The organism is Bradyrhizobium sp. CCBAU 25360 (assembly GCF_028128695.1).
GTDB classification, from domain to species: Bacteria; Pseudomonadota; Alphaproteobacteria; order Rhizobiales; family Xanthobacteraceae; genus Bradyrhizobium; species Bradyrhizobium ottawaense.
In genome coordinates this window covers 115344-173014 of record NZ_LBJA01000044.1, presented here as the reverse complement: position 1 = coordinate 173014, position 57671 = coordinate 115344, and the positions used below count along the sequence as shown (strand labels likewise).

The window sequence follows — 57671 nt, the reverse complement described above, 5'->3', positions numbered from 1 at the left end:
CCCTTGCTTGCCCCGCTGGAAAGATTGATGCAGCGCAATCTGCAGCTTGTTCGCACCGAGGAGGCGCCGAATATTAGGCCTTATCTTGAATTTGACGTCGCCTATGGTGAGCTCGCCAGCAAGGCGCGGCTGCTTCTATTCTCGCCACTTGACGGTCCCGTTCCGCCGGCTTTCACCGCGCTCGGCGAGCTGCTCGGCCGATTGCCGCGACAAACGGCCAGGCTGTCCTCCGAACTCCCGGTCATCGTTGCAGGCCAAGTCGGTTCGCTTCGCGTCGCGATCGGCGTTCTTCGCCGAGCAGAGCAAGGCGACGCGCTGCTCCCGGACTTAATTCCACTCGCGCGAGGCCAGATCATTCTCGCAGCAGACCGATTGTGGGCCCCTGCAGAGATCGGCGGCGACAGGCTGGTGCTGCGAGGACCATTCCGCTCGCGATCCCACCCCCTAACAAGTGAAGACATGATGCCCCAAAGCCAGGTGCAACAGCAGCCTCCGTCAGAGGCGGATATCGACAGCATCGAGATTACACTCATATTCGAATGTGGCCGCTGGCCGATGCCCTTGGGAACCTTGCGTACCCTCAACGAAGGCCACGTGTTCGAACTTGGCCGGCCTCCGGATGGGCCGGTGGATATCCTTGCCAACGGCCAACGTATCGGCCGGGGCGACATCGTGCGGATTGGGGACGAGCTGGCCGTCAGGCTGCGCGGCAGGTTGACGCTTAATGACTGAGGTTCAACCCAGCATCCTTGCGCTTCTTGCGATCACCGTCGGCCTTGGCCTGCTGGCCTTTGCAGTCGTGACAACGACCGCCTTTATCAAGGTCTCGGTTGTTCTCTTCCTCGTGCGCAATGCGCTGGGGACTCAATCGATCCCGCCGAACATCGTGCTTTACGGAGCGGCACTGATCCTGACCGTGTTCATCAGCGCTCCGGTGTTCGAGCAGACCTATAACCGGCTTACCGATCCGCAACTTCGCTACCAAAGTTTCGATGACTGGGTGACGGCCGCCAAGGAGGGACAGGAGCCGCTCCGAGCTCATCTGAAGAAATTCACTAATGAAGAGCAGCGCCGCTTCTTCTTGTCCTCAACGGAACACGTCTGGTCGGAGGACATGCGCGGCAGCGCCACGGCAGATGATTTTGCGATTCTCGTGCCGTCGTTTTTGATCTCCGAACTCAAGCGTGGATTCGAAATCGGCTTTCTTCTCTATCTTCCCTTCATCACGATCGATCTCATTGTAACGACGATTTTGATGGCAATGGGTATGTCGATGGTATCCCCCACGGTGATATCTGTCCCCTTCAAGCTCTTTTTGTTCGTCACGATCGACGGCTGGTCACGTCTCATGCACGGGCTGGTATTAAGCTACACGACGCCAGGAGGTTGACCATGAACGAAGCCAGCATCCTTACACACCTGAGTCAATCTCTCGTGCTCTTCATGATCTGGGTTCTGCCGCCGCTGCTCGCAGCTCTCATCTCTGGGCTGATCATTGGCCTCATCCAGGCGGCAACTCAGCTCCAGGATCAAACCCTGCCACTGACGGTCAAGCTTCTGGTTGTCGTCGCCGTGCTCGCCGGGTTTTCTCCCGTGCTCAGCGCTCCACTGATCGACCAGGCCGAGCACATCTTCAGTGAGTTTCCAGCACTTACCGCAAGATACTAGCAGAGGTCGGATGGCTGGCCTGTCACCCGCAGAGGCGCAAGCTCTCGTTCAGGGCACGATCGAGCTCGTGGCCGCAGCCGGCCTGAGTGCGGCCCGCGCCCTCGGCATCATGCTGGTGCTTCCCGTCTTCACCCGGCCGCGCATCAGCGGTTTGGTTCGGGGAAGCCTGACGATTGCGATCGGCCTGCCGTGCCTCCCTCACATCAAGCTAGGTCTGCAGGCCCTGGACCCGAACACGCGCCTAGTCAGCGTTACCCTGCTTGGCCTGAAGGAGGTGTTCGTCGGTCTTATGCTCGGCATCCTGCTCAGTATTCCACTATGGAGCATACAGGCAGTCGGCGACATCATCGATACACAACGAGGAATTTCAAGCCAAGTTGCGGGGGAGGATCCCGCGACGCATAGCCAAGCGTCCGGAACCGGGCTTTTTCTCGGTGTTACCGCAGTTACGATCTTCGTTCTGGTCGGCGGGCTGCAGACCATGGTGAGCGGCCTTTATGGCAGCTACCTAGCGTGGCCTGTCTATCAGTTTCTGCCTGCCGTCACAGCGCAAGGGGCAATGGAATGTCTGGCCCTTCTCGACCGTATCATGATGACGACCTTGTTAGTCGCCGGGCCGGTGCTGGCCCTGCTGCTGCTGGTCGATGTCTCGGTCATGCTGCTGGGCCGTTTTGCATCTCAGCTCAAGATGAACGATCTCTCCCCAATGATCAAGAATGTTGCATTCGGGGTCATCATGGTCAGCTACGCCATTTATCTGCTTGAATACGCCGGAGCTGAAATCCTGACCTCGAACAACATGCTCGAGGATCTGCAGAAGCTCTTGAAATGAGCTCTACGAGTGAGGAGAAAAAGCTTCCTCCGACGCCCAAGAAGCTGCGCGATGCCCGCAAGAAGGGGCAGAGCGCGCGCAGCTCGGATCTGGTGAGCGGCGTCAGCGCCTGTGCCGGTTTCGCCTGCCTGTGGTGGCGAGCGGGTGCGATCGAGGACAAGTGGCAGGAGACGGTCCGTCTAGTCGATAAACTGCAGGACCAGCCGTTCACAAGCGCGGTGCCACAAGCGCTCAGTGGCTTGCTAGAACTTTCGATTGCCACGGTCGCTCCGTTGCTCGCCGCTGCTGTGACAGCAGCTCTTCTGGCCAATGTCCTGGCCAATGGCGGCTTTATGTTCGCTTCGGAGCCGCTCAAGCCGAAGCTCGAGAAACTGGATCCCATCAAAGGCTTGAAACGCATCGCCTCGAAACGTTCGGCCATCGAGCTGGGCAAGACCCTGGCTAAGGTGGTGTTGCTTGGTGCGACCTTCTTTCTCACCGTGATCGCGAGCTGGAAAGCGCTGGTGTACCTGCCAGTCTGCGGCATGGGCTGTTTTGGCTTCGTCTTCACCGAGGTTAAGCTGCTGATTGCGATTGCCGCTGGAGCTTTTCTGGTCGGCGGATTGGCTGACCTCCTAATCCAGCGCTGGCTGTTTATGCAGGACATGCGCATGACGGAAACGGAGGCCAAGCGGGAGAACAAGGAGCAGCAAGGCAATCCGCAGGTGAAGCGTGAGCACCGACGTCTGCGGCAAGAGTCGGCCAATGAGGCCCCGCTCGGAATCAGTCGGGCCACGTTGATATTGCGGGGGTCGACAACGTTGATTGGGCTGCGCTATGTGCGCGGCGAGACCGGCGTGCCGGTCTTGGTTTGCCGTGGCGAAGGCGAAGCTGCTTCACAACTACTTGGTGAGGCGCGCGCGCTGCGCCTCACCATTGTGGATGACGATGTCCTGGCGCGTCAGCTGCTCGGCAAAGCAAAGCTCGGCAACCCTGTTCCCTCGCAATATTTCGAATCGGTCGCAAAAGCGCTCTATGCGGCGGGGCTAGTGTAGATCATTCTGTCCTGACGCTGCGATCTGCGGCGAGGCGCTCGATGGACGCTCGGATGTTCCGCAAGGCGACGATGCGCTAGCCCGAAAGCCTCTGGGCCGCGGCCTCGCCGACCGGATCACCGCGTCAGCTGCGGCGCCAAGCGGCGCCACAACCTGTTCGCCCATTTCGAGAGCTTCAGCGCCTACAACTCAGCCGGCCTGTACCGCCGTGGGTAGAGGAGTCCTGCCATTCGGTTGACAAGCCGGTAGTGCTGATCGTCAACTAAGACGGCTGCCATCTGGAGCATGCTCTCTGTCGCCTATCTCGAGCCGCGCTGCTACAGGTTCATACGATCACAGCGTTTATATCGTCTCAAGATCAGCCCGAGTGCCACATTGCGCCGCACACGTTCGAGAGCCGCAGGACATAATCCTGCGTGCGGGGAGAAAAGTAAGCCTCCAGCTAAACTCGGGGCTAAGGGTATTGCAGCCATTGTCCATCGACGCCGTCTTCCCGCGCAGGGTGCTTACAACGTCGATTGCTTCACCTAACCGAACTCGCTAGCTGACACCGGACAAGCTTCGGCGAACATCGCAGGTTCGCCCCGGCAGTTAGCTCTTCCTATCGAAGCATGGATTTCGCATTCGGTCGGCAAGAACCTCTGGATGATCCCGTATAGATCGCGTTCACTCCCTCCTTTGCTGGCACGTTACCTAATGACGTAGGTATCGCGTGTTGGCAATTGTGGTACCTTGTAGGGGATGATCGAAATGAGCCTAGGTGTGGAGCGCTGCAGTGGCTTCAGCTGACCCGCCAAGAGTCCTACGATTGCACTGAACTCAAGATGCCGCGAGTTATCTAGCTCGCATTGCCGTAGATACCTCTGTTTGTCGAATAGATCTCTTGTTGGGCGGAGGGAGGCAGAGGCTGCGCGCTCAAGGGGGCACAGATCCGGTTGGGCGGCCGATGCCGGGATGAGTGATGACGTGATCGCCACAAGTCGGGGCGTCGGCCACTTGGTGGTCTGCCACCCTTCGACGTTTTTGTCGAAGGCAACCTGGCGGAGAACCAAAGCGAAGAGCCGCCTACCGCGCAGAGTGCGAGCTCAACGACAAGGAAGAGGCCCTTCTGGTGGCCGCCTGCAGTCCTCCGACAGGCCGGGTGCTGGACACCGGAGCTGCTGGCTGGCGCGATCCTCAGGCTGACGTGGTACCAGAGCCTGTCGCCGGAACGTCGTTCTCACTCTCGACCGCGACTGGCCCACACGGGCCGCTTTCGTTTTGGGAATTTTCGGGTCTCGTCAGCTTTCAGTAATCCAGCCCGGATACAGAGCCGTTGTGGTTAACGGGACGTGGCAGGGACAGCGCTATCTATCCAGAACGGTCAGCGCCGAGTCACGCTTTCCGCTAAACTCAACGGCAGCGCGGGGCGGCAGGGATAGTGCCTTTAGCCACCCCCCCAAGTCGGTAGGCGCCAGGCCGCACCCGCGCTGATTCCTGTCGCTGACCTTCTGCAGTCAGCTTTAGTGGTTTTAAGCGTTCGGAGGGGGGACATGACCGCTTCAACTCAACATCTTCGACTTATGCGCCCAAGTGCGGCGCAACCAGCCGTTGCCAAGTTTGTCTCTTTATGTGCCCCCGAGCTTTCAGCACGGAGATCAGTGGGCGCCGGGAGAACTCAAGTTGCGAATGGGTTTGCACAAGCTTCTGCCATCCGTGTCTGAGCCAAAGAAAAGTCTCGCTCTCGGGGACGTGAACTACACAGCCAGTATCGGGCCGCCGGACTCGGAACACGAGATTTTTCTCCGCAGAAACTGAACTGGCTTCCGATTGAAGTCAGCCAAGACGGCGAGTCGTGCCCGCGCTGCCTGCGATCCGAAGCTGATGCCCGAGCCACGTGAAGCGACTACCAGTCTTGGGGCTATAGCTTCGTCGCCTTGGCCGAGGGTCTGCAGAACGCGCTGTGGTGGCTCGGCGGGCCAGCGCGTGAGCATCGCACCGGGCCGAGGCTGCTCAGTGACAATGGTTCGAATTGCGTGGCGGACGATCTGGCCGAGTGGCTCGACCCGAGGGCATGCAGCAGGTGCGCGGCGCTCCGTACGTCATCAAGACAAGGAAGAAGATTCGCCGTTCTCTGACTGGCCTCACTTTTGCTTGCTGCTCGTTCGCTGGAGGGCAGATCTGAGGTGGAGATTAGAATGTCTGCATTGTCGACGCTTAACGTACTTGCGCTTCCTTTGGCGACAATGATTGCGCTATTCCCAGCATCCGCAAAAGCGCCGATCTGGAGTTCGAGCGATCAGTATGGTACTTTTTCCCTTGATGGTTATTCCTGGAACAACGACGTATATGGTCAAGGTGTTGGGCCTCAGACGATCTCAGTGTATTCAATCAATCAATGGAGCGTGCGGTCGAATCAACCTGACACTGATGGCATTAAGAGCTATCCCCACGGAGCTTTCAATGTCGGGAAACCGCTGAGCGCGATCAACGACCTCAGGTCAAGCTTTAACCAGAGCGTCCCGACTGGCGGCCGTTGGAACTTCGCCTACGATATCTGGGATAGCTCAAATGCCTACGAGATAATGCTGTGGACCAACTACACCGGAAATCCCGACGGAAGCGGTGATGTTAAGCCCATTTCTTACAAGTATAACTCTTCAGGGACCGCCGCGATTCCAGTCTACACAGGCGTGAATGTGGGGGGAGCCACTTGGAACGTGTTTGAAGGCTGGAACAAACACAAGGTTATTTCGCTTCTGCGCAGCTCCAAAACCAACAGCGAAACTGTGGATATCAAGAGTATCCTGCAATGGATAAAGTCGAAAGGATACTTCGGCGACATAATCGTCGGCAGCGTCCAATACGGCGTTGAGATAACCTCGTCCCCAGGCGGGCAAAACTTCGACGTCAATCATTGGGCTGTAATCTCGAAGTGACTACCTTGGGATCTACGAGCGGGGACAGCGGCAAAGGCAGTGCCAGAGCCGTTGTTCGAGCTGAGGTTGGGAGTCGGACTGGTCCATACTACCTGTGAAGTCGTCGAAGGTAAGGGATGCATGAAGGGAAGGGACCAGCCCGAGGGGAGCCTGCTTCCGGCAGGGGCTGAATCCTCACATGGCGCTTGATGCTGTGCATACGGTGATCACGAACCAGCACGTGAACTGGGTGCTCGATGCCGACATACCCAGCTTCTTCGACTCGGTCGACCACGAGTGGCTGTTGCGGATGGGGGCGCACAGGATCGCCGATCCTCGCATCTTGCAGCTCATCGGGCTGTGGCTGCGAGCCGGCGTTCTTTAGAGCGGCGAGAAGCACGAGACGGACAGGGGAACGCCGCAAGCGGCGGGCATCAGCCCGCTCCTTGCCAACATCTTCCTGCACTAAATCCCCGATCTCTGGACCCAGAAATGGCGTCATCGCCACGCACGCGGTCTTATCGTGATCGTGCGTTACGCGCACGACTTCGTCATGGGCTTCGAGAACAAGGCAGATGCGCGGGAAATGCTCTCTTTGCCCTCAAGGCGGGCTGGCCGGCTTCGGCCTGATGCTTCATGAGGTCAAGACGCGGCTGATCGAGTTTGGCCGGTTCGCGGCCCTCTCGCGTCAGCGGCGGCGAGCGGCGGCCAGAGACCTTCGCCTTCCTCGGCTTTACCCATTACTGTGGGCGGAACCGAGATGGCCGGTTCATCGTGAAGCACAAGACGGAAGGGAAACGCCTGACGCGCAAGCTAACGGCGTTGCGCCAGGAGGCCTAGCGCTCACTGGCAACGCAGCACGAGTGGCTCGCCGCCGTTCTGCGCGCACACTATGGCTATTATGGCAGGCCGCACAATTGTCCAGCGCTCGACGGCTTCCACCGCGAAGTGCGTCCGACCTGGATGTTGTCTGAGACCGCGTAGCCAGAAAAGTCGGCGCATGGGCCGGCCGGAGTTCGAGACCCTGACGGCACGCTTCCGCCTGCCAACTCCACGCATCACTCGCACATGGGCGCAGGCGCGGATATGACGCGGGTTACCCTCGGCAAGAGCCGGGTGCGGGAAAGCCGCCTGACCGGATCTGTGAGGGCAAAGCCAAATGGCCGAGCTCCTCGACCACTTGCTCTGCAGAGCGCCGTGCTGCCGAATGCTTACTTAATTGATAGCTGCTTGAGATCATGGTGGCACTGGAAAGGTCGGATTTGCTCATCGCCCGGCATCGTTGAAGCGTCCATCTAAGATCTCAGGAAGGAGGAGCTGTCCGAGGTGCTGAGGAGCCCCTCATTCAGCCAAATTGTGGCTGATGGAAGAGAAGAACGCGGCCTCCCGGCAGGCTTTCTGCCGTGTAGAGCTGACCGTGGATAAAAAAAGCGGTCATTGGGACGTCCCGGCTCGGCAGAAGGCGTAGACTCTGCAGTGTGTCGATCACGGCAGGCGAAGCCTCTTGGGAGGCGTGCGTCCATCCGTCGCCCAAGAACTCTCCCAGTTCAGGCGCTTGCGGGACTGGCTGATGGCCTGATGCAGGTGCGGCAGACGACAGAGGAAGGTTCGGCGCCAGCACCGAGGGAGCGTCCCCGCTCCATTCGAAGGGAGCCGCCGAATCAAGGCCTGGCGCCAGACCGCCGTAGATATCTGAGCGAGTCCTCGGTGCCGCAGGCGTAGCTTCGCCCGGCAAAGCGGGCCGAGGGTGATGAATGAGCTGAACGTCCTTGGGCCCTGCCGGTCCCAATATGGCCGTGTAGCGTTCGCCGCCGATCTCAAAGTTCATGATTGGATGTTCCGCAACAGGCAAGAAGTCCCACTGGCCCAAGGTGGTCAGCATCATGTCGGGGGCCAGCTGGGTGCGATGGGAAAAATTCTTGGGAACGGCGAACGAAACATCGAACGTATCACCGACAGCGGGCGACCGCAGATGGACGAGCTGAACATCATCAAGTCCTCCCGGTCCCAAGACGGCCATATAGCGTTCACCTCGAATATCGTAGGCCTTTACCCGCTGTGCTGCATCCGGCAAGAGGCCCCAGCGGCGAAGCCTGTGCATCATATTCGGCGCGGCCTGAGTCCCATGGGAGAAATCTTCGGGGACGCTCAAAGACGCATCAAAGGGCTCGCCAGCTGCCACGAACGTCTGCTCAAGCGTGGTCTGAGCCCCAGCGCCTTCGTTCATCATCTGCCGAAAGTGGTCTTCAGAGGCGGAATTCGGCTCCCTCGAGCTCGCCTGCCAAGTGGCGGCATCGAAAAGCTCTTCCTGAGCAACACTTTGCACCGGCGAGGGGACGGTTGAACTCATCGTTGGCCAAGGCAGCAGTGCATCGAAGGTTGGCGCCGGCATGAGGTTCTCGCGATCCGCGGCATCGAAAAGCGCGTCCTGAGGGACACTTTGCACCGGCGAGTGGATGGTTGAACTCATTGTTGGCCAAGGCACCAGTGCATCGAAGGTCGGCGCCGGCATGAGGTTCTCGCGATCCGCGGCATCGAAAAGCGCCTCCTGAGGGACACTTTGCACCGCCGAGTGGATGTTTGAACTCATTGTTGGCCAAGGCAGCAGTGCATCGAAGGTTGGCGCCGGCATGAGGTTCTCGCGGACCGCGGCATCGAAAAGCGCGTCCTGAGGGACACTTTGCACCGGCGAGTGGATAGTGGAACTCATCCTTGGCCAAGACACCGGTGCATCGGAGGTCGCCCCCGACAAGAGCTTCTCGCGGTCCGCGGCATCGAAAAGGGCTTCCTGAGCGACACTTTGCACCGGCGATTGGGGCATTGAACTGACCGTTGGCCCAAGCATTGTCGCGGGCAAGAGGTGCTCGCCATCCGCGGCATCGAAAAGCACATCCTGGACGACACTTTGTACAGGAGAATGGGCTAACCCCACTCCATGCCAGACCTGCGGAGCATTGAACCCGGGCGGCAATGAGCCGCGCCCCTCCGCAACGTTTCCTGTCGGCTGCTCATCGGCCGGCCGCATGGGCGAGGAAGCGGACGGCTGAGTGACCTTGCGCGAACTGCCTCCTTCCCCGCCCAAATTGTTCTGCCTGATCGCGCGATAGTCGCGAAAGGCGTTCAAGGCGGCGATGAGGGCCCTGTCATTCGGAAACAATTTGTGCGCGTGGCCAAGCAGTTTATCATCATTGAGCTCGGCAATGGACAGGGGGCGGAGCGCTGCCGCCAACTTCCGCAGAGCGCTCGCATAGCACTCGGCCCTACTCTTGCCGATCCGTCGACCAAAGCGTGCCTCGGCGGCGTCCCTGATGAGATTCTCATCTTTCCTGGAAGGACGATAATGTGTTGAGAGGGGGCCAGGGTTGGCGTCGGGCTCGCGATACCGACTGACCATTGACAATGCTGGGGCGATGATCTTATCGCCTGGCAGCAGCTTCTCAGCGTAGCGGCTCAACGTATCGTCATCCAGCCCAGAAATTGATTTGCCAGACTTCTTCAGTGCGTCCGCCAAGTTGCGAAGCCGACGATCATACATTTCGACGGTGGTTTTACTCGGCGGCTGCCCTCGATCGAGAGCCGCGGCCGACGCCGCTTGGATGAGGCGATCGTCTTCCTCAGTGACATCATATAGCGCCGCGTGAGGATATACGGGGCCCGCTTCTCGCACGCCTGCCAGGTGCTGCTCAAACGCCGCATTCGGCTGCTCCGGCTGTTCCACGGTCGCGTCTGACGCAGTGAACTCTTTATCGGCTGGGTTGATCGTGTTGAATCGGTCCATGGTCAGTCCGCTGGCATCGTTCTCTCGTTACTCCGCTACTCACGTTAGCTTTCCAAAATCTGACGTGGCCAGGCGGAAAGGTAGAATGAAAGGGGAATACGGCGGGCGTGCGCTGTAGCATCGCTCGAGCGGGCAAAAGAAAGCGCCGGATGAAAAACAGCGTCTTCAACTGAGGTGTTGAGCTGCAATGGTGGTGTGCGCCACAGACGTTCGCTACCGTCTTGATCTTCAGATCTCGGTCCCTTTACAGCGCGATGATCGTGAGGACCGGGCCCCCCGGGGGCTTTCTATTAGTCGGAGGTCAGGCGCGAGGCGGCGACGGCTCGCTCGCTCCTTGAACCAACGAGATATCGGTATGGGCGGCACCAGAATTGAGCGCACTCTTGCGCGTTCCTGACAAGCATTCCCAGAAACGCGCGCTTTCAATAAAGCTCGCCATCTCTGGTTGGTGGTCGCCTGCTGCGAGAATAGAAGCGAAACGAAGTCATTCGTATACCACCTCGGTCCATGTTCGGTTTCAATACCCGCTCCGATATGCTGGGCGGCAGATTAGCTCAGGGATTGCCGACGGCTATTGATCCATGAAGCCAGAGCCCGAGCGCGTTTTGACTGCTGATGGACGGGTCGTTCTATTGAGAGGCAACGCTAGCGCGTTCAAGGGGGCGGCAACTGTGATACTCGCGTAACGCGATCGGATGGGACGACGATGATGCAAACCAGCTGCCGAGCGCGTTACTGAAATGGAGCCAGAAATGGGCGCTCCCTAGCCATAACGCCGCGCGGTCAAACGACCGGTGGTCGCCACGCCTAAGTCACCCTCTTGGACACGCCGCATAGATCCCAAACTCTCTCTTCCGGCGTCGATCTCGCATAAGCAGGTCCGGTCACGCTTTCACTGTCGAAGCGCTCAGGGTGGTGATGGCGACCTTCTTGAGCACGCGCACGCGACGTGGAATTTCCGGACGAGATCCATTGGTGCGGGTGAACATCCACCATCCGTTCTCGATCTGAGCCGTGCGGCACGTTGCGCTTGATCGTCACCACTCCCAAACCATAGCGCGGCTTTGCGCGTTACGATCGACTCGTCGCTCCTTGCTGGCCACATGGAGGGCAGCGGTGTTGATTTCCAGACATTCGCCAAAAACTGCTATCGGAGCGGCTGTACATTCGGTGCTGTCGTTCCCGCCGCGTTCGGGGCTGCCGTACCTGGTCCCTCTTCTCCGTTGCTCTTGTTACGCGGGGGGAAGGTACCGTAGTTGGCCAGAGGAATGGCGGCGCGATCGCCATTACTTGTGATGACAGACCGATTGTCCAGCAGGTCGAGCGGATCGTTTACCATAACTGCCAGATTGTTCTTGGTCGAGCAACCAAGCGTGGGTTCGAACGAATTGTCGTTCACGGCTGGTCCGACGATCAAAAGCGACGGACAGATCGGAGGATGGGCATCAAAGGTGATCGCCTCGATCCTCACGCCGGAACGGAGCGGCAAATCGACGGGGGAAGCGAACAGGCGGATGTTATAAGGAGCAACGCCCATGGCGCGGGCCTCGTGCGCCACTTGGGCAACGAGCCTGGGTGAGCCGGTGACATCCACATGGAGTGCATCCCGCCGGCCGCCGCTGACGTTCGCGATAAAGCTCCGCAGCTGATGCTTTTCGGAGCCACGTAGGCTCTGCAGGAACAAGATACGTTTCTTCTGCTCGACTTGTATTGCTTGTTCAGCCGGCCCGAGATGGATCGAGGCACTGTTTGCGCAGCCGCCCAATGTTGTCCCAATAACGATCAAGTGACACAAATGTCGTAAGGTCATTGACGATCCTCATTCGATGATAAAGCCGGCGCTCCCGGTCAATCCTGGTGCGCTGGTGCGAGGCGCATCGCGGTCCCGCGGCGGCCGGGCCACCGTGTTCGTCAAAATGCGCCCCGCGTCTGACGGAGGTGAGATGCGGTCCGTCGGCGCACTCATCTTGTTTGGGTTCGATGCCGGCCGCACGATGTAGGGCGTGACAATAATCACCAGCTCGGTTTCACGTTTTTGAAAATCTGAGGAGCGAAACAGCGCACCTAGGATCGGCACATCGCCGAGCCAGGGAAACTCGCGTATGTCAGTGTTGAAGTTGCGCCTGATGAGGCCGCCGATTGCAAAGCTCTGACCGCTGGCGAGCTCGACAACGGTGCTCGCGCGTCGCGTCGAGAGTGCAGGGACCGCCATGCCATTGATTCTGACTTCGCCTTCGCTCGACAATTCGCTGACTTCGGGTTTCACACGTATATTGATCTGATTGTTGTTAAGCACAGTCGGGACGAATTCCAGGCTCACGCCGAACTGCCGGAATTGGACGGAAACCTGTCGATTGTCCTGCATGACTGGAATCGGGAATTCTCCGCCGGCGAGAAAGCTTGCGGCTTCGCCGGACATTGCCGTCAGATTCGGCTCAGCCAGGATTGAGGCGAGGTGCTCGCTCGCGAGGGCGTCGAGAACAGCGCTCAGGTTGGTATTGCCGGCGCTAACCCCGATCCCGATCGTGCCGCCGCCGCCGGCCGCGCCGGACCCCCCCTCTTTGCCGCTAATGAGGAAAGCGCCGCTTGGGCCGGAGGCAGTGAAGTGGATATTGAGATCCTTGACCGCGCTGCGGGAGACTTCTGCCACCCGGACGCTGAGATTCACCTGCAACGAGCCAGCGACCTGTATCTTGTTGGCAACCAGCGCGCCCGCCCCAAGAAACTGCTCAGTGACCTTCCTGGCGTTCTCGACAACATCGGCGTTGGGCGCGGTCCCGCTAAGAATCGCGCCGCGGGGGGTATAGCTGACTTGTATCGGATAGTCGCCGACCTCGGCCTTCAGCGCGGCCCGCAGATCCTCGATCGGTTGAGTAACGACAATACGCAGCTCAGCCAGAGCCTCTCCCTTGTCGTTCAGGGCGAACAGGCTCGTCCGTCCCGACTTTTTGCCAAAGACGAAGATCGTGGTGTTCGACGGCGCCTGATAGTCCGCAATCGCCGGGTCCGCGACAAAAATGCTCGCAGCCGGTCCGGTCAGATGAACTGTCTTGCCCTGCGAGGATGTAAGGCTAAGCGTGCCAGTGGTGCTGCCAGATCCCGCGCGTGGCTGTTCTGCTTTGCCATCTCGCTTTGTCTGAGCTGTGGCAGCAAACGGAAATAACAGAGCGACTGCGCACAGGGCGTAGCAGAGACGATGAAAAGTGGCATGGTGCGAGCGGCCTGCCACCATGGACGGCTCATCAGCGCAGGCGGCATTGTCAACGATGTTCAAGGGAGTATCGCTTTCAGGTTCGATTGGCTAGGCAGCCGAGGCTGCGCCAATGAGTTCAAGGGTGTAACCGACACCGCGCGCGGTCTTGATCCTGAGCGTTGCACCCGCCTGGCTCAAATGCGTGCGCAAGCGATAGATCCCGACTTCCAGCGCATTGGTCGAGACTTCGTCGTCAAATGCATACAAGCTATCTTCAAGCGATGCGCGCGGTACGGTACGGCCCGCTCGGTTGAGCAGATGTTCAAGAATGCACACTTCCCGGCGCGCAATTCTGAGGATACGACCACCGACCGATACCTGTCGCGCGATCGGATCGAAATGCAGATTCCCGAATGTCACCACCGGCGCCGTCATTTGCGTTGACCGTCGTAAAATCGCTCGCATACGAGCAATGAGTTCGTCGGTAGACACGGGCTTAGGCAGAAAATCATCCGCGCCCGCATTGAAAATCGCAATCCGCCGGCCGAGATCATTGAGACTGCTCATCATCATGGTGGGCATTGACCGTCCCTCGCGCCGCAACTGCTTCAGCCAGTCCAATCCGTCGCCATCGGGCAAAGCCGATTCGAGCAGGACCATGTGGTAGTTCGCGCAATCGAGCGCGGCCGCCGCCTCATCCAGCGTGCGTGTTACGTCGACGGCGAAGCCGCAACTTAGCAGCACTTCCTTCACGTGGCGGGCAAAGTCCGCATGATGATCAACCAGAAGAATTCGCATTTCATTGCCTCTCGTCCATCCACGAAGACCTGAGCGCGTCACGGTTGAGCGTGGGGCTCGATGGGACTGAGAGGAGGCTGGACTGGTGTGAGTTTGAACAGCCGAAACGAGAGGGTGGAGCGGACCGCTGTGGCCTGCTTACGGCGTCGGCGCCGCTCAAGATGCCCCTCATGCCAGATCTGATTTTGTTTAAGAGACTGGCAACCGCGGCAGCCCGCTGAAGCGTCCGTGGGCCGATCGCGGCCGTTCTTGCACGCACTGACCCGGCCCCCGCAGTACGAATAGCGCCGAGCCGCGTAAGCGAAACCAAAGCGCGGGAGACGATCGGATTTGTGGCTGAACAGATGAGCGAAACCGACATGGAAACTCCCCAATTCGTCTTGGTCTGCGGCCAGTCTTGCTGGGCTGTCGAGCCTGTCGTGTCGTGAAGTCACGACAGTGCAAGTCTTTCCGGTATTCATGGACACCTCACGCGAGGCAGCTGGCCACTGGCTTCACAGGCCGAGATGCACGCCGAAACGATCAATGCCCCTCGCGGTCGGAAGAGCACCCTCTCGCTCGGAATTGTTCGGACGCAAGGTGTCAACCGTGCTTAAGTTCTGACGCGCCCGAGGTCCCCGCATACGTCGCAGCCCGGCGAAAGCTGCGAGCCATTGCAGAAACGAGCTCCACAGTTTTGCCATCGCGCATAGATCCCGGTGCCTACACCAGAACCATTTCGCCTCACGGAGTGCACGGCGCCAGAACGATCGGATCTCGACTTCGGAGTTGGAGTGTGCCCCGCAAGGCCGAGATAGCCGCTGCCAGCGTTCTTCTCGCACGGCGCATCTTGATTCGCTTGGGATAGCATCGGCGCTGCATCCTTTGATCTTCACATGGGCGATGTGGGACGCTGGTCCTGGAGAGGAGCTATCCAGCAGCATGATTTGGCCGCGCAGCGGAGCATTGTTCTTTTGAGACGTTCGCAATTCTTGCTACCTGTCAGGAAGAGTTCACGCGAGCGGGGTCGGTGTCGCGGTTGTCAGAAATCCTACAATCTGACGCTAGGTGAGGTTCAAGTGCTTTTGACCGCTGGTCCGTGGCAGTGCTCTTGAACTCGCAAGGACTCTTTGGCCATGACGACACGTCCTAACCAAACTATCGAGTTGCGCGTCGCGCGCGTCCATCTCCTCAATGTCATGAGCATATCGTCGGTCCAAATCAAAGCTTAGCTTGAGTCAAAGGCGATGACAGTGTGTGAAGGCGGTGGTCTTTGCTGGCCCTTTAGGTGTGACGTCGCGGTCGTGCGGTCGACTTCGTGCGTGCGATTTCAGCAGGGGGACAGTGGCGCCCCGTAATGCGATCTGAGGCGCAGGAGCTAACCTCTGCGATGCAGCCGCCGGAGCTCGCGAGCTGTTTTAACAGGCAAGGGACTGGAAGGGTTGCGAAACGACATTCTTGAATGCTGCCTCCATGCATCACGAGCGACTATGGAGCTTTTAGGCAAGATCGGCAAAATCGATTGTTTTGATGGAACGCATCCAGGTGGCGAATAGACCATTGTGCTGCGGCACGGCTTGCCGCGTGAGTGAGACTTTATTGACTTGATCTTTGATACGATCCTGTTCGATCTCTTGGGATCGATCGCACCATCAATGGCAGGTCGAGGTGCGGAAACGATCGATGCGCGGCCTTAGCGGCTCGCGTCGTCTGAACGTTCTTCCGAATGGTGTCGGCGGCGGCTGGATCGATGCGAGGAGGCCGCAGCACTCGAATGAGGCCGGGGAAGAACAAACAATGGCACGTGTGTGTCCTCCGCCACAATGTCGGGTACCTCTTGCGATGTGGGCGCCCCTTCTTCCCTCGCACGGGTCAAGGGATAGGTATCAGAGCCTGTGGCCAAGCCATTATCGTTGTTCGTGAAGCGGGCTCGCGGGGATGACCCTTCCTTCGGGTGGTCATCTAGTCAGCATTAAGGGACCTACGAGCATGGCGCAGTCGCCAGTTGGACTAATCGTTACTCTCCAGTCTTCCGCTTGAAGGGATTGTCTTCGCTGGCGACACGATAGGTTTCCAAATTGCCGCCCAGGAACAAGCGCTCTGTCTCACTAGTTGGCGTTCTGCCAAGCGAGCACATCAAATCCACATCCCCATCGATGTTGTCGCTATCCTCCACATTCATTGCAAGGCCAATACTGCTCAGTACGTCGTCGGGCGTCCACACCGCAGACTTCGGCACGACGTAGGTATGCAGCGTGTTGGCATTGTTTGCGATCGCTCTCGACCAGTGGTCGCGGGAAACGCTGAGTTTCGAAGGGTCTTCGACCAACGACACGAATGGAGAAGCGATCTGACCGCGCATATGCCATCCAGCCTGGCGTGCCAGGTCCAGGGGATATCGCTCCAGAGGGTCCCCAATGGACGAATGATCTCGCGCCGTGTTACGAACGTGTGATATTGCAGATGTCGTGGCTTCCGTGCGCGGTTTGCAATCGCTGTCCTGGTTCTGGAAACGATGCAGCTTGAGATATGTCGATGCCGCTATGTTGTCGTAAATGCGATCCCGGTCGACACTGTTGTCCGCCGCTGGCGTCCATCGCGCTGATTGCTTTTCGGCGAGGGCGATCTCGTTCTTGAGCTCTTGGAGCGTGGCGCCCATTAGCGTTGCCGCAAGCTGGGCGCGCGCGCCGACAAATGATGGGGCTGGATAGCGACTGGTTTCCGAGGCCGCCGCGCCTGGCCCAGACGAGGAGCTGGCGGCGGCGAAAGGTGCCGCTAAGGGGAGTGAAGCCGAGGTTGGGTAGACCGAATCTACATCGTCTAGAGTCAAGTCATGCAGCTGCTGCTCGAAGCTTGCTGGGTCGTTTGAACTGTGCGCCGGCGCGCTGATCTGGGCGTTAAGCTCATCCTGGGGCACGTGGACCCGGCGCGGCTGCTGTGGCGGGTTGTGAACCTCAAAGGGAGTGTCTGCGGCATTTCCTGGATCAACATTCATCTCCGTCTCCCTTCGAAGTGCAGGCGGTCGGCGTCGATCGTTGCAGGTGCAGCTTTCGAGAAGCTGACGGACCAGGAAGGAGGTCATTTAGCTCTGGAAGGAATCGAATAGATTCAGGCAACGTGGCGAACGCACAGCTGGACGGAAGCCGCCCGAAGCGACGGATCATAATACGGTGCTGCCTTGTGCCTTCCGGCATTGGTGTTCGATCAGGTCGAGATCGGGTCCGCTGGGTGAGCTTTTTCGGACCGCCGCGTCGGGTTCGCTCCACCACCTCATTGCGGACGCTTCATCTAGGGAGACGGCCCTTGCACAGCAAGACGGGCGAACTGGCGCTTGCCGGTGGTCGAGTGTCTTTCGTAGATCGTCTCTTTATGCAGATGTGAGAACTGCATTCTCTCGCCCGTTAGGACTGCGACGGACAAGCGCAACGGGCTTCCGTTTTGTTGTTTCCAAGCGGAGGACGAGGCTGGATCAAATCGTTGTAGTCGACGTGCGCGAAGCTAAGCCACCTCGGCAAACCTGACCTACGAGGTTGTGATGTCGGAATAGCTATCACAGCGACTTGCGCCTCATTGCGACAGGCTGCTTTTGTATAGGCGCGAGCGCGCGTTTGTCTGGAATCAGACAAGTGGCTTGCGAGCACGACGTCGTTAAAAGCGCAATCTGCGGTACTTATCGAGGGAGAAGAGCATATGAAGTTTACTGGCCGAGCACTAACGATCCTGTTGTCCTTGCTTTCGGCCGCGACCGCGAGCGCGCCGGCGAGAGCCGACGAGCCCTCGCCGAAATACACCGAGGTGCTTAGTGCCCTCCAGGCGGGTAAGAATGTAAAGCTCATACTAGACATGAGCCGCTGTACCACAGCGGAGGGTGGCAAGCCTGCGTCGGCGACGCAAGCCGGTCTGGTCATCAATGCCTTCAGGGTGACCGTCCAGAACGGCATCAGCTTCGCCAATGCTCATCAAACGGTCGACAGCTCCGGACATGCCGTGACCGAGTACATCCGCCATAGCCTTAGCCGCGAAGGCAAGCTGACGGTGCGAGCCTCGAAACTTGTCGTCGGGACCACCGAACTCGTGAACCAGGGCGAATTCATCTGCGAACTGCCGGATGGCGCAAAGTTCATCTGGTAACGAAGAGCATAGAGCAGGGGGCGCTTCAAGGACTTAATCCTTTAATCGCGCGGACACCTTCGCACGGATACGGATCCTTTCGATCGTCAGGAACGATCAGAGTGTTTCTGACGGTCGTTTCGTCGGGCGAGGATCAAGTTGCACGAACGTGCTGCTCAGGTAACTCATGAGGGCCGCCGATCTAGATTCGATATCAGGGATTGGAAGATCGGCGGTTCAGGCAGTCGTCGGATGGGGGGAGCAAGGCTCTCACTTGAACGCTTCAGATGAACTCGCCAAGGACGCCCTCACGCAGTCTGCGGTCATCGTAAGAACATTCCAAGTCGATCCAGCCGCGGGCTCGCGTTGATGACACTCGACCTAGGCCGCCCAGGATGCGCTCGTATCCTTCATCCGCCTCTTTGGGGGTCCTTTCACCTTGAAATCTCAGTGCTGCCGAATGCAGCCACAAGGTGATTGAACCATCCCGCTTAAGATCATTTGAGCTGGCCGCTATGGGTTTGCTCATTCGTAAACTGCGTTCGCGCGCAGATCGAAGCTCTCTGAGCAAACGATCCGTGGTTTCGGCAGCTTGGGCAACTGCTCGAGGTGCCGACGAGCACCTCGTTCAGGCAAATTGCGCGCCAACGGAAGAGCTGAGCGCGGCCATCGGTTGGGCTGATCGCGTTGTATCGATCCATGCTGCGGTCGGCGGGCATGGTTACCTCGTTCTGTCGCGACTCAGTTAGCTTCGCAAAACCTCACCTGGCCAGGCGGAAAGTAGATTGAACAATGATCGGCAAGGGCGGTCCAACCCGCGGATAAGTGCGGCGAACTTTAGAGACGATACAGGTTCGGGCTGAAACTCTCATGTTTCCAAGCGCGGTACTCGGCCAGTCCCCCGCGCTGGCCAGTTGGGCCGGAGTATTATTGGTAGCGTGAAACGCTACTGTTTGATTCTTCCGAGCGTCGGAAAAGGCAAGTCACCCTTTCCGAGGCCTGTACCACTCAGTCGTTTGTTCCTGACGTTTTGTATGGATTAGATGCGCTAGCGGTCCGATAGTCATCCAGGTTCCCGCCCAGAAATAGTACCTCACGCTCCTCGGTTGGGGTATCGCTCACCCAAGCCAGAGCGGGTTCGTCATTCTCAGTCCCGTCCTCGAGAATACTGACGATGTCTTCCGCCGTCCATGTTGTGACTCTCGGGACCGTGTAGGTGTGCAACTCATTCGCGTTTTCGGCGATTGCTTTGGCGCCATACTCGTTGTCATCGTCCGGCGAAAGGAGCAGTTGTGAGGCCTCCTCGGACAGTGACACAAAAGGCGAAGAACTGGTACCTCCCCTCATGTGCTCTGCCGCTGTGCGACCCAGATCAAGTCGTTGGCCTCCCCAGATATTCCAGGGGGCGGCTTCGTAACGCAAAGCCGCCATGGAACGCAAATGGGCCATCGCGCTTTGACGGTCCAACGCATGTGGCTTGCAATGGCTGGCGTGGTTTTGAAAGCGCTCCAGCTCCACGTATGACGATCCCACCACGTCGTCGTAAACGCGGCCACTATCGACGCGGTCGACCAACGATCCACTCGCTCGTGACCATTTTGCTGATCTTTGCGCAGCGATTTCGATTTCTCTTCTGAGTTCCGCAATGTTAGCGCACGTCAGCGTTGCGGCAAGTTGAGCGCGCGTTCCGACAAAGGATGCAGCCGTGCACCGTTCATTCTCCAGGATAGCTTGCGCTCTCTTGTTACCGTCTGTTACCGTCCGGCTCGATCCAGCCCCGGGTGAAGCCAATGCTGCGAGGATTGGCTGAGACTCTCTAAGCCGCTGCTCAAAGTCTGCTTGCGCTGTCTCTTCCTGTTGCGGCTCGAGGTGATCCATCCGAGCCTCGGATCGGTTGACGTCCTCAAATGGGTCCATGTCGGTCTCCCTTTGCTAGCCTTGTCAATACATTCGTACGAAGTTGATCCGATAAGGATCAGAAACCGAGATGCCGGCAATGTCGATAAGACGCACCGGCTCCGGTTCTCGAACCGATCGGTGTGTTGAGGGCGTATGGGTCGGAGTGACCGCCGATCCTAGTCATTCTTCTGTTCCAGAGTGTGGGCCATCAAGTCGGCCTGCTGTCCGGATAAAGATGCTGCCATGCTAGAAGGCTTAGCTGTCGAACAGCTGACCAGACTCATTGCTTGAAGAAAACGCGGTCTCCTTTCCGGCTACCCCCGCGAGCCTGTTGTTCATTGCAGAGCAGAGTTTGGGAGATAGGGCCATCGTCGCTATCCGCCACGCCAGCGCCGTGTGAAGGTCCGGGGAAAAGCAGCGCGGCCGAAGCGCCGCTATCGGTGAGCTTGAGCGGCGTGGAGAAGTATGCCTGGGCCAGCTTGCATCGGCTCCGAGTGGATCTTCTTTAAGTGCTCGTCAAGATGCTAGCTGTGATCCGAACAGCTGAGCCTGGCTGCAGACGTCGGGCTCGTGTCCGGGCCGGGGTGGCGTGAAGCTCATTCCTCTGTCGGGACTGCTGAAACGAGACCTCGCGTGGGTGCGCCGGCCGCTGGCCGTAAACAAGAGCCGGGCGTGCGATTGCGATTCACGCATCCGCAACACATGGGGAATGGCTTAACTGACAACATTAAAACGCTGTGCGGGCGCGAAACGTTGAACTGCCAACCAGAGCTTGGCCGGGCCACAAACGATTCGGGTGCATAGAATCCGCGGCGGCAAGAACTGGCACACGGGTGCCTCGGTTCGGAAAAGGAAAAACGGGGCGTTGACGCTTGCAGCCGATGCGCCACACAATGCACCACAACGTCGGTCGCGCCTTACAAGCATATCGCCCGCGCAAGCCTTTGGTGTGGCCGGCAGGCGCAGCTGAACAAAAAGTCCTAGGGCAATCATAAGTCTTCCTGGGTCGATCCAAAGCGACCAGCCCGGATAGCCGAAGGAAGCGGCTCTTGGCGCTCGCGGGGTTTCATTTCTGTTGCTAATGGCGGGACGGCGATGACTTAGGTCAGAACGCCGGGCCTGCGTTCGTCCACCATGCTCGCGCGCAGCGTGTCGTCCGTGATCTTTCTCGCTGGAGGTGGCCGCGGACCTCGAGGCGAGCCAGACGGTTCGAAATGGCATTGATGAAGCTGATAGCCTGCGATTCATCACGAAGGCGCGCCCGACCCCATCTGCCGGTAAGTGACGCATTCGATACCCAACTGAGTGATTTCGTGAACGGTGATGCTCCCGATGTTTTACGCTCCAAGGCGTTTGTCTTCAAAAGTAACTGAGTCCCGTGCACATACTCGCGGCGCTCTCATGAGGGAGGCCTCGAGGACGGGCATTCCTGCAAAGTCGCGTCGCGGTCGGTCATCATGCCGATAGAAAAAGCGAGAACATGCAGCGCCTGCAGGACAATCAAGCGAAGATCCGGAGGCTCTTCGAATGCAGCAGGCGCCACGGTGGTGCAGAACAAAGCTCAGCGCCCAAGCATTGCCTTAACGAGGCATCTATAATCTAGAATGTTTCATCGCATTATTGGATGGTTGGCTTGGCGCGGCCTTATTGATCGGATGTCGCTTTGCAACGGGGCGGTATGCGGTTGATCAACGATGTCTCACGAAATCTGTGGTGTGTTCTCGAGCGCATCAATTCATGTCCCTCGCTTTGAGCCGGCGCTGCCAATTAAAGTCGCTGCAATCACGCAGCGCATGTTCGAGGAGCCTGATCCGAGACCATTTGGGCTAAGCGATGAACAGATAGACGTCGCAATAGAAGGGGATGCCAACAGACGATAGTAGATTGAAATACTCAACTATTGCGTTTGTATGGTCTCGACCTCTAAAGATCCTCTGGTCGATCCTTGCTCGCCCGATCGCGAGTCCAAACGTTCCGATCGCGAATGGGCATCAGAACACCTTGCTGAGAAGGAGCTGGCTCGTTGATGAATTCTGGAGCGCCGATGTGAGTGTACTCGTGTGGGATCAACTAGCCGCTGGAACTGGCTGTCACGACGGCGTCAATCGGCAACCGCCGTGGTCGAAGCTCTTGCGGGCTGCGCCCGCGCGCAGAACATCACAGCACGCAGCCGAATTCCTCTTCGGTGATAGTTCTCTAACATCAGCCGACGGTTTGTTATCCCTGCCTCTAATCGGCTGCCCGGCGCACATTCAGCGTGAGCTTGCGCGAAAGGGCAGGGTGGTCGCTGACATTGACTTGTCCTCAAGGCCCACCAAGTGGCTCAGAGGCCGCCGCATTAGGGGTTGTGATGTCTTCGGTTAACTCCATGCTTCATCTCGGCCTAAATCTTCATGGCGCTGGTGGCCATTCCGCCGCGTGGCGCTGGCCAGGTACAAATCCGAGCGCCTTTTTCGATATCGAGCACTACGTCCGGGCTGCGAAGGTTGCGGAGCGTGGTCTGCTGGATGCTGTATTCCTCGCCGATACTCCCGCGATAAGTTTCGACATTACGCACCAGCCACCGCTGAATGGGCTCGAACCTACCCTCGTTCTTGCGGTGATTGCACGCGAAACGCAGCGGATTGGCCTGATCGCGACAGCGTCGACGACCTACAATGAGCCATACAATCTCGCTCGGCGTTTCCAGTCGCTCGATGTCATCAGCCGTGGCCGCGTTGCCTGGAACGCAGTCACGACGTCGAGCCCGGCGACGGTAGCAAACTTTGGCGGTCGAGAAGTCGGGCGAGCGGATCGCTACAGACGGGCCGAGGACTTCGTTGAAACGGTCCGTGCTCTCTGGCTGAGCTGGAGCGGCGAGGTGGTCATCGCCGATCAGGCTGCGGGAGTTTACGCAGATCAGAGTCAATTCCGCCTGCTCGATCCCGATACCAATAGTTTCGGCATCCGAGGCCCACTGACGCATCCCGCTTCGCCCCAAGGTCACCCAGTCATCGTTCAGGCGGGCGGTTCGGATCCCGGACTACGGCTTGGTGCCCGCAGTGCAGATGTCGTGTTTGCGGCCGCCGGGGACTTGACGACGGCTCTGCGGGAGGCAGAGCGCCTGCGTGCGCTCTCTCGGCAATTCGGCCGCCCTGCGGGTCCGCTCATCCTGCCGGGCCTTGTCACCTGTATCGGGAGCACCGAGAAAGAAGCGGCTCGTCGCAAAGAAAAGCTTGATGGGCTGCTCGATCTGGAGCGCGCCACTGGCGCCCTTGCAAGAAGCATGGGTGTGGCGGTCGAGAAGCTCAGCCTCGAAAGGCCAATCCCGGAGGAGGTTCTGCCTGATGCAGATCATGTTCCGTTTTCTGTCGGTCACCATCGCACGATTGAAGCTCTGGCGCGTCAAGGTCGGACGGTTCGCGAGATCATCAGCAGCGTTCAAGCTTTTGGCCACCGCTTGCTTGTGGGTACACCCGAGCAGATCGCGGAGTCGATTGAGGCATGGTTCCGCGCCGGCGCGGTCGATGGTTTCAACATCATTCCGGATGTTCTCACCGATGGCACTTCAGCGTTTGTCGACAATGTGGTCCCCATCCTGCAGAAGCGCGGGCTGTTTCGCAAAGAATATCTGGGACAGACACTGCGAGAGCATTTCGGCATCTCTACTCCGTTCGAGCCGGCACGAGCCGCAGCGAGCTCACCGCTCTGACGCTTCCTCAACACCAAATCTCTGGAGCCTGGATATGCATTTAGCCAATGCGCGGTCAGCGAGGCGCTTCACTGGCAAGTCCAACCGTCAAGCAAGAATAGTAGCGGCTACCCTTGTCATGCTCTTGGGCCTGTCCCAATTGGCACCCAGCGTTCATGCGCAGGAAGGCTTAGCCGGCAGCGTCAAGCGAGGAGGCGTTATTCGTTACGGGCATTTTCAAGAGCCTGCCTGCTTGTTCGGAGGATGGGTGCAGCAATGGTATCTGCAACGCCAGTACAGCGATAATCTGGTTGCGCGCAACGAGGACGGCAAGATCTTGCCATGGCTGGCCGAGTCTTGGACCATCTCCGACGATAAAAAGGTGTACACATTCGAGATAAAGCCGAATGTAAAGTTCACTGACGGGACCGCCCTCGATGCGCACGCCATCGCTGACAATATCAACGGATGGCTCAGCAATAACCCCGATCTTCGCAATCCGACTGCTGCTCCTTATCTCGGCGAGAGCTTCGAATCGGCAAGGGCGATTGCTCCTCTGAGATTGGAAGTAAAATTGAAGGTGCCGTTCCAGCCCTTGCTGAACGTCTTCGCCCAATCCTCACAAGGCATTCTCTCGCCATCGGCACTCAAACGTGGACTTGCGGTCAATTGCGAGAACCCCGTCGGTTCAGGTCCATTCATTGTCGACAAGTGGCACCATGGGCGAGAAGTCACCTTCCGCCGCAATCCCGACTACAATTCGGCGCCGGCCACCGCAAAACATCAAGGGCCGGCTTACGTTGACGGGATTAGTTGGAAGTTTCTGCCAGATCAGACTGTCCGATACGGTTCGCTGATCGCGGGCGAGACCGATGCCATATACGACATTCCGGCTGTCGCATGGAAGGACGCCAACTCCCGCTTTCCAGTATTGCGGCACCTGACCGGGGGCACCCCTCTGCGCCTCGCTTTGTATACGGCCCGGCCCCCATTTGACGACGTGCTCGTCCGCAAGGCCTTTGCCTATTCTACTGACCGAAAGGCCGCGGTCGGCACATCCTTCCTCGGCTCTTTACCGTTCGAAGGCAACGGTGCGCTAAGTCAGAGCTCGCCGGAATACCTGCCTGAACTCGGGCAGTCCTATGGGTACGATATTCGCAAAGCCAATCAACTGCTTGATCAGGCTGGTTGGACTGAGAGAAATCCTAACGGCATTCGCGTCAAGAACGGTCGTCCGCTGATCGTGCGCATTTCCTATTCGTACGCCTTTCTGAAGCCGGATGGCGAGCAAGCCTTGCAAGTTGTCCAGCAGCAGGCGAAGGCGGCCGGTTTTGACGTACGTCTTCAACCCACCAATCCGGCTGACTTCTTCGCCGGGAAAAACCTCGGACCCGATGATTATGAGGTCGTTCTCCTCTATTGGGTTGCCCCCGGCGCTGAGATATTCCGGATCTCGTGGAAGCCCGATCAGAATGGCGAGCCCAATCGCTTCAATCCCTCACGCTACCAGGATTTGATGCTTTGGGACATCATTCAAAGGGCGGAACAGAATTTCAATGGAGCTGAACGTACCGCCCTTTATCAGCAGGCGGAACGGAAGATCGTGGATGAGGCACCCGTTATTGGCCTTACTGTGCTGGACGTAACTTTGGCGACCAAGCCGACCCTGAAAGACGTTTGGCTGGACCGTGGGTCAGTTGGCGAACCTGTCTTCTATGATGCGCATTTTGACGACAAGAAATGATGCCATGAAGATAGCAACCCATCATCCCATTGTTTGGTTCACGCGCCGGATATTGTCCAGCGTGGTGGTGGTGTGGGCTGCCGCAACGTTTGCGTTCTTAATTCAGTGTGTGCTGCCTGGCGATCGCGCCCAGATCATCATTAATGTGACAAGTGGCAACGTCGGACCGGCATCCTCGGCAGAACTCGCGGCGATCAATGCGAAATACGGCTTTGATCAACCGCTCGTGGTTCAATACGGAAAATACATACTGGGAATCCTACATGGAGATCTTGGTGAATCCTACCAGCAGCATCGGCCTGTCGCAGGGATCATCACGGAGCAGATTGGGCCTACGATTATTCTGGCGGTCGCCGCGCTGCTGATCGCATGGATTGTCGCCATCCTGACAACCTTGTTCATCGCCGGCAGAGACAACATATGGTCGAAGCTGCTCAATGACACGCAAGTCTTTTTGGCAACAGTGCCGCCTTACTGGCTGGCCACAATTTTGCTGGTGGTTTTTGCGGTAAAGCTGCGCATTCTTCCGGTCATCGGTGGAAATTCTCCGGTCGGGCTCATTCTGCCGACACTTGCGTTGGCTCTTGAACTCTCGGGCTTTTTCGGACAAGTCGTTCAGAACGAGTTCACGCGCGTGCTCGAGCAGCCATTCGTCACGTCCGCGCGGGCCAGAGGTATGAGTGATTTTGGCGTCAGGCTTCGCCATGTCCTCCGCCACGCCGCATTGCCCGGGATTACTTTGTCAGGCTGGGCGCTCGGCAAACTCCTTTCGGGCGCGATTTTGATCGAGGTGGTTTTCGCCCGTCAAGGCCTAGGTGGAGTCCTCGTCGCTGCAACGTCCTCGAGAGACGTTCCGATTGTCTCGGGAGCTGTTTTGATCTCTGCGGGCGTATTCGTTATTGCCAATTTGATCGTCGATCTGACTTACCGGCTGGTCGATCCGAGGATCAAGCTGACATGAGCATGTTCGCCGAAGTCACCATATCTCGTTCGCTCAAAGAAGTCCTGGCAATCACGCGCCATGTTCCCTTCCGGGTTACCGTCTCTCTTATCATAATTGGCCTCTTTGCCTTCGCGGCTATGGCCCCAAAGGTACTGCAGACGCACGATCCGCTCGCTATTGATTTGAGATCGTCATTGCAGTCTCCGTCGATCATTCATTGGTTGGGAACTGATCAATTGGGGCGAGATCTTTACTCTCGAATAGTCGAGGGAGCGGGCCAATCCCTCGCCATCGGACTTGGCGCAACGGCGCTGAGCATGTCCATTGCCATCGTTTTCGGCGTCGCCGCAGCGCTTTCTGGTGGCGTAGTCGACAGCATTCTTAGCCGGATTGTCGACGTGCTCTTCGCGATTCCCACGCTCTTGCTCGCCCTTGTGTTTGTGACCGTTTTTGGCCCGTCGGTAGTGACTGAGGTCATAGCTGTCGGAATCGGCACAGCGCCAGGCTATGCGCGCATGATCAGGGGCCAGATGCTTGCCATCAAAGGGACAGGGTATGTGGAGGCCGCCAAGGTGCTGGATCATCCATTTCCCCGTATTGTCTGGAGGCATATTCTTCCGAACGCCATGAGCCCGCTGACGGCAATGATGACGATCGGCGTAGGCCAGGCGATTATATGGGCCTCGGGTCTTGCTTTTCTAGGCCTGGGCGTCGCTCCCCCGGCCCCTGAATGGGGCGCGCTGCTCAATGCCGGGCGCAACTATGTGATCTACGCCTGGTGGCTGGAGATCATACCCGGTTTGGCGGTGACGGCGTTTGCTCTCAGCGTCACCATTGTCGGGCGCCATCTACAGGACCGTCTGGAAGGAAAAACGTGAATGTCCCAGGGCGGCCCCCAGCCTCTCTTGCAGCAGGCAGACCTCCTCACAGCCGATTCGCTGCGTGTTTCTTTCGGGCGCGGCATCGCCCAGAAAGCGGCTGTGCGCAGCATATCCTTCTCCCTGCGGCCGGGACAATGTCTTGCGATTGTCGGTGAATCCGGCTCGGGCAAGAGCGTAAGTGCGCGGGCTCTCATAGGCCTTGCCGGTCGCCACGCCAATGTTCATGCACGCCAGCTGAGCTTCGAGGGGACGGACCTGATCGGCCTTAACGATCGTGCCTGGCGGCGCATCCGCGGCAACAAGATTGGCTTCGTATTACAGGATGCACTCGTCTCGCTTGATCCACTTCGGCCGATCGGCAAAGAGGTTGGTGAAGGCTTACTCCTCCACAATGCGGTATCATCCCGCGACGAGCTCGCGCAGCGGGTCATTGCTCTCCTTAAGCTCGTCGGTGTCCCTGAGCCGGAGACGAAGGCCGAGCAGCTGCCGCATCAATTATCCGGTGGTCAGCGTCAGCGAGCTCTCATCGCGGCGGCTCTTGCACTCGATCCACGCGTCCTCATCGCCGACGAGCCGACTACCGCGCTCGACGTGATGGCGCAGGCTCATGTGCTGGCACTCCTCCAGGAAACCAAAGCCAGGGGCAAGGCGCTTATCCTGATCAGTCACGATCTGGCAGTGGTCTCCCGCGTGGCGGATGAGATCCTCGTCATGCGAGGAGGCGAGGTCGTCGAACGTGGCCCCGCCGTCCAGATATTCAAAGATCCGCGACACCCCTATACTCGTCAGCTGCTGGACGCTGTGCCATCAGGCCGGCCGCGCCGCTCACGTCTCTCACCATCGACTATTCTGCGCTTGCCTGGCCGGCAAACACAGCCGCCCGTGCAATCGTTGCCGCCAGCTCGTTCCATCCTGCTCGAAGCGACAGGTCTGGTTAAGCGCTTTGAGGGCCCGGATGGCACTTCACGGGCGGCTGTGGACGGCGTCTCCTTCGAACTGCGATTCGGAGAGACTTTGGGCATCGTCGGTGAGTCCGGATCAGGAAAATCGACGATGGCGCGCATGGTCATGGCACTGGATAACCCTGACGATGGAGTCGTTCAGTTTGCAGGCCGGCCTTGGAGCACGCTCGCGGAACGCGAACGGCGGGCTCGGCGGCGGGCAATATCGATCATCTACCAAGATCCTCTTGGCTCGTTTGATCCACGATGGACGGCCGGACGCATCATATCCGATAGTCTTTCGGGCGACGTCGAGAAACGGCGGCGGCAGGAGCGCGTTATTGAGCTGCTCGATATGGTCGGACTATCCGAGGCCTTGCTGGACCGACGGCCGCTCGATCTCTCGGGCGGCCAGCGCCAGCGCGTTGCGATAGCCCGCGCGATTGCACCAAATCCTGCCGTTATCGTCTGCGATGAACCCGTTTCGGCACTCGATGTCTCAATCCAGGCGCAGGTCTTGGACCTGCTCGGCGATCTGAAGGACCGCCTCGGCGTAAGTTATCTCTTCATCTCGCATGATCTCAGTGTTGTTCGTCATATCAGCGACCGCGTCATAGTTATGCGCCGGGGGAGAATCGTCGATAGTGGCACCACTGAAGAGATTTTTCGTAATCCACAGTCTGATTATACCAAGAGCCTTATCGCGGCTATGCCGCGCCTTGTGCGTGTTGAACGGAGTGGTCATTCAGCTACGATCCTCGAAGAAGGCATCGCGTGAATGCCTTCGAATTCGACTTCCTTTTTCCAAAATTGTCTGTCGCCGATCGCGGGGGCAGCCGCGTTTGCCCGCGACTTGGTCGCGATTGCGCCCTCGCTCATCGCTCGGAAAGGACAATCTGTGGATCACGGGTTAAAACAGGGGACCGGCCGGCGCGCGAAGCAGGCCCGGCCGAGTTCGAATATAGGCTAAGCAAGAGGCCGACGATCCGCACCTGTGGAGTTGCAAGCCATCAATTGCCTGCCCGCAAGGAGTGCGGCTCTTGCTCTCCTGCAAACGAGCTCGGAATCTTCGCTTTCACGATAGCCTAGCCACGGTGCGGTTCCCGACAAAGACCGTGTTTGTCAGATTCGAAACATTCGGCGTCAATTTGAATTCATGACGCCCTATTCAGTTCGCTAATTTCGACTGACGAGGCTGGCACGGTCGTTGCTACCGATAAGGTGATGGCGGGCTGAGTGCAGCCGTTGATGAAGGATCACTTTCCGCCCGCAAGCCGCGGGTCCATTCTGAAAAAGAAGACCTAGAATTTTGCGCATTCGGTTTGATGGAGAGTGATGTGGAGTTTCCCAGAGCTGACGAAATAATCCGCACTGTCAGATATATCGGCAATGTCAACGGACAGATCGTTGTCGAGGTAGGCGGGCTTGGTGAACAATCGCGCCGAGTAGCGGTGGGGACGCATGACTAGGATGCGGCTGACGTGTTCAAGCGTCGGCTGCGAAGAACAGGCAACAGGAGCCTCATCGGCGCATCGTGTCGCCAATTCGCAGACGAGTTCACCACAAAGCGCATAACGTGGGTGCACGCCCAGCACAAAGAGGTCAATAAAAGGACCTCCAAAATCCGGCAATACGGAACCCTCGGCATGTCGCATAGGATCGGCGCTGATAGCGAGTGCACCGTGAATGAAGGGGCGGAGCATTGCTCAGATCCGAAGAACGAGCTTTCATCAGATGGCGAGTTCGTTCGGTACTGGAGCCGAGCTGCTGATAGGCTGCGCGCAGTGGCTGCTGTCGGCAGGCGAACCGAGGAGGCGATCAAAAGGACCGGGATTGGTTTGCAGCTATCCTCCGAGAACTTTAGCGGTCACGACCTCTCAGATTTCCCGATGCGGCGCTGCACCCTCAATCGCGCGCAGCTGTACGGAGCAAAGTTGGATCGTGCAGACCTTTCTGAGGCGAACCTTATCTGTCCGGGGCTAGAGCGGGCAAGTTTCCTTGGCGCCAAGCTTGATTTTGCCTATATGCACGCCATGGCAGCGCAGGTCTGCAACTTCGATGACGCCAGTCTGCGCAATGTAATTGATGCAACCGGCAGCCTGTTTCATGGTTGCAGTATGAAAAGAACACGCTTTGACAACGCGATGCTCAGCGGGCTCCTCCTTTATCAGTGCGACGCGAGTGATGCTGTATTCGATGGCGCGGAATTGCAGGGGGCAACTATCAATGAATGCTTCCTTCCTTCCGCTTCCTTTCGCTTTGCTAAGCTGAGCCAAGTCACGATCACGAAGACGCATCTGGCGGATTGCTCGTTCTTCCAGTCAAAGGGAGACTGTTTATCGATCGTGCGTCCCACCTCCATCGATGGTCTTGTCTTGCAAGGTGCTCATCTTCCGTATCTGAGACTCTCAAAGGTGAGCGGGCGGATTCGGGCGAGAGCCCTGAGCGCCCCATTCGCTGATCTTCACCTGTCAAATCTCGCGAGCGCTGAGCTTGAACAGGCAGACCTCACCGAGGCGCGGCTTCTGTCCGTAGGCCTGTCCGACGCGAACCTCGCCGGTGCTGTGCTCAACAGTGCATCTATTCATTCCTGTCAGCTGGACGGAGCGGACCTATCTCAGGCATCAGGTGAGAGCATTTCGATAACAGGGAGCACAATGCGAGCCGCCAAACTCACCGGTTTTCGCGGCCGCTGCGCCTTTGTGCGCGACTGCGATCTCGAACATGCGGACCTATCACAGGCTTACCTCTACAGGTCGATGATCACCGGTGATCCGCCGCAATCAATGGCATTGGGTCACGCAAATCTCGAAGGCTCCAATCTCGTTCAGGCATATCTCGCCGCGGGTATGACCGATAGCAACCTGGAGGCAACACGGGCCGCATACGTTCGCATGAACCAATCGTCCCTGCGCGATGCGAATCTGAGTGGGATATCGCCATTCCAGGCCAGCTTCGTGAAAGTCGACTTTTCAGGCGCTAAGATAACCACTTTCGAGCCGCCGTTTTTTGCTGACCGTTGTCGGGGACTGCAGGTCGCTCTGGAGGGGGATCAGCTGAGCGAGCCATCGAACTATCTGGCTGAACTCTCAAAGTTGATGCGACGTGGTCGAGAAGGGTCAACCTGACTCCTTTGAAAACCGCAAGAACAGCGGGAGCTACAGTGCCCATGAGCTTAGATCAGCTTGATGCGGTGGTTCGAGCTGTAGCCGGGCGTTGAAGCTCTTTGGAGCTCGTCTGCGTGCGCGGCCCACATGGGATGCCAAGGCCGCGCATCTTCCGAGATCCAAGCGCTCCACTCTTTTGGCGTTCAAGAAAACTGGAGTAAGAACATGCATCTGGCAGGTCTTTCCGCAGGCAAGGCGTTCATCCGAGAGGTCGCAAGAACAGGTCAGACCATTGGCACGGTACACACTCTGGGCGCTCTGCATCTTGGGCATGCAGAACTGATCAGAAGAGCGGCCTTGGAGAATGACGTCGCGATTGTCACAGTGTACCCGAACAAAATCCAGCTTAGACCAGGTGGGAGCTACGATTTCAATTTGGACGATGATATTGGACTTGCCCTACGTTCGGGAGCGACTGCCGTGATTTCCTCGAGCGACACCGAAATGTTTCCGCCTGGCTATCGAACGTTCGTATCGCAAGGTGACTATCATTTGCGTTTAGATGGGCCTGAGGCGTGCTTGAAGGAAGCCGTAACCGGTGCGGTCCGTTGGATCTGCTATGCGCGGCCAACTCGCAGCTACTTCGGCCTGAAAGATATCGGTCAGGCGATCCTGGTGAAGCGCGCCGTTGCGGACTTCCTTCTCGATTGCGAGATAAGGTTTGTGCCGACCGTGAGATACAAGAATGGAGTGCCGATTTCGTCGCGCTTGAGGCGATTTAGCCGGTCTGAGCTTGATGAGCTGTCGTGCCTCTTCACGGCACTCAACCATTTAAGGGAAGAGATCGTCCGAGGAGCGTCGAGCGTCAAGGACCTTGTAGCGTCGGCTGCATCTCACATAAAGTTCCGACGGTTTAAATTCGATTTTCTTCGGATTGTCGGCGCTGACAGCTTCGAAGATCTAGAGCAGGTCAAGCTCCCTTTCATCATCATTGGGGCGGCAACGGCTCATGGTCTGAGGGTTTTCGATAGTATCTATGTTCCAGATCAGGATACCCTCCTAAATGGTGCTCCGGATCTCTGGATCGACCTGCCTAAGCACTCGTAGCTAGACCATTTTTCACCGCATGGCCTTCACGGAACTGGTACACTGGCGTGGCATGTAAACAGCATGCAAAAAGAAATCTGAGCTGATCGGTTGGCGCGCTAACATTTCCCCGACATTCACTGGCCGCGAAGTCTAACCAGCATGCATCCCAGACTACTACCCGCTCGGGCGCCCAGGGCACTAAGCTGGCGCGGTCGCTACCAAAAATATTTGCTCTATTCGACATTTCCGCGAGGGTGACATGTTTGATGTCTATCGCAATAACAGGCGGGACTTCCTTGTCATAAGCAACGGGTCTGCGATACCCGCACTTTACTCATCAAATAAATGGCGCAAGAGCAGAATTAGAGTTCTCAAAGTCAGCGACGAGATAAAGTCGGCCGTTCAGCGACATGGGTACTACGTTCGTAGCTTTCGAGTTGGTAAAAGGGGAATGAGCTAGGGCTTGAACCAATAACGCCATGTCGGCTGACGAGGGCCAAGCGGAAAACATCTGCTCGGGATGAGTTTACCGGTTTCAACCCAAAGCGGAGACGTCGGAAGCAAGGCGCATCTTCGGCAACGCCAAAGCATAAACTCGGCTCCGAAGCGGCGCTGACCGGATAGTCGATAGTTGCGCTAAAGACGAATTTTTACAGGAGGTTGGCACTCCCGTGACTGCTATTTCCTGGAGGTACAGCCTACAAACATCATCGCGTTCCGCGGCCTATTCAGCGGCTGAGAGACTCTTTGTGCTTCCGCCAGATCAAGCACGGGAGCGCAGCTATGCCGATCTCGCGCCTGATTTCCAACATCAATTTCACCTGCGACCAACAACACCTTGTCGAGACTGGCTTCAACTGCGCGCTTAGGAAGCTTGGCTTGATCGAGTCGATCATGGCGATCTAAACTGCGACTAATCGCAAAAGAGTGATTGAGGTTCATAGTCCTGGGTGACTGACAGCTGTTGCTGTGGGCGAGATGACGATTCGCGAGATCAGTCTGTCCAAAGAACGAAGCAAGCTAGGCGGGCGCCGTCGGTATTATCTTTTCGGCATTGATCGGCAAGATGAAGAGGATGTCCACTCATCCGTCTCGCTGTCGAGGGCTCTGACCGGGCTTACGCTAGTCCCGCTCGTGCTCGTCCCTCAATCTCCGCTCGAGGCGATCGGCTTGCTCTTTGGTCAAATCGACCGCCCCCCAACTAATCCCAACCAGAGCCGGCCCCTTCCGTTGCCGAACGTAAACCATCCAGCCCCTTAGCCCCCTGACGAACCAAAAATCGGTGCGGTGAGGGCGTCTTGTCGCGCACCGCCATGTCAGATCCGCGCTTTGATCATCTGATCATCACCTGATGGTTACCCGAATTCGCTCAAGACAACGCGCCTCCGGAACTCGTGCGCGGCAGCTTTCAAATCGCAGACTCCGATCAGACCGAGTTGCCTCAAGCTTAGGAGAGCAAGCGATCACACAGCTCGACACAAAGCCCAGATCCCAATATCGCTATGGCGCGTTGCTCCTCCGAATCGAGATCAGCCCATGATATGCTTTCATCACGCGCTCCGGTTTCTCAAAAGCCAAACGCATGCCTGATGTGCCGGAGCATAGCGATCGCCGCGTCGGTGTACCGACCGTGCGTGAGGAATTGATCCAGTTGCGTTGTGAAAACCAGCGCCGCAACTGCCACCGTGAAGCCCTTGAACATTGGGCCTCTCCTGAAAGAGACCGCCAACCGGGCGTGTCGAAAAATTAGATGTTCTCAGATTGGCTGCCGCCAATGGCGAACGAATATGGAAATGATGACAGTGAGTGGTAACTACTCTCTTAAGGGGTGCGGTGGACAGGTACCCCGAAGCCGCTAGACCCGGTAGCGGATGACCCACTCACGATTTCGAACCGGCGGACTGAAAAGAAGATAGGGCTGCATGATGCTTGAGGCCACGGAGCGGACCAAACGGAGACCGCGTTCCGTATACGCGATCGGGCCATACGCTGTGTGAATGATAGAAGACGCCAATTGAGATGGCTTCTTGTCGCATGAGAAAATTGCGCTGCTCAGAACGACAAGAGCGCTATCGCTGCGAGCACCGTGTTGAGGGCGCCAATGGCGATGATGGCCGCCGTAACGATCCGGTCATGGCTCATCACTTCCTCCACTATTAAAGAGAGGATAACCTAACACATCTATCTAGGCGGGAAAAGGTCTCGACTTGACCATGGGGCGGGAGATCTCAGCGTATCGGCGCATTTTAGCGCCGATCTCACACTGACGTGCTGTTCGCACATTTGCCTCGGGCGGGCTGCCCCAGGTTTTGCTGCTCGACCTTGTCGCGAAGGCGTTTGGCTTCGGCGACTAGTCGGGACGGCGCTCCGTCCTGCGCGGTTGCTCCGATTTGCCCCGCCTCCCGCGTTCCCAGGCCGAAACGGCTTCTGCAGCGTTTCGGTGCAAGGCTTCAGCCTCCATTTTACAGTGTCCGAGCCTTCCACAGGCGGACACCGCATCAGGTTTGAAGCCTCACCGGCGCTCAACTTGCAGAGCTGCGGACCTTACCTGCACCTGCTCGCGTCCGCATTTCAGAGCCTCCTCGCACCCCCCTCTTTCTCAGGTTACCCCACAGGACACCCCAATTCGGGAACTACTATCCAAGCGACGGAAAGATTGCCGCCTCCAGCTTCGCCGCCTTGGGTTGCCTCGGCCAAGATCACCAGATGGGCGGCAGACTGCCGAGCCGCCTCAATCGGTCTCCCTGGGCTCGAAACGGCAGTGAGAGGTCGCAAAAAGGCTGGCTAGCTTGGGAGTGTGTATTCGATTGGATGTTGGCTTTCGCGCAGCCCTCGTCCAACTCGTGGTGACAGCTCTCACTGATTGAGTAGATCGGGTCGGAAAGTCAATGCGATCCTTACTGCCCGACATGGTAGGGCGAGGCCAGCCGCGCTTTGAGATAGTCTGGTTGGGCGGCCCGTCGCAGCCAAACGCTCACGGCAGCGCGAAACGGTGAATCGTGACCCTAGATCTATAACCTCTCGGGAGCAAAATCTGCGGAGATGATCATGAGCAGGCGATCAGAAGATCATGAAGCAGATGACATTATCCCGCTGAGCGAGTTGGATGTAAGCGAAGGCAGGCGCTTTCAAGACGACAGCATATGGGGTTTCTTTGACCGGCTGCGAAGAGAAGATCCCGTTCACTACTGCAAAGACAGCCCTCATGGTCCATATTGGTCCGTGACGAAGTATCGGGACATCGTAGCGGTAGACACAAACCACAAAGCGTTCTCATCGGAGCAAGGTGTCACTATTGTCGACGTGCCTGATAAGCACTGGACCCAGAGTTTCATCAAGATGGGGCCTCCCAAGCACACCGAGCAGCGCAATACCGTGAGCCCGATCGTCGGACCGGAAAGCCTGACGAAGCTCGAAACCTTGATACGCTCTCGGGTCAGGGCGATTCTCGATGGCTTGCCGCGCAATGAAGCCTTCAATTGGGTAGACATGGTCTCGATAGAGTTGACGACGCAAATGCTCGCTACGCTCTTCGACTTTCCATTTGAGGACCGGCGACTACTGACCTATTGGTCAGACGTAGCTGTTACGACTCCAAAAGCAGGCCATGCGATCGACAGCTGGGACCAGCGAAGCACAATCTTATCAGAATGTCTGGACTATTTCACAGGGCTTTGGAACGAGCGCATTAATGCCGAGCCGCGCCTCGACCTGATTTCCTTGATGGCGCATTCGCCCGCCACACGCCATATGAAGCCGAGTGAGTTTCTCGGGAATCTGATTCTGTTGATCGTTGGGGGAAATGATACAACGCGCAACTCGATTACCGGTGGCCTCCTGTTCATGAGCCAGTACCCCTCCGAACTGCGAAAACTAGCCGACAATCCCAAACTGGTCTCGAGCGCCGTGTCCGAGATTATCCGATACCAGACACCGATCGCGCATATGCGCCGCACTGCCGCGGTCGACAGCATCGTAGGCGGAAAACAGATCCGGAAAGGCGACAAGGTCGTCATGTGGTACATCTCCGGCAACAGAGACGAAGAGATCATTGAGAACGCCAACAGTTTCGCGATCGACCGGAAGAATGTACGGCAGCACCTCTCGTTCGGATTCGGAATCCATCGCTGTCTTGGTCGACATCTTGCGGAACTGCAGTTGAGAGTCCTCTGGGAAGAGATTTTGGATGCGAGACTGGAGATCGTGATCGTCGGCGAACCCGAGCGAATTGCATCTAACTTTGTGCACGGCTATTCGGCTCTCCCCGTGCGGATTGAAGCGTAGGCCCTGGTCGCGCCAGTCCCCGGCCGCCGGTGCGCCGTCGGGGTGGATTGATCTGAACTATCTTGTTCAAGCTGTGCAGATGGCTCGATCAACGCGAAGCATTTGCAATAGGCTACTCATCGACCGGGCAGACGCTTGAAGTCCCCGTGAGAAGCGACATGTCAGGCTCACGTCTCGACTTGCAAACGCCTGAGATGCCGAAAAGGCCTGAACAGCAACTCCGATGCCGCGTCTACGGGTTGGCTTGGATAGCCGGAACCGTGGACGCCGGCATCCTTCCTGCCGGTTAAAAGGCCGCGAACGATCTGAAACATTTAGTAGACCGGCTTAAGAACCGCGCCAGCAATTTCGAAGCCGGTCATGGTTTGAGCCTCGTGATGGTCACCGGTTGACGTTGTAGCTGCGGCCGATCTCGGCCAGGGCCTCGCCAGCTTCTCGGCGGACCAAGGCCTCGCGCTTCTGTTCCGGCGTGAGCCTCGGCGGGCGGCCCATGTGCTGGCCTCGGGCGGTCGCCCTGGCTCTGCCTTCCGCCGTTCGGGTGCGGATCAGGTCGCGCTCCGCGTCGGCCATGCCCGCCATGACGGCCAGCATCATGCGGCCGGTGCTGGTGCCTGTATCGGCCCAAGGCTCCGCGATAGAGGGGAACACGGCGCCGCTATCGTTGATGCGCTGAACAATTGCAAACAGATCGAAGAGAGACCGCACCAAGCGGTCGATGCGAGTGACCGTCACCGCGTCGCCAGGCTCCAACTTGGCAAGCGTGCGCTGCAGCTCTTTGCGATCGACGAGGGCACCACCGGCTGTGTCCTTGAAAATCGGATCGCACCCCGCTGCCTTCAACTGGGCCAGCTGGCCGTCGAGGGTCTGCCCTGTGGTGCTGACACGGGCGTATCCAACGAGACGATTTTGGGCGCTACCTTCGTTCATATCTTTTGTGCATTGTAACTGGCGCACGGGTCGCGCCGTCTCCGAATGGCTCGAAGTCGAGTGAGATTGACGGCCTGCTGGCGATTTCCTGCTGAACGCATCGAGCAAGGGCTATTACGTCTGCCTCGTGCGGCAGCTCTCGTGCGCGCAGAGCAATGAGGTCGCGGCGGCGATCATGTCAGCGTGCCGCGCGTCCAATCCGCGTTGATTCCCGCGCTCAAGCCGCGTTCAGCGCCTGCGCGAGATCGGCGATCAGGTCCGACGGGTTCTCGATGCCGATCGACAGCCGGATCGTGGAATCGAGCACGCCGATTTTTTGGCGGATGTCGGCGGGAACGCCGGAATGGGTCATCGTCGCCGGCAGGCTTGCGAGCGATTCCGTGCCGCCGAGACTCACCGCCAGCTTGAGAATCTGCAGCGCGTTGAGGAATTTCACCGCCGCCTCCTTGCCGCCGACGATGTCGAACGAGAAAGTCGATCCCGCGCCGAGGCATTGCCGCGCGAACACGCGGCCCGAGAGCGAGCCCTGCTCGTGATGACCGAGGTAGTGCACCTTGGCGACCTTCGGGTGGTCGCGCAGGAAGTCCGCCACGAGCCGCGCATTCGCATCGGCCTTCTCCATCCGCAGGCTGAGCGTCTCGAGCGAGCGGTTGATCATCCAGCAGGAATGCGGATCGAGCTGGGTGCCGATCGCGCCGCGCAGCGCTTTGATGCCCTTCATGATCGCTTTCGATCCGAGCGCGGCGCCCGCGATCAGGTCGGAATGGCCGCCGACATATTTCGTCAGCGAATACAGCGAAACATCCGCGCCATGCTCGATCGGCCGCTGAAACACCGGCCCGAGCAGCGTGTTGTCGCAGGCGATGATCGGCGTGTGTCCCTGCGCCTTGCCGATGGCAGCGGCAAGGCGGCGAATCATGGCGATGTCGACGAGGCCGTTGGTCGGATTGGCGGGCGTCTCGATCAGGATCATCGACACCCGCCCCTTGCGCGTCGCCTCTTCCGAGGCCTGCTTGACCGCCGTCTCGTCAATGCCGTCGGCAAAGCCGACGGCGCCGATCGACAGACGCGCGAGCGTGTTCGTCAGCAGGGTCTCCGTCCCGCCATAGAGCGGCTGCGAGTGCAGGATGACATCGCCGGGGCGAACGAAGGCCAGGATCGTGGTTGCGATGGCCGCCATGCCGGACGAGAACAGCGCGCAACTCTCCGTGCGCTCGTAGATCGCGAGCCTGTCCTCGACGATCTCGCTGTTGGGATGATTGAAGCGCGAATAGACCAGGCCCGCGCCCATGCCTTCCGGCGGCTCGCGCCGGCCGGCCACGTAGTCGAAGAAATCCTGCCCGTCCTCGGCAGTCTTGAACACAAAGGTGGAGGTCAGGAACACCGGCGGCTTGATGGCGCCCTCCGACAATTGGGGATCATAGCCATAGGTCAGCATCAGGGTTTCCGGATGCAGCATATGATTGCCGATGTGAGTCTTCGACGGGAACGGTTTTACCATGGCTGCCTGGCTGTTCTGATGCTTACCGCGCGTTGCGCGCCTATCGGTGGTAAACGGCGGTGGTCACGAAATTGACCCCGGCCTTTTTGGAATCCTTGTTTTCCGGCGGTTTTCGCGCAGTTGTGGCATCGGGAAGAGCGTTCCACTCTCACCGCTACTTGCACGAATGTTAGCCGCTCACCTGAGCAATGCGGTCTCTAAGCCGGCGCTCCGCAGTCTGATGTACAGCGCTACGTCTCATGCGAATTTTCAGCCTCCTACAGTCAAAGGCTGCTTCACAGCCTGAGGCCATAATCATTGAGTACCCTATCCCTTACGGCGCCCTTGATCTCGCGGGCAATTTCCTTACGGACCTCGGCACCTAATTCTCGCTTGGCATCCTCGACCGCGCAGAATCTGTCCTGGCTCAAAAGGATGCATTCCATACTCCCTTGCCAGGCCTGAGTAGACCCAGTCCACGTACGATACGTTGTAACCTCTGAAGCATTTACCTGTCGGTAAGCTGACGAAGAAGCTATCACGAGTCGCGACTCGGAGTTGGAAAGGCGGTGATGGTTGCGCCTGCCTGAAGCTGCGCGACCATTTCGGCGCGATCACCATAAGACAGGGACGTATCCGCGTGGAGGCGCCTTATTTTCTCCTCGCCGCGCCACCGCCCCCTTGGTCTGCGCGGCCGCCCCCTGTCGCTCCCTGAACTGTTAGACTGCCCGCGCCGCACACATCGCGCGCGGCCTCTCGGCGAGGTCTCAACGCTTCAAGTTCAGGCTGATGAGGTATCCCAGCAGATTGTCACCGTAATAGTTGCGCGTCGGGCAATCGGTGCCGGTCTCGACGGCGGCGCGATAGCGGTTGCGGCCGTCGGCAAATTAACCCTTGAAAAGGCCCTTTGCAGGATTACCGAAATGGCGCGGTCGACCTCACGAAGTTGCAGCCGCCTCTCGGGAACATCCTTCTCCGCAGTCACATGGCGTGCTCGCAGTTCAGTCAGCGAGCCGTTCCATGCGTTCGGCGAGCCGCAGGGCAGCCTCGTTCACCACGATCGACGCGATCTCTTCAGCAAGCCGGCCGACTTCGTCGTTAATGGCGTCCATCTGGACGCCGAGCTCGATCTCCTCCCTCTGCAACCGGGCACCTCACTCGTCCAGCCAGGTGGGGCCTCGGGTACATCCGCAAGCGGAGCGAGGCGCTCGCGGATGCCGCGCAGTGCCACAAGCCGTGGCATTGCGGCGAGATGGCGCTGGATCTCGTCAATGCGTCACGAGTGCGGGTGCGTTCGGAGTGGGCCTCATCATAATGCGCCTTGGACCGATCCCTAGTTTCAACGAACCGCCCGTGATCCGAGGCCGGAGGGTCGAATTTCTCCCGCTCTGCCTTCAGCTCCACGAGCCGCGTCTTGAGGTCCACGAGCGCGCCGCTGCGTGCCCGCAATCTGTAGAAGCCATCTGCCTCGCTCCTGAGATCGATGGGCCTTTGGCTGAGATGAGCAAGGCCTGCGCCCGCAGAAAACAGCAATTGTCCGAGATCGCCCTTACTTGCTAGAATGCTTTCGCCACCCTTCTCGAGCGTCTCGTCGTCGAGCGAGAACATGGTGCGATAGGCGTCACGGTCGATGCCCCTGAGTCGCCGCGAATTGCGCTTTCCGGGATAGGGGGATCATCGGCGTCAAGCAGGCTGTTGTGCGGAAGTTTGATGCGCGCGAAGTCCCGCTTTTCGGCACCGAACTCCAGTGTTCCGCCAAGCAGGCTCTCGGGTGCACCGATGAATTGATGCTGAAGATTGTAGCGTTGGTTGCAGCGAGCCTCCTTAGAGAAGCGATTTGGATATTCCCCGAGTTGATTACCTCAAGGTCCCTGGGGAAGACCGGCAGTAATTTGGCAATTCCTGTGGCCGAAGTTTCTCCTGATATCCTGTCGGGGCATCTACCTCATATTCAGATAAGCGCTTCGCCACATGCATCTGAAGAATATCTGGATCATTGCTGCGAAATAGTGGGAGCTATTCTGGTAGCGGAGCAGACGTGCGGACACCCAATCCGCTGATCGGGGTGACGCTCGGTTGCTCGGTACGCTTGCTGCCACCTTCCTATGAGTGTGATTTAGCCGGCCTGGGCGGCGGCCCGGCTCTGGCGAGATATAGTTTGAGGGGAGTTGCGCAACGTTGATTCTGCTCAGTTCGGACGGGCAAAATGTTGTTGCTGATCGCCTCCGGCGTCTCGCCACACCCGTGTATGGCAGGTGACTTGGTAAGCTCTTCGGTCGAAGTCTGTTTACTGGATAGCGGGATGCGTGTTGCGAGCGCAGGTTTGAACCGGCGCTGATGCGCTAGTTCAGCAACACGACCAAGCTGCGATTGAAGTGGAACTCAAGGCGAGATCTTATTTCTTGTGCATCCCGATGAATGCTCTTGGTCAGTTAGTCGTCAGCTAGGCGGCCTATCCAGATAGGCTGCGCACTCACGACTATTCGGAGATGAAGTATGAAAGGTATTGGCCGAGCTGATCCATCACAGAGTGAGGCGGCGGGAGCGGACAGCGCCGGGGAATTGAGCCGTTCGAGCCTGGGGCCTGGTCTCTTCCCTGGGGAACGCGGTCAATCCTTCGATGCTGTCCTGGAGCGGATGCGCTCTGGGCCTCAAGACAGAACTGCGGCTTCAGATGTGGCGGCGCCAACGCGCAATGAGATCAAGGCAGCAAAGCGAAATTTGGACAGCCTGCTTGAGAAGTTTGAAACTTGCCGTCGAGCGGCCACGCAACGCTGCAACTTGGAACAGGCGCAAGAGCTGATCGATCGAGTGGTCGAAGCAGGCTCGACAGTTCTGGAGTATTACGCGAATCTGCCTGCCAATTTGGCGCGTCGTATCCTGCCCGACGATCAGGCTCGCCGGCTCCGCGACGACACGCTGGATGCGGGCAACCAATGTAATGAAGTGGCCACCCGGATTCTTTACCCACTTGAGAACAAGAGAAAGCAAGCAGAAGCCCTGCTCGACAAGGTCAAAGACACCGCTCCGCCCGACCAGTTGAGCCGCGTCGTTGCGGGCGTCGCGAACCAGTTTGCTGCCTGCATGGACTGGTGGGGAAAGAAGGCGTTGCGGTTCGAGCGGATGCAGTCAGTCTGTGCGGCTACTGCCCACTTGCCAAGCAGCACGCCCGAGATGCGCAAGGCCGAAGAGGCCCAAGTCAGGCTCAATACGGGCTGGGTGCTCAATACCAGATGCATGTATCTGCAATCGCGGATCGCTCTCGCGCAGCTCCTGATTGAGTCGCGAGCGAGCACGTTAGCACCTGACGTGCGAGCCGCCCTCATGGACGAGAGGGGGCGGGTGCGTCTGCTCGGGACCTTTGTTGACGATGTTTTTCCGGCATTTATTTCGACGGGCGACGCCGTTCGCGGAGGAGCGGTGCTCGACGCCGAGCACCGCGCCGTTCTGGAAGGCGTCATGGAACGGCTTTCGGAATTTGCATCCCAACTGAGGGGCATGCTTGAGCCCCTGAGGGAGGCTGGAACGGAAGCTGACCTTCCTTTGCAGTTGCTTGGCGAGATCGTTGACGGTGCGTGGGTGACGGCGAACGATGTCATGCGGCTGCTGGCATTGCAGCCAAAGGCGGAAGTGACGATTGAACCGCCGGCTTGGGCTGCGCTGCAAGAAAACACTGCGCTGGTGGGTGAAGGCACTCCAGTGCGCAGAAAGGGCAAAGCAAGGCGCGGAGCAGCCGCGGGCGAGGGGAGTTCGACGGCCAGCCCGCCCGCGCCGCAACTCGGAAGGTCCGATGCCGCCAGGGCCGCGATGGGCAAGGTCATCGTGCTCTCGGATCTCGGTACAAAGAAACTCGCCACGCCGGAGGAGGCAGCTGCGTCATCCTCTGCGACCGATCACCTCCAGATGTGGCAGGCTCCGCCCTCCAGGAAGGCACTGCCGGGATTACTTGAGCGATTGGACGAGCTGCTGCAGTTCGATCTGCGGGCTCAGCAAAGCGCCGTCTCGCAAGCGCGCCAGATGAAGCCCGAGGACGCCGAACATGTCCTGAATCGGGTGATCAAGCGCTTGCAGACGCAGTCCTCCGAGATTGAGGCCTGTGTAGTCGCGCTGGAGGAGCCTCGCCGACGGGGCCTGCTCACGGCTGCGCAGGTGCCCGAAGTGCACGAAAAGATAGTCCGGCTTCAAAGGATGGGGTCCGAGGTTCAGGGGCAGGCAAAGTCATTGAGCGCGCGAAAGGCAGCAATCGCGAGCGATTGCATGAAGACCTATGCGTTTCCATCGCAGAAATACCTTGCACAGTTACGGGCAGCGGGGGAACTGGCGTCAGTGGATCCACCTCGCGCCTTGAAGGGAGAGCCAGGGACGCTGTTCGAAATCAAGCTACAGCCTATGGCGCTGAGCAATGGCGCGACGCCAAGGCCGATGTGGGTACACATCCATACCAAGCGGCCGGTACAAGCCTGGCAATTGGCAACGCTGGGCGATCGCGAATTCGCCGCTTGCCACGTGAAGTCTGACGAGCAGCGCGGCTACAATCAGCACTGGCAGAACGCTCGAGCCGCCGAGGGGCACGAGAACGTCGTGATCCACCGCGGCAAGCTCACTCCTGCGTTCTGTAGGTCCTTGTTGAGCACCGCCGCTGGCCAGCCGTGGCAGCCCCTTCCCGACCCGGAGCACGCTTCAGCTCAGATGGCTCGACTGGGGATCTAGTGAGCTGGTTGTCTTGCGCCGGTGAGCCGTTCGGCGTCAGAGTTCATGCCTTTCGGACCGGCTCGGCGGATCGCCTGAGCTGCGCCGAGCCTCGTCGGGGTCCAGCTTACACAAGGATGGAGCCCGGGAGAGAACACTGCTTACGGGAGGGTTATCGGCTGGCGATCCGGAGGATGGTCGGTCGTCGCACAAGCAAGCTGCCATTTCCTGCGGTGGCGAACATCGGCGCTCAGGCGAGAAGCTGGGCCGCTGACGATTGCAGGCGGGAAAGATACCTGATGCGGGCGGCGATACGCCCGGATGTCACAGTGCTTTCACCTGCCTGCCCGCGGCGAACTGGCGCGCAAACTCTGCCGGCGAGCTTCAACCGACCGCGGATGGTCTGGATGTACGGGAGCTGAGCGTCCCGGCCGTTGCTGGGGCTTGTCGTTGTTCATTGAGCGCTCGAGTGAGTCGGAGCTTCTTCGTTTCAACTGCAATGGCGCCGAGCGGCGCGGAGGCAATTTCAGTAGACCGGCGTATGGTCAGTCATTTCCCTGCTTTTTCAGTCGCCCACGAGCTTAGCAACGTTGGCATCGGCGGAAGAGCAGGCTCGGTCGCTCGATCAGCTTTGGGGAATTGAGTGATGGCCACGAGCTCACGACCGCAATCAGTATGACGGATCTGCCCGATCTCTTACAGCTCGATGCCGTGCGCCCTAAGCACCCGGTGCATCACCTCGATTTCGCGGGCGATCTCGTTGACGATTTGAGGTCCGATTATCCGCTCGGCGTCAGCATCGCCCGCAAGACTCACTTCGGCCAGCCGTTGATTCAGCCGAATTTGAAACTCCTCGCCCATCGCATCGATGAGCCGATCGTCCATTGCTGCGTGCTCTTCGGGGGCAATGCGCCTCAGCACCGTTTCCCAAGGTTGCCAGCGCGTCGCTAGATAGTCCGCAAAACCTATCATTTCCTGCTGCCGCACGGTTGCCAGGGCCCTCTCAACGTCGTCGCGGGTGACGCCAGAGACGGAAAAAAAGCGCATGTCGGGGGCGACGTGTCGCAGCTCCAGTGGATCGCGCAATTGGGTCTGGTAGGCGAGATAGACTTCGGTCTCGTCGACCGGTCTGGAGTGACGAAGGACATTGACCTCCTGGCGCGCTATTCCGTCTAGCGCCTCCAACCGGAACATGACGCGGGCATGCTGGAGCAACTCGGCGAGCCGATCGTCGTGCAGGCCGTCCTCGATGTCGGCGTTCAGACGTGCAGTCTGCATCCCGTTCCAGGCTAAAGTGATCCGATCCTGACAGCTCGCGCATGCATCGGAGGCCAACTGGAAAAACAACTCCCGCAGTCGAGGCCTCGCCGCTGCCTGCCGCAGATCCTCGACCACGGCCTGCCGGAATTCGCTATTGCCGTAGTTCACGGTGCCGGCAAGCCGGTCGAGGAAACGAGCGTAGTCCCGCACGCCAGGCTCGTCGGCGAAGCTTTGCCATGTTGCGATCATGGCTAGGTCGTGCCCAAACCAGTTTGCGACAACCTCGTGCAGCGGCCGGGGCGTAGGTTCCATTGCGTCTTCGCTCAAGGAGAAAAGGATTCGCGGGCCGGCATAGTCCGCAGCACTCCTTGCTCTCAGTAGATTGCTCTGAACCTCCTCCTGCAGCGGATTGTCAGTCAAATCGAGGGCCGCATCGCTGGCTAGCTGCAGAAGGCTCGCCGGTACGTCCGTCAGCCGATTATTGCTAACATCAAGTACTTCGAGGGAAGCGGGGAGTTCCGGCAGCCGGACCAGTTGATTGTCGCTGGCCGTTAACAATGCGATCGCCGACGGGAGCGGCTCAGGCAGTTCGGTCAGCTGATTGGAATCGAGAACCAGGCTTTCAATGCTGGCTGGAAGATCGGGCAGGCTGGTAAGCTGGTTGCTTGGCGCGACAAGATCCCGGAGCGTTGACGGAAGCGCGGGCAGATTGGCCAGTTGATTGTCACCGGCGTCCAGGTTCTGAAGCCCGGCTGGAAGGTCAGGCAAGCTGGTCAGCTGGTTGCCTGCAGCATGGAGCTCCTCAACCGTTGCTGGAAGAGCGGGCAGGATGGTCAATTGATTATTATCGACGACCAGGCTCCGCAGCCCGGCTGGAAGCGCAGGCAAGCTGGTTAGGCGGTTGCTGTAAGCGCTGAGTTCCCGAAGGGTTGCCGGCAGGGCAGGCAGACTTGTCAGTGAGTTTTCGCCGATGATCAGGGACCGGAGCCGGGATAGGTCGGCCGGCAGGCTGGTCAGCAGATTGCGCGCTGCATTGAGCACGCGGAGGCCCTCAGGAAGTGCGGGCAAGCTCGCCAATTGATTGTCTCTCGCGTTAAAGACCTGAAGCTCGGGCGGGAGGGCGGCGGGCAATCCGGTCAGGGAGAGGGAGGAGAGATTTAGCGCCGCACTACCATTCTCCGGCAAAGCTCTCGTTTGGGTAATGGCGGTTTGGCGGTTCTCGTCTTCGTCTTGCCCCTCATCAGCCGCCCGCGCGTCCACAACCTGGCCCTGCGGCCCTGCCGCAGTGGGAGCAGACGGCCGCGCGTCCGTCAAAGCCTCGTCCCAATGCGCCGCAACGGGAGTGCCGGGTTCTGAGGCCTCGGATTCGGACGCTTCGGAGCCGGAAACTGAGAAAAAGCCGTCGCTGTCAAGCTGCGTCCGATCTGTATTCATTGTTGTCGCCCCCTATGGCAAAATGAAGAAAATGCGCTGGAGCGCCGCTTCCACAAAGCCGGTCTTTCATTGTGAGGATATCCAAGAAGAAGCGGGCAATCATGGAGCGCGGCCCAACCTGGAGGGCCGAACATGCTGGTCGATTCGGCGCACCAAAGACGGCGAGATGCCCGCACGGATCTAATCCTCGAAAGGCTCGCCATCTTGAGGGGGATCGGCTGCTTCTCCTCTTCCAGGTTGAGCTGATCAAGGTCGAGCCTTGTTGTCTGGTTCGAGGTGTTTTCAACCTAGGACATTGAGCTGTCGAGAAGCTGACTAGTCTCATCGCTAGAGCCCTTGCAGCTGTGCTAGATGCCTGCTGCCAATGGCTGAGATGAGTTCAGCCGAAATGCGCTCATCGTCACCCTCGCCTCTTCGCTCCTCGCCTGACTAGTCTTACAGGATCGGGAAAGGGCCTGCGTCGACGCATATCGCGGCCAATGGCACGTTCTGGCCCGGAATGTCGTCGCGCTCGGTGCCTAACATGCCACGCGGTCGACTGCGTCGAAGCCTTGCCTTGTGGCCTGCAGCGCAGCCGAACCAGAGAATTGGTAAGCGGCTTTCGCGGTGCTCTCTCTTGGTAATGAACAATTACGCGACCAATTGTGACGCAAGTGCGTTCGGACACATGTGTCGACACCATGCAACCGACTGTGACCTGATCCGGACGATACGACTCAGATTCAACAACACTCTCTTGTCGGGTGCTCCCGGAAATGCACGGACGCAGGCACGTCGAGCGTTCGATCATAAAGCGGGTCTGCAGGTGCCGAGCGAGTAGACAGAGCGATACGGTGATGCCCGAACTCATCCGTTCGGTCGATAGATCTGATCGAGAAAATCAATTTTACGATTTGGAGCGTCGTCATATAGACCGTCGAGAGCGGCTGGGGCTAACCTAAGGAAGCGATGTCTCGAATGAAAAAATCTGTGTTAGTGACCGCGAGCGCACTCGCGCTTGCAACGGCGGTGGTGCCTCCTTTTGCTGCAAACGTTGCCGCGCAGCCGGTTGCGGCAAGTGCTCCGGTAGCCGATACATCATATCCCGAGTGCGTGGATGACCCGTTAAATGGTATCTGTGATTTGTTCTTCTGCTTGACCGATCCCTCGTGCGTTCGGCACTGACAACGGAAAACATGTCAAGCAGAGAATGAGGATCGAGCCTCGTGCGGCCGCTGCTCCGACAGCGGTCGCATCCTCATGCCGTACGGTTGGGTTGGCAGATGGTACAAGCCGCGCCTTTCTTGTTCTCTAGATGACCAGAGTGACGCCTTCGTTACACACTTCTTGATGTCCGCCAATCCGTAACTGTCGTATCGGCGAAGATTGCGTAAACGGCACAAGTTATTCAGACGGCGGCGACGCTGGGTTCGGACAGGAGCCCCTGATCAATGTAAAGCTGCTCCAATCTTCAGGATAGATTGTTCTTCCGTGCTATGCTCCGATAGCCGTCCCGGCTCGATGTTTCGCATTTCGGACATCATAGATGTCATCCTTAGCTGTTCGGGTATGGCTAGGTAACGGTCGTGGCGCTACGGACGTCCGTCTATGGTCGGAATTGAGTGGCGCCGTTTCCGGCATCATAAACATGGCACAGAGCGCGGCTGCGCCCGCGAAAAGCATGTACCAGGCGGGCACGAGTGCACTACCGGTAAGGTGGATGAGCCAGGTGACTATCGGTTGAGCTGTGCCTCCAAAAATTGCTATCGCAAAAGCGTAGATTGTCGCGAAGGCGCCACCACGAATGTGCCTGGGCAAACCTTCGGCCATGCTCACGTAGAAAGCGCTATACGAAATCGTTCCGATCAGGGTGAGGACGCCGAGACCTCCTAGAAGTGCGAAGGCACTGCGGCTCTCTGCAATCCACAAGAATACCGGATACGTCATGAGCAGTGCAGCGACCTGCGGCCATATCATGATACGTCGACGGCCTACGCGGTCGGCGAGCAGGCCGCCCAGCAGTGCTGCAGCAATCCCCACCGTGTTGCTGATGAGCGTAGTACCAAAGGCGAGAGGTGCGGAAACGCGGAGGGTGTTCAACGCGTAAGTGGTCATATATCCGGTAACATAAGTAGTGATCGTGCAGCCGGCCAAGATGACGAATCCCAGGCTCATGATGCGGCGATCGGGAGGCGATCGCCCCACAGGCTGGGTGACCCGAACCGGCGCCTCGGGGCAGTGCAGCGTTTCGGGCAGGGCGCTCCGCAACCAAAGTCCAAACGGCAACGTAGCGGCGCCGAGCAACAGCGCGATGCGCCATCCGTACGCATTGAGCGCCTCGCTTGTCATGGTGAGCGAGAGTATCTCTCCAACCAACGCTCCGGCCGTCGCAGCTAGCTGTTGGCTCGCGGGCTGAAAAGAGACAGCAAGCCCCCGGGCTTCGGTGGGGGCTGCTTCCATCAAATAGGCGGTCGTCGGACCGACCTCACCTCCGAGAGCAAAGCCTTGCAGCAAGCGTGCCACGATAGCTAGTGACGGAGCGGCGAGTCCTATTGTCTCGTACGATGGCGTGAGAGCCAATAGCAGGACCGCAGCGCTCATCATGGCAAAGCTGGCGGTCATCGCGGGGCGGCGACCGGCCCGATCCGAATACGAGCCGAGCACGATGGCCCCGATCGGCCTGGTCACAAAACCTGCGCCGAAGGTTCCGAGTGACAGCATTAGGCTGGCGAACTGGTCGGTTGCCGGGAAAAACGCCTGACCGATCTGTATTGCGAAAAAGCTATACGTCCCGAAGTCGTAGAATTCGAGAATATTGCCGATGGTTGCGCCCAACACCGCGCGGCGTGTCAAGCGTCCGTCTGCCGGACCGAGGAGGGGCTCCGGCCTCTCTCGAGTAGATTGCCTCGCCATCCCTTGACCTAATCTGCAGCGCGATGGCTAGCCCGAACATTTCGACCAGACGCGCAAAGTTGCATTCCATTTGCCCGAGCACGTCCTCAGGGACCGCCTGTCCACGTGCAAGCTGAAGCGCGTAACGGCGAACTCATGGTAACGTCTGCAATAAAAATGCCCGCCTTTCGCGGCCCACTTAATCCTTGTCTGATCGCTGGCCTTGCCGGTGCGACAAATATGAAAGCCTGCTGCAGTTGTCGGGCGCCGCAGACATTGCGCTGCTGTGGGGAGTTTGCGACAAATTGGCGGACGCCGAACACGATTGGCGATGTCTCGCGCCATTTCAGCCGATTGCAGGTTGCCTTCGCTCCTGAAGAAGTCAGCGTGCAACGCCCTTCCTGGCCAAGGCGCTTGCCGCCGCTCAGCGCGCCTGCGGCGGTCGTCGCGCGGCGGACAAGATCCTTCAGCTATCGGTGCTCCACCTTTGCGTCGCGGCCGGGATCGCCGGCGAGGAGGGCGAACGCCTGCTAGCGGGACGCCCGCGTCTGGCGACCATTAAGGCCCGCGTCGTCCGTCATAAGCTGCATTCGGCGCCGCTCGCCCGCGCATCTTGGCTATCTGCTGCGCGAGGGCGTCACCCAGTACGGGGAGAAGCCCCGGCTATTCGGCCCCGACGCCAAGATCCCGATCCCAAGTCGCTCCGCGAGCGGTGCCAAAAATTCAGGGTTGTAGATCTTGGTCAACCACTTAGATAGCTGTTAGTGACGCCAGAATAAGAGGACTAATCGTGTGCCCGGACGGGCGAGCACGAATTCGACCTACGTTTCCTCGCTAACGGACGCTTAGGGAAGCGGACAATTCGGCGGCAACGTCGCTACCGCGCGCTACGAATTGCGACGAGTTTCCGTATTCAGGACACGAGCTAATTTTCTTTTCAACACCCTGACACGAACGCCATCTGCCTGACGCAGAGCGTCAATAGAAGCCGCGGCATAGTTGGCGTGTCGTATTGCCTGGCCTGAACATGTATCTTCCGCTTGACCGATGTAGCTCCGGCCTGCCAGGCCTACGTTGCATCATGGGTGCGAAGGATCGGAGGCGGGGACCTCGCGGAATGCCCATCACAGCAGCGGCAGGCAGTCCCGGTATCATCCGCACCGCCGCACCTTCGGCCCGTACGCGGGATGATTGTCGGCTGCTTTGCGTCTGGGCGACTTCGTTCTTCATTCCATCAGATGAACACGTGACTCCGCGCTTACCGGAATCTCACGTGGGTCCCGCTGTCGTCTGTTCTCGAGCTGGCCGCGGCTATCGGAGCCATTCTGGTTAGCGGCCCCGAGCATGGGCGCGAAGCGGCAGCCAGAGCGACTGGTCGCGGGCAGCGGGCGAACTAGGTATGTTCAGTGCAAGACTGGGTCTGGCTGCGGTCCGCATCACCTGGACCTCCTAACCAATCTTTACGGCGAAGTGCGCAATGCACGACGCAGACCCGCGCCCCGGTTGCGAGCCCAAGCGGAATGAGACTTGGCTCGGAGATGATCGCATCTGACGTGGCAGATGCGGCCGCAGATTTATCTCCTTCTTCGACCTTTGTCAGCTTCTCGAAAGCCAGCCTCTTTAACATCCGAACTTGGCCTCTCGATGACGAAGCCACCCATCTCTGAATTCGTGACGAACTCAGCTCATTCCCTGGGGGAGATCTTCAAGAGGCCTTTGTTCTCATAACAGGAAGGAGAGCTTTATGGATCCGAACCCGATCGATAATGCCCATTCACCAGAATCGCCGACGGCGCACGTCTGGACCCAGGAAGATCATGATTTGTTCAGTCAGGTCATGAATGAAGCTGGACCATCATCATCTGCCGCACCTGAGGAAGCGGTAGATGTCTCATTCGCCGTTCCACAGAGGTTTTCACACGGTTCGCAAATCGCCCCTGACGCGATGGTTGATAGGCTATTCCATCACGGTCTCTTGCCGGACGCGGACCAGCGGACGATGACTTATGAAATCCTAGGTCACCGCTACACGGCCGGTTTGGATGAGTCCAATCGTGTTCGCCTTGTTCTTAACCCTGCGGAGGACCAAGTGGTTGGGGCCGGCCGGGCGGGGGTACCGGACTTCGGAGCCTTCTTCACGGAGAACCGGCGTTTCGGAACGCCGCTACCACGGCAATGGGCGACACCTGCCCTAATGGACAAGCTGCGCCAAGAGGGTTTTATGCCGACCGCAGATAACTCCACCACAATCCTACTTAACGGACGGGCCTACAAAGCCGAATTAGCCGAAGGAGGGTTCGTTAGGCTTACACGGGAGACAACCGGGCGGTGAACCGATCGCGCGGGGCTGGATGACTGCGATCACTTCGGTTGTCCTTAGCTGGAGAGACATTCGCCCCATAGTAGATTATTCGCGCCGACAGTGGGTACGCATCCTCGGGCCACTGGCAGCCCACGAGATGAACGGTCATCCCGGCCGTTTCGTCTCGTGGCGGCGGCCTGTCAATCCCACCCCGCCATATTGCCCCGGTATTGTCTCATCTGAGGATGTTAGTTTCGCTTGATCGATGTAGGTCCGGCTAACGTCAGTCCGGGATTGCACCATGCTGCGCAGGATCGGAAGTTACTGGAGTGGCGGAATGCCCATCACACGCGGCCAGCGCCGCAGCTTTAGCCGTGCCGGATGATCGTCTCGGCTGCTTTGCCTGAGCGATCCCAACAAACTCTGCAGGATGGTGTGGTGCAGGCGGATCTGTTCGGGGCGTTGCTTCGCGAGGCGACTGAGGATTGCATGCGCGGTCAAACCGGGCTCGGCCGCAAGCCAGCGCTCGAAGTCGGCTGGGTCCGCGCAAGTTGGGTAGCGAAACCGGTGACCTGGAGGGGGTACTCGGAAAACGACGTAGGCCCCGCCGATGCGAGCCTAGATAGCCTTGGCAGACGGGCGAGGTATTCTCAAGGAGCTGACAGCAAAGGTCGCGTAGCCGCAACCACTGTCGCAAGTGGCTTCGCGTAGCGGTGGGATCGCGTGAGCGTATTTATCGGTCGGGAGTCCGGCCATTTGGCTACCAGATCTGGGCGTTGGCAAGCAGTACCTTCGCAGTAGGATCACGGCAAAGAGCGCATGCACATAGGTTTGCGCAAACAGCTTCGAAACGCGGAAAAGAACGCCATGGCGAACATCAATCTCAGCTCCCAATCCATTGCAGGTGCACGCGCCGGACAGCGAGCCATCACCGCCCTGAGAGTCATCAAATGGAGAGTGCTGGCCCCGAGACGTCGAGGTTTCCAGATGACACGCGGAATGAAGCCGATGGCGCGGATGGTCGCAGCAACAAGGCGCGCGCTCGCCATGTACGATCTCGACCGGTGCTGCGCAATCTGGTGGCTCTATCGTCTCCATTTCGGATTCACCGGCGACGCGATGTTGGGGCTTGCCGCGGTCTCGGTTGCCCAGGAAAGATCGCGCTGCGGAATTTAGAAATCGTGCATCGAGCGCATCCCAGCTCGGTTGCAATGGCGTGCTCAATCGGCTTTGATGCGAGCTCCGTCCGAGCCAAGAGATCGAGCTGTTATTAGTGCAACGAGCTTTTTGGTGGACGAGCTTTGGTTCGGGGGCAGAGTTGGGCTCGCCTTGTCCAAGGCGGGTGATATGCAATCGTAGCAACCGGGTGTATAGCGTCAATCGCAACATACCAATCCTCGGCTTCAGTTGCGCGCCGAGGACTGGTCATCAGAAAACTTCAGAACGGCATCTAACAATCTGAAGTTTGGAGCCTCGTTAGTGAGGTCCTTAATTGAACTTGTAAGAGGCCTGAAAGAACGTGCCCCACCGTTCCATGCTGTACTTCGCAAATGTTGGCGGCCACCGATCGCAGCCGGGTTCGCAGTGCCTGCCTTTGGCATCCTTGTTTGTCCACATGGCCCAATAGCGGCCTCCAACGCCTAGACTGATATTCTTGGTGACAAAGTACGACAGAAGGCCTTCAATTTGGACTCCGCCGCCACCATTGCCGTATTGTTCAGAAAAGGTGGTCTCATCTCGCAAGAGATGATAGTCGCGGCCTTTGAAATCGGTCCAGGGCAGGTAAGCGATATCAGCATTCAGGCGCCAGCGCTTGGTCAGCATAGTTTCGGCGCTCAAGCCGATTCGAGGCGCATTCCATTGTGTATCCTCCGCACCGATGATTCTAGCGTCGCCCGGCTTCAGACATGCTTCATCCCGAGGGGCGATCCGAACGCAACCAATGGAGTCTGAGCTCTGGCTGTAATAGGCCCAGCCTATAAATGCACCGACCTTGTAGTTCGCGCTGCGCAGGAAATCGTAACCGGCGTCCGCCGTGTAATATGCGAACCTTCCATTTGACTGACCTGAAAGTGTAGTTTGGTACGGGTATAATTCGTTCAGGACCCCCCAATCCTCGTCGTTCATCTTCCCTTTGTTGAAGCTTCCGATGCCAAACTTCCCCTTCAGGAACACTCCCCAGGGACTGTCGACGCGGCCGAATACCTCCCCCGAAAGCCCGTCCAGTCCGTGATAAGTGAGCCGCGATACGAGTATGCTGGGGTCTAGGACATCGTTATTAAAAATTGCGCTGTGGTCCCACTGGAATCGTCCCCGGCTCAGCCAGAGCCGCGAGCCGCCTTCGAAGGACCAACCGGGCGCGTAGGAAATGGGTAGTACGCTGCGCGCTGACTCCGCATACGGCGCATCGGACCTTGGTGCGGCCCCTGGGTCCACGCCAAAGTGGTAGTTCAGACCAACTCTTCCGATGTGATAGTTGCTGGACAGGCTAGTTGTGTTCGCCGGCAGAATCGTAGGCGGAGATAATTGCGCCGTCGAAGCGGTGGCGACACTCGGTCCGGCGAAATGCAGATAGTCGTACTCGACATTCACCGACCATGCAGGCGTAAGGGCTTGCTCGAGACCGAGCCCGATGACGCCACCAACTCGGCCATAGTCGAAATGGGTTTCCTCCTGTGGCTGGCCCTCTGGTTCCACGTTGTTGACGACGTCGCCCCGATTGTTCTGCCAGGCGACGCCCGCCTTGAGATAGGCAAGCGTCTTCCCGAGCGCGCCGAAGGCGTAGCCGATGCGGCCGGTCCCGGTCGCAAAGAGGTTGGGACCTGCGTTGCAGTTTGCGCTTACAATCCAGTGGGAGGCGGCTAGGCAGGTGTTTGAGCCGTTGGCGGCAGCTGCGCTGGCATCCAGTTCGAGGCCGAACACCCAACTGTTATTCTGCCAATTGTAGCCGATCTGGCCACCTGCGACGAACGATGGAACATCGACGACGTCGCCATAGATCGACGGGCCAAAGGGATTGCTAAAGGAGGTTCGGCCGTATCCGCCGCCGCCGTGCCCGCCAATGTAGCCTCCAGACCAGTTCCACACCGCCGGTGGCAGTACTTGTCGCTCGCGGTCCGCCATAGCTGTACCCGTTGTGACGAGCGCCACCGTCGTAGCACTCAAAAAAAGAACTCTTGATCGCATAATGATTGCCCTGCATTTCCCGAGGCGCGGTCCCGCTCGCTAAGTATCGCCGCACGGCAAATGATCGGAGCGACCAGACACGTAATGACGCGCCGGGGCTGCTCCGAAGATCACCGCACTTCGATTGGTGATGAAGTCCCGAACGAAGCAAGCCGCGTGCCGGACTAATTCGTATCTTCTGCGCGCGTTTTCTAAGAGTGTGTCGCGTCAACTTCCTTATGGTGGTTTGAACGCGGACAATTGAGCGTCGATAATCCTACATTGCGTATCGAGGGTAGAAGGCATGCGCATGTGGGACGTTTATATTTGTTCATTGAAGTGTGCGCGGACCCGTCCCGATCTTGATAAAACAGCGTACTCTAAAGTGCAGTGTTCTTGTCTCCGCGCCAGCTGCGGTGACGGCAAGCAGCCGGTCGTTGCGAGTAACAGCTCGTCTTAGTCTTTGGGAGCGTGAGTGCCGCGAGTAAGGCTAGGAGTCGTGCCCGGACCGCTTTTGCGGCGCCCCGTTGTCTTACGGCTTTCGTCGCCTTCGTTGCGTCCTCGATCGCGTACTGAACGACGGCAAGGTCGGATGGAGCGCGGGCCGAGCTCGATCACTCTTTAGTGGCTGATCTCATGGCCCAAACGGATCTCAGGGGCGCGCCTGGATGGGAAATGATCTTCTCTGCGCTGCGCGCGAAAGTAGATCGAGGGGCAAAGATCGAGTCACAAGCGATCGTTATCAAGTGCCCTTTGTGAACAGCACATCTGCGACTCTGAAGTCACGCGGCATAATCAGCGTATGCTAAGATGCTATCAGACTCAGTCCCTGCAGCATGTCAGCTGCGGTTGGGAATGGATCGAGCATCATCAGATTGTGTAGTAAATGCAATATCGGGCATACTCCCGCGGAGATCTTGCCTACGTTAGGCTCTACAGATGTTGTGGAATCCACGTCGCGGCTATGCGTCATGGTAAGCACATTCCTGGCCTTGGGGTCACCGCACTATGCACGCTAGGGATGTCGAACAGCGCTGCGCTCGCAATAATCTCCAGGCTCAAGGAGGCAGCCGCAAAAGAAAAGCTGGGTCGGTCCATGGCCGCAATTAGTTGCCGAAGCTCTTCCCGTAAATTTCGCAGACGATTCAAGTCGTCAGACCGCGAACTGAATCCACTGCCGCCTAGCTCGTTGGGCACAACATTCACGGATGGTTCTTTATTCCGCGATAGGTCACGCGTCGGACCGAAAAGCAGTCGTAAGTCAGTTCTTCACCAGGTTGTACGTGACGCGCCGTTAGAAGTCGGCGATGATGGTGTTGATATGTGTTTGGCTGAGTGCTGTTGTTCATGAAGCGGGCGTTGTCAGCATTGTACTCTATAACGCCATCATTAGCCTTGTAGTCTCTTGGATAGCCATGCTTACCAAGTAGAGCCAGTTGGAGCTAGAGCTTCGTACTGCTCAGGCGTCACCGCTATGTCAAAGATTTGGTTGTGAATCCAATCAGCGAAGCTTTAGGCAGACGCCGATGTCGGCGGACTAGGCTTCGGAGATCGCCCGGCTGCGCCAGCGGAACGAACGGCCGCTCATGGAGCGCTACCTTTCAAAAAATCGACCTCGATCTTTGCCGGAACCCGAACTGTCATTTCGGATGACTGCAGAGGCCTTGTCGAGAGCGTCGCCGATGCCTGCGCGATGCGCGCCCAAAGCGCTGCATGGTGTGCCCTTACCGCAACGTTTTCAGCGATAGCCCTTCCGCAAGGTTTGCGAGGTGAGCCACATGCTCAAGGCAATTCATGCCTAGCCGAGTTGTGAGTGGCCGAACGGAGGGCGCAAACGATTGTCGAAGACGTACTGCGACTATGAGCAAGGTGGCCGCTGCGCAACATGTCGCCTTTACCAAGAACAGACTGTCAGGTTTAAGACGGGCGTCCAAAAGTCGACACTTAAATGGGTCGGGAACGCCGAAGAACCTCGCCTTTCAAACGGCACGCTGCTTGCTCATTCGAAAGCCAGCGGACGCACTTCCTGCATGCCTGCGGTTTGAAGCCGAGTATGCATCTTCCGAAGGCTTCCACTCACCTAGCAAGATGCTCGAGGCCGGCTAACTTCAGGACAATTCCCATGAAAAATTCTCTCTTTCTCGCAGCGTCGCTATCCATGAGCTGTTTGATGGCCGCGGGGCTTTCCCCGACGCCAGCGCCTGCGAGCGTGGCTGAAGATCCTTTTCTTTGGCTTGAAGAAATCGAAGGGCCGCGCGCATTGGCTTGGGCTCGCACCGAGAACGACAAGACACTCAGTGCGCTCCAATCTGATCCACGTTACCAGCGCTTCTACGGGGAAGCGCTCCACATTCTTCAGGCCAAGGACCGGATTCCGTACGTCTCAATGGGACGACGCGGTCTCGACAATTTCTGGCAGGACGAGAACCACGTGCGCGGCGTCTTGCGGCGTACTACGCTTGAAAGCTATCGCAGCCAAACCCCCCGATGGGAGACCATCCTCGACGTGGATGCTCTCGCTGACGCGGACAAGAAGAACTGGGTTCTTCAAGGGGTGAGCTGCCTTCCGCCCGAAGAGCGCCTATGCTTGCTCAACCTGTCCGACGGTGGAAAGGACGCTGTGTTCGTCCGGGAGTTCGACGCAGTTGCCAAAACCTTCGTCACAAAGGGCTTCGCACTTCCCGAGGGAAAACAGC

Annotated in this window: 37 protein-coding genes (2 of these 37 cut by a window edge); 21 read left to right on the top strand and 16 right to left on the bottom strand. The window is 58.4% G+C overall.

Going from position 1 to position 57671, the window contains the following annotated elements; translation table 11 throughout:
* The 7 genes from sctQ to XH81_RS31145 form a co-directional block, all read left to right on the top strand.
* A protein-coding gene (gene sctQ / locus XH81_RS31175) for a type III secretion system cytoplasmic ring protein SctQ (RefSeq protein WP_271596614.1) crosses the window boundary here: on the top strand, nt 1–732 show its 3' portion. Its footprint begins 390 nt before the window's first position; the window shows 732 of its 1122 coding nt (coding positions 391–1122); the start codon falls outside the window, past its left edge; it ends in the stop codon at nt 730–732.
* On the top strand, nt 725–1390 hold the full coding sequence (gene sctR, locus XH81_RS31170; protein ID WP_172787701.1) for a type III secretion system export apparatus subunit SctR: 666 nt from the start codon (nt 725–727) through the stop codon (nt 1388–1390). The genes sctQ and sctR overlap by 8 nt, the downstream gene beginning before the upstream one ends.
* A gap of 2 nt (nt 1391–1392) precedes the next feature.
* On the top strand, nt 1393–1668 hold the full coding sequence (locus XH81_RS31165) for an EscS/YscS/HrcS family type III secretion system export apparatus protein (protein ID WP_036014823.1): 276 nt from the start codon (nt 1393–1395) through the stop codon (nt 1666–1668).
* Nucleotides 1669–1678: 10 nt separating this feature from the next.
* Nucleotides 1679–2500 (top strand): type III secretion system export apparatus subunit SctT, encoded by an 822-nt coding sequence (gene sctT, locus XH81_RS31160; protein WP_271596613.1) that lies wholly within the window; start codon nt 1679–1681, stop codon nt 2498–2500.
* Nucleotides 2497–3534 carry an EscU/YscU/HrcU family type III secretion system export apparatus switch protein gene (locus XH81_RS31155; RefSeq protein ID WP_271596612.1) on the top strand — a complete coding sequence of 346 codons (1038 nt, stop codon included), beginning with the start codon at nt 2497–2499 and terminating at the stop codon, nt 3532–3534. The genes sctT and XH81_RS31155 overlap by 4 nt, the downstream gene beginning before the upstream one ends.
* A 2177-nt stretch (nt 3535–5711) precedes the next feature.
* Nucleotides 5712–6452: a glycosyl hydrolase gene (locus XH81_RS31150; protein WP_271596611.1), complete on the top strand. Its 741-nt coding sequence runs from the start codon at nt 5712–5714 to the stop codon at nt 6450–6452.
* 178 nt (nt 6453–6630) lie between these two features.
* A complete protein-coding gene (locus tag XH81_RS31145) occupies nt 6631–6816 on the top strand; it encodes a hypothetical protein (RefSeq protein WP_271596610.1) in 186 nt (61 codons plus the stop codon).
* Between the two features lie 960 nt (nt 6817–7776).
* On the opposite strand, the gene XH81_RS31140 is transcribed toward XH81_RS31145, so the two are convergent.
* The 5 genes from XH81_RS31140 to XH81_RS31120 form a co-directional block, all read right to left on the bottom strand.
* Nucleotides 7777–10209 (bottom strand): hypothetical protein, encoded by a 2433-nt coding sequence (locus XH81_RS31140; RefSeq protein ID WP_271596609.1) that lies wholly within the window; start codon nt 10207–10209, stop codon nt 7777–7779.
* 1147 nt (nt 10210–11356) lie between these two features.
* Nucleotides 11357–12019 (bottom strand): CpaD family pilus assembly lipoprotein, encoded by a 663-nt coding sequence (locus XH81_RS31135; protein ID WP_271596608.1) that lies wholly within the window; start codon nt 12017–12019, stop codon nt 11357–11359.
* A gap of 9 nt (nt 12020–12028) precedes the next feature.
* Complete coding sequence (locus XH81_RS31130) at nt 12029–13441, bottom strand: type II and III secretion system protein family protein (RefSeq protein ID WP_271596777.1); 1413 nt, start codon at nt 13439–13441, stop codon at nt 12029–12031.
* Nucleotides 13442–13510: 69 nt separating this feature from the next.
* Nucleotides 13511–14200 (bottom strand): response regulator, encoded by a 690-nt coding sequence (locus tag XH81_RS31125; protein WP_172787695.1) that lies wholly within the window; start codon nt 14198–14200, stop codon nt 13511–13513.
* A 1996-nt stretch (nt 14201–16196) separates the two neighbouring features.
* Nucleotides 16197–17174, bottom strand: a complete 978-nt coding sequence (locus XH81_RS31120) for a hypothetical protein (RefSeq protein WP_271596607.1) — start codon at nt 17172–17174, stop codon at nt 16197–16199.
* Nucleotides 17175–17869: 695 nt separating this feature from the next.
* On the opposite strand from XH81_RS31120, the gene XH81_RS31115 reads away from it, so the two are divergent.
* Complete coding sequence (locus XH81_RS31115; RefSeq protein ID WP_271596606.1) at nt 17870–18310, top strand: VirK family protein; 441 nt, start codon at nt 17870–17872, stop codon at nt 18308–18310.
* Between the two features lie 987 nt (nt 18311–19297).
* Here the strand turns inward: XH81_RS31115 and XH81_RS31110 are convergent.
* Entirely contained in the window at nt 19298–20206 is a 909-nt protein-coding gene (locus XH81_RS31110) for a hypothetical protein (RefSeq protein WP_271596605.1), read from the bottom strand.
* A gap of 2332 nt (nt 20207–22538) precedes the next feature.
* Between XH81_RS31110 and XH81_RS31105 the strand changes: the two genes are divergently transcribed.
* Genes XH81_RS31105 through XH81_RS31085 form a run of 5 tightly spaced genes read left to right on the top strand, consistent with a single transcriptional unit; the run spans nt 22539 to nt 29145 of the window.
* Nucleotides 22539–23879 (top strand): NtaA/DmoA family FMN-dependent monooxygenase, encoded by a 1341-nt coding sequence (locus XH81_RS31105; protein ID WP_271596604.1) that lies wholly within the window; start codon nt 22539–22541, stop codon nt 23877–23879.
* Nucleotides 23880–23913: 34 nt separating this feature from the next.
* A complete protein-coding gene (locus tag XH81_RS31100; protein WP_271596603.1) occupies nt 23914–25602 on the top strand; it encodes an ABC transporter substrate-binding protein in 1689 nt (562 codons plus the stop codon).
* Nucleotides 25603–25606: 4 nt separating this feature from the next.
* The gene (locus XH81_RS31095; RefSeq protein ID WP_271596602.1) at nt 25607–26563 is read left to right on the top strand and encodes an ABC transporter permease; all 957 of its coding nucleotides are present in this window, start codon (nt 25607–25609) and stop codon (nt 26561–26563) included.
* Nucleotides 26560–27423, top strand: coding sequence for an ABC transporter permease (locus tag XH81_RS31090; protein ID WP_271596601.1), 864 nt, complete (start codon nt 26560–26562; stop codon nt 27421–27423). Before XH81_RS31095 ends, XH81_RS31090 begins: the two co-directional genes overlap by 4 nt.
* Complete coding sequence (locus XH81_RS31085) at nt 27424–29145, top strand: dipeptide ABC transporter ATP-binding protein (protein ID WP_442868212.1); 1722 nt, start codon at nt 27424–27426, stop codon at nt 29143–29145.
* Between the two features lie 523 nt (nt 29146–29668).
* On the opposite strand, the gene XH81_RS31080 is transcribed toward XH81_RS31085, so the two are convergent.
* Entirely contained in the window at nt 29669–30070 is a 402-nt protein-coding gene (locus XH81_RS31080; RefSeq protein ID WP_271596599.1) for a hypothetical protein, read from the bottom strand.
* 81 nt (nt 30071–30151) lie between these two features.
* Here XH81_RS31080 and XH81_RS31075 point away from each other — a divergent pair, with 81 nt between their 5' ends.
* From XH81_RS31075 to XH81_RS31065, 3 genes are all read left to right on the top strand, one after another.
* On the top strand, nt 30152–31495 hold the full coding sequence (locus XH81_RS31075) for a pentapeptide repeat-containing protein (protein WP_271596598.1): 1344 nt from the start codon (nt 30152–30154) through the stop codon (nt 31493–31495).
* Between the two features lie 204 nt (nt 31496–31699).
* On the top strand, nt 31700–32581 hold the full coding sequence (locus XH81_RS31070; RefSeq protein WP_271596597.1) for a pantoate--beta-alanine ligase: 882 nt from the start codon (nt 31700–31702) through the stop codon (nt 32579–32581).
* A 241-nt stretch (nt 32582–32822) separates the two neighbouring features.
* Entirely contained in the window at nt 32823–33023 is a 201-nt protein-coding gene (locus XH81_RS31065) for a hypothetical protein (protein ID WP_271596596.1), read from the top strand.
* Nucleotides 33024–34130: 1107 nt separating this feature from the next.
* Here the strand turns inward: XH81_RS31065 and XH81_RS31060 are convergent.
* Complete coding sequence (locus XH81_RS31060) at nt 34131–34265, bottom strand: hypothetical protein (RefSeq protein ID WP_257187491.1); 135 nt, start codon at nt 34263–34265, stop codon at nt 34131–34133.
* 1346 nt (nt 34266–35611) lie between these two features.
* Between XH81_RS31060 and XH81_RS31055 the strand changes: the two genes are divergently transcribed.
* On the top strand, nt 35612–36847 hold the full coding sequence (locus tag XH81_RS31055; protein ID WP_271596595.1) for a cytochrome P450: 1236 nt from the start codon (nt 35612–35614) through the stop codon (nt 36845–36847).
* Between the two features lie 381 nt (nt 36848–37228).
* Here the strand turns inward: XH81_RS31055 and XH81_RS31050 are convergent, their stop codons facing one another.
* The 4 genes from XH81_RS31050 to XH81_RS31035 form a co-directional block, all read right to left on the bottom strand.
* The gene (locus XH81_RS31050; protein ID WP_271596594.1) at nt 37229–37774 is read right to left on the bottom strand and encodes a recombinase family protein; all 546 of its coding nucleotides are present in this window, start codon (nt 37772–37774) and stop codon (nt 37229–37231) included.
* Between the two features lie 217 nt (nt 37775–37991).
* Entirely contained in the window at nt 37992–39275 is a 1284-nt protein-coding gene (locus XH81_RS31045; protein WP_271596593.1) for a cystathionine gamma-synthase family protein, read from the bottom strand.
* A 980-nt stretch (nt 39276–40255) separates the two neighbouring features.
* Entirely contained in the window at nt 40256–40399 is a 144-nt protein-coding gene (locus XH81_RS31040; protein ID WP_271596788.1) for a hypothetical protein, read from the bottom strand.
* A complete protein-coding gene (locus XH81_RS31035; RefSeq protein WP_271596592.1) occupies nt 40353–40862 on the bottom strand; it encodes an AAA family ATPase in 510 nt (169 codons plus the stop codon). Before XH81_RS31035 ends, XH81_RS31040 begins: the two co-directional genes overlap by 47 nt.
* 888 nt (nt 40863–41750) lie before the next feature.
* Here XH81_RS31035 and XH81_RS31030 point away from each other — a divergent pair.
* Complete coding sequence (locus XH81_RS31030; RefSeq protein WP_271596591.1) at nt 41751–43964, top strand: hypothetical protein; 2214 nt, start codon at nt 41751–41753, stop codon at nt 43962–43964.
* A 675-nt stretch (nt 43965–44639) separates the two neighbouring features.
* Here the strand turns inward: XH81_RS31030 and XH81_RS31025 are convergent.
* Together XH81_RS31025 and XH81_RS31020 are read right to left on the bottom strand one after the other, a co-directional pair.
* On the bottom strand, nt 44640–46637 hold the full coding sequence (locus XH81_RS31025) for an NEL-type E3 ubiquitin ligase domain-containing protein (RefSeq protein WP_271596590.1): 1998 nt from the start codon (nt 46635–46637) through the stop codon (nt 44640–44642).
* Between the two features lie 1473 nt (nt 46638–48110).
* The gene (locus XH81_RS31020) at nt 48111–49529 is read right to left on the bottom strand and encodes an MFS transporter (protein WP_271596589.1); all 1419 of its coding nucleotides are present in this window, start codon (nt 49527–49529) and stop codon (nt 48111–48113) included.
* Between the two features lie 1723 nt (nt 49530–51252).
* Here XH81_RS31020 and XH81_RS31015 point away from each other — a divergent pair.
* Together XH81_RS31015 and XH81_RS31010 are read left to right on the top strand one after the other, a co-directional pair.
* Complete coding sequence (locus XH81_RS31015) at nt 51253–51840, top strand: hypothetical protein (RefSeq protein WP_172789398.1); 588 nt, start codon at nt 51253–51255, stop codon at nt 51838–51840.
* A gap of 837 nt (nt 51841–52677) precedes the next feature.
* Complete coding sequence (locus XH81_RS31010; protein ID WP_271596588.1) at nt 52678–52986, top strand: hypothetical protein; 309 nt, start codon at nt 52678–52680, stop codon at nt 52984–52986.
* 312 nt (nt 52987–53298) lie between these two features.
* On the opposite strand, the gene XH81_RS31005 is transcribed toward XH81_RS31010, so the two are convergent.
* Nucleotides 53299–54933, bottom strand: coding sequence for an outer membrane beta-barrel protein (locus XH81_RS31005; RefSeq protein WP_271596587.1), 1635 nt, complete (start codon nt 54931–54933; stop codon nt 53299–53301).
* Nucleotides 54934–56177: 1244 nt separating this feature from the next.
* Nucleotides 56178–56324: a hypothetical protein gene (locus XH81_RS38615; protein ID WP_333913892.1), complete on the bottom strand. Its 147-nt coding sequence runs from the start codon at nt 56322–56324 to the stop codon at nt 56178–56180.
* A gap of 773 nt (nt 56325–57097) precedes the next feature.
* On the opposite strand from XH81_RS38615, the gene XH81_RS31000 reads away from it, so the two are divergent.
* A protein-coding gene (locus XH81_RS31000) for a prolyl oligopeptidase family serine peptidase (RefSeq protein WP_271596586.1) crosses the window boundary here: on the top strand, nt 57098–57671 show its start. It continues 1550 nt past the right edge of the window; the window shows 574 of its 2124 coding nt (coding positions 1–574); it begins with the start codon at nt 57098–57100; the stop codon falls past the right edge of the window.

Excerpts from the sequence above, each read along its gene's own strand:
- XH81_RS31065 (WP_271596596.1), top strand. The coding sequence starts at position 32,823 with ATGTTTGATGTCTATCGCAATAACAGGCGGGACTTCCTTGTCATAAGC.
- XH81_RS31145 (WP_271596610.1), top strand. The coding sequence starts at position 6,631 with ATGGCGCTTGATGCTGTGCATACGGTGATCACGAACCAGCACGTGAAC.
- XH81_RS31080 (WP_271596599.1), bottom strand. The coding sequence starts at position 30,070 with ATGCTCCGCCCCTTCATTCACGGTGCACTCGCTATCAGCGCCGATCCT.
- XH81_RS31095 (WP_271596602.1), top strand. The coding sequence starts at position 25,607 with ATGAAGATAGCAACCCATCATCCCATTGTTTGGTTCACGCGCCGGATA.
- XH81_RS31100 (WP_271596603.1), top strand. The coding sequence starts at position 23,914 with ATGCATTTAGCCAATGCGCGGTCAGCGAGGCGCTTCACTGGCAAGTCC.
- XH81_RS31025 (WP_271596590.1), bottom strand. The coding sequence starts at position 46,637 with ATGAATACAGATCGGACGCAGCTTGACAGCGACGGCTTTTTCTCAGTT.
- XH81_RS31045 (WP_271596593.1), bottom strand. The coding sequence starts at position 39,275 with ATGGTAAAACCGTTCCCGTCGAAGACTCACATCGGCAATCATATGCTG.
- XH81_RS31015 (WP_172789398.1), top strand. The coding sequence starts at position 51,253 with ATGGATCCGAACCCGATCGATAATGCCCATTCACCAGAATCGCCGACG.
- XH81_RS31020 (WP_271596589.1), bottom strand. The coding sequence starts at position 49,529 with ATGGCGAGGCAATCTACTCGAGAGAGGCCGGAGCCCCTCCTCGGTCCG.
- XH81_RS31030 (WP_271596591.1), top strand. The coding sequence starts at position 41,751 with ATGAAAGGTATTGGCCGAGCTGATCCATCACAGAGTGAGGCGGCGGGA.
- XH81_RS31060 (WP_257187491.1), bottom strand. The coding sequence starts at position 34,265 with ATGTTCAAGGGCTTCACGGTGGCAGTTGCGGCGCTGGTTTTCACAACG.
- XH81_RS38615 (WP_333913892.1), bottom strand. The coding sequence starts at position 56,324 with ATGAACAACAGCACTCAGCCAAACACATATCAACACCATCATCGCCGA.
- XH81_RS31120 (WP_271596607.1), bottom strand. The coding sequence starts at position 17,174 with ATGAATGTTGATCCAGGAAATGCCGCAGACACTCCCTTTGAGGTTCAC.
- XH81_RS31005 (WP_271596587.1), bottom strand. The coding sequence starts at position 54,933 with ATGGCGGACCGCGAGCGACAAGTACTGCCACCGGCGGTGTGGAACTGG.
- XH81_RS31110 (WP_271596605.1), bottom strand. The coding sequence starts at position 20,206 with ATGGACCCATTTGAGGACGTCAACCGATCCGAGGCTCGGATGGATCAC.
- XH81_RS31105 (WP_271596604.1), top strand. The coding sequence starts at position 22,539 with ATGTCTTCGGTTAACTCCATGCTTCATCTCGGCCTAAATCTTCATGGC.
- XH81_RS31010 (WP_271596588.1), top strand. The coding sequence starts at position 52,678 with ATGGCGAACATCAATCTCAGCTCCCAATCCATTGCAGGTGCACGCGCC.
- XH81_RS31135 (WP_271596608.1), bottom strand. The coding sequence starts at position 12,019 with ATGACCTTACGACATTTGTGTCACTTGATCGTTATTGGGACAACATTG.
- XH81_RS31070 (WP_271596597.1), top strand. The coding sequence starts at position 31,700 with ATGCATCTGGCAGGTCTTTCCGCAGGCAAGGCGTTCATCCGAGAGGTC.
- XH81_RS31155 (WP_271596612.1), top strand. The coding sequence starts at position 2,497 with ATGAGCTCTACGAGTGAGGAGAAAAAGCTTCCTCCGACGCCCAAGAAG.
- XH81_RS31085 (WP_442868212.1), top strand. The coding sequence starts at position 27,424 with ATGTCCCAGGGCGGCCCCCAGCCTCTCTTGCAGCAGGCAGACCTCCTC.
- XH81_RS31130 (WP_271596777.1), bottom strand. The coding sequence starts at position 13,441 with ATGGTGGCAGGCCGCTCGCACCATGCCACTTTTCATCGTCTCTGCTAC.
- XH81_RS31050 (WP_271596594.1), bottom strand. The coding sequence starts at position 37,774 with ATGAACGAAGGTAGCGCCCAAAATCGTCTCGTTGGATACGCCCGTGTC.
- XH81_RS31090 (WP_271596601.1), top strand. The coding sequence starts at position 26,560 with ATGAGCATGTTCGCCGAAGTCACCATATCTCGTTCGCTCAAAGAAGTC.
- XH81_RS31125 (WP_172787695.1), bottom strand. The coding sequence starts at position 14,200 with ATGCGAATTCTTCTGGTTGATCATCATGCGGACTTTGCCCGCCACGTG.
- XH81_RS31165 (WP_036014823.1), top strand. The coding sequence starts at position 1,393 with ATGAACGAAGCCAGCATCCTTACACACCTGAGTCAATCTCTCGTGCTC.
- XH81_RS31035 (WP_271596592.1), bottom strand. The coding sequence starts at position 40,862 with ATGTTCTCGCTCGACGACGAGACGCTCGAGAAGGGTGGCGAAAGCATT.
- XH81_RS31150 (WP_271596611.1), top strand. The coding sequence starts at position 5,712 with ATGTCTGCATTGTCGACGCTTAACGTACTTGCGCTTCCTTTGGCGACA.
- XH81_RS31055 (WP_271596595.1), top strand. The coding sequence starts at position 35,612 with ATGAGCAGGCGATCAGAAGATCATGAAGCAGATGACATTATCCCGCTG.
- XH81_RS31115 (WP_271596606.1), top strand. The coding sequence starts at position 17,870 with ATGAAGTTTACTGGCCGAGCACTAACGATCCTGTTGTCCTTGCTTTCG.
- sctR (WP_172787701.1), top strand. The coding sequence starts at position 725 with ATGACTGAGGTTCAACCCAGCATCCTTGCGCTTCTTGCGATCACCGTC.
- sctT (WP_271596613.1), top strand. The coding sequence starts at position 1,679 with ATGGCTGGCCTGTCACCCGCAGAGGCGCAAGCTCTCGTTCAGGGCACG.
- XH81_RS31140 (WP_271596609.1), bottom strand. The coding sequence starts at position 10,209 with ATGGACCGATTCAACACGATCAACCCAGCCGATAAAGAGTTCACTGCG.